Source organism: Kitasatospora sp. NPDC088160 (genome assembly GCF_044741445.1).
Classification (GTDB): Bacteria; Actinomycetota; Actinomycetes; order Streptomycetales; family Streptomycetaceae; genus Kitasatospora.
In genome coordinates, this window is sequence record NZ_JBIUSS010000018.1 from 146,465 (window position 1) to 202,484 (window position 56,020).

Consider the following 56,020-nt stretch of genomic DNA (forward strand, 5'->3'; position numbering starts at 1 on the left):
CCCCGGCCCCCCGCCCCCCCCCCCCCCCCCCCCCCCCCCCCGCCCCCCCGCCCCCGGCGGCGCCCCCCCCCCCCCCCCCCCCCCCCCCCCCCCGGCCCCCCCCCCCCCGCCCGCCGTCGGCCCGGCTACGCGGTGCCGACGGTGAGCCGGGTGATGGTCCCGACCACCTCGGTGTCGGTCGCGTCGAGCAGCGAGGCCCGGACGGCCGCCGTGTCACCCGCGACGTAGCGGCTCTGGTTCAAAGTCGTGACCGGGACGGTCACTTGGACATTCGCGCCCGTGCAGTTCGGGGTGAAGCGGGCGTAGCCAAGGGCGCCGGACGCACGGTCCTCGGCGGTCACGGTCGCGGACGCGACGAGACCGCCGGCGTCGCAGGAGTACGCGATGGTGACGTTCACCGTCGCCGAGGCGCCACCGGAAACGGTCGCGCCGTCGACCCGCACCCCGGTGCCGGCGTGCGCCGGGGCCGCACCGAGCACCACCCCCGCGAGCAGTGCGGGTACGCCGAGCGCAGTCACGATCCTGCCGTTCATGATGCCCCTTCCAACGCCGATCGCTGCTCCCACACCGTCGACGACGGTACGGACCGGCCGGACGGCAAGTCGATCCCGGAGTCCTTCCCCGGGGTGATACGCCGGGGCCGGCGCCGCTGGCAGTGTCACCGCCGGGACCTGCAAAACTGACCTGACCATACATCATCAGTGCTAACTGGTAAGGAAGTTGACTCAGATCGCGCGCACGCGGCGGCCTGTAGATAGCCCGGCGGCCTCGCGACCCGGCCTGGCTCCCGTCCCACCCCGTCTCGTCGCGCTGCGACAGCCAGGACCGTAGGCCACCGTCGCCCCGATGCGCCTGGCCTGTGTACAGGTGACAGGGGGCTCAGGTGCCGTGGTGGGCGGTGTGTCCGGGCAGGGGGCCGTAGGCGGTGCAGTAGCCGCAGTCGCAGGTGGTGAGGGAGTTGGCCTGGCAGTGGGCGGTGGGCCAGGCCCAGGAGGTGCAGGGCCCGCGGTCGACGGGGGTGCCGTCGTCGGGCAGGGTGCGCCGGCACCAGTCACACCGGACGGAGGCAGGTACGCCGGCCCGGCGCAGCTGGCGGGCCGCGGTGGCGGCGATCTCGAACGGAACGTCTTCCCGCACGGTGGCCGGTGCGCTGTCCAGGAGCCGCTTGCTGTGCCACAGACTCAGGCCGGTGACCGCACGTACCGCCTTCAGGGCCGTCGCCCCGCCAGGCGAGCCACCGTTCACCACGATCGTGAACTGCGGATCCTCCACGAACCCCCCTTGGTCGGTCAGTGTCGTGTCCGGTGCCAGTCAACCGCCCGGGCCCGAGCCCGGCCACCGGTTTTCCACACCGGGCGCGCCGTCAGACCCCGACACCCGGCCGCACCCCGGTGAGCCGTGCCGTACGCCTTCCCGCCGACTACCGTGACTTCGTCACGTACTACGGCGGCGAGCTGGACGAGTACCTCGGCGTCAGCACGCCGCCGGTGGCCGGCTCCCCCCCGGTACGGCGACCTCGTCGACGGACTGGACTTCGACCCGGCGGAGGGGGCGCCGCCCCTCCCGCGCGGCTGAACGCAAGCGCTCGGAGCTGTAGCGGAGCTCGCGCACCAGGACGGCCCTCCACGGGCTTCCGGGGCGTGAGGCTGCCTGCCCGCAGCGCGCGTCGGACGACCGCTCTCCCATGGCTGACGGGCGAGAAGGTAGCGATTCATCGTCGCCGCGTGACTACGAGAGGAGCCTGGCCTCGACCCACGTCAGCAGGGAAGCAGAGCCAGAAACCTCGCGGCCTTCTCCATCAAGGAAGGCGGCAGATCGGCCAACCCTGAGACGATCACGCCGAGCTTCCGTCCAAGCTCGGGCCACTCGCGCCAGACCGCTGAACTCCTGGTGAGTACGGCGGACAGCAGGTCGCCCTCATACATGTCGCCCTCTGCCATCGGGTTGTCTCGCAGTACCTCCACGGCCATCGGCAGGAGATGAGCAAGGCCCACGTCCTGTCCAATCAGCAGACGCATATCCTCGACGGTCAGCTCGCAGATTGGCCGACGCCGAAGCGCATGCACCGTCGCGACGAGATGGCTCGTGTAAGCCGGCGTGGCGGGCCAACGGTCGCGTTCAAGCTCCTCCAGGGAACGGCCAGGGTCTACGAGTCGAGTCACCGGCCGATCGTCCCACGCCTCACATCCCAAACGCAGTCAGACTGAGGACCCGCTGGGGCCTGACCGTTGCCGCCCGGTAGCGGGAGGCGACGGAGCAGCTGGCCGCCGGCTGCCCCAACGAGGCGCTGGCTGTGGCCGTCGCCGCTGACCGGTGCCCCATGGGGGCTGCCCGTGTCGCCGCTACTGCCTCGGCGCGCTCGGCGAGTTCGGGTGTGTTCGAGGTCGCGGCCGCGGACCAGCGGCGGATCGCTCCCCAGGTTCGACCCACTGCGACCGCCAGGCCGGCGGGTCGAACGGGTCGGCGAAGTACTGCGTCTCCCGCACCACGCGGCCTGCCGAGAACTCCATGATGCTCACCGTCTGCGTGGGTTTGCCGTCATAGGTGAGCACGAACTCGGTCACCCAGAGGTCGCCGGATCCGAGGATCCTGCGCACGGTGAAGGTCCGGACCGCGGGATGTTGGGTGCGCAGTGCCTGGATGTTGCTCCTGCCGCGGATGACCTCGCCGGACTGCGGGTACTCGACGATGACGTCGTCGGCGTAGATGTCGTGTTCCGCGTCCGCGTCGCCGCTGTTCGATGCGGCCCAGTGCCGGTCCAGCAGGGCCCGGGCAACCGTCGCTTCCACCGTCATGGCCCTTTCGCTCGGAACACCACGTGCCCCATGTCCTGCGACGCGGGCGCGTGCCTGGGCCGGATCGCTCCAGGACTGGTCACTTGAGGATCTCCAGCATCCGGTTCCCGAGGACCGCGGCCGAGGCCGGGTTCTGTCCGGTCACCAGGTTGCGGTCCTCGACCATGTAGGGCTCCCAGACCGGACCGCGGCTGAAGTCGACCCCGACCTTCGCCTTCACGTCGGTCTCCAGCAGCCACGGCGCCCTGGAGGCCAGTCCGACGCCGTCCTCCTCCTCGTCGGTGAAGCAGGTGATGTGGTAGCCCTTGAACGGCGACTCGCCGTGGATCCTGGTGGCCAGCATCGCGGCGGGACCGTGACAGACGATGAACAGCGGCTTGCCCGAGGCCAGTTGCCGGGTCAGCAGCCGCCCCACGTCGGCGTCCCACGCCAGGTCCGCCATCGGACCGTGACCGCCCGGCAGGTAGACCGCGGCGTAGTCCTCCAGACGCACGTCCGACAGCTGTAGCGGTCGACGCAGCACCTCGGCGGAACGGATGACGGCCTCCAGCTCCAGGGCGCTGTCGTTTCCGCCGACCATCTCGGGGCGCAGGCTCATCATGTCGACGGTCGGCGTCACACCGTTGGGCGTCGCGACGACGACCTCGTGACCGGCGTCCGCGAGGATCTTGTACGGGTTCGCGAACTCCTCGGCCCAGTAGCCGGTCGCGTGCCGCGTGCCGTCCTTCAACACCCAGTAGGTGGCTCCGCTGACGATGAAAAGCACCTTTGCCATGGCAGAGATCCCCTCTCGGACACATGCCAGGAGTGGGTTCGGCGGGATGCCCCACGGCGGGATGTCCCACGCAACCGACCCGCCCCGCCGGTCTCCTCCCCTCGCCCCACGCAACCACGCTAGGCAGCTGCGCCGACCGCGCGCAACCCGGTGCTCCGTCGGCGGTAGCGCCCCCGGTCACGGACACCTCCGGTCACATGTCCAGGACCACGTCGGCCGGGGGCGTCGAGCAGCAGATGAGCGCGCTTCCCGTGGCGGGGGGCTCCAGGGGCTGCGGGGCGTACTCGACGTGGCCGGAGAGGAGCGCGGTCTCGCAGGTGTGGCAGATTCCGGTGCGGCAGGACCAGCGTACGGGCACGTCGCACGCCTCGGCGAGTCCGAGCAGCGTGCCGTAGTCAGGGTGCCAGGGGACGATCAGCCCGGTGCGCGCGAAGGCTACGGACGGTCCCGGGCGGCCGGCGGGAGGAGCGGCCGGTTGGTGCGGTGCCCGGGCGGGTCCGGTCAGCACGCCGGGGGTGACGGCGGACGTGGCCCCGAAGACCTCGGTGTGGATCCGGGAGGACGGCAGGCCGCAGGCCTGAAGGGCTCCGGTCATGTCCCGCATGAACGCGTTCGGTCCGCAGATGTAGGCGTCGGCGTCCGGAGGCGGCTCCAGGCCGCGGATCCGCTCGGGACTGAACCGCCCGCTGACCGTGTAGTCGAAACCCGGGCGGTCTACGCCGGACGGACGGCTGTAGGAGACGAACGACCGGCCTGCGGGCAGCTGGGCGAGCAGTGCGCGCACTTCGTCGGCGAACGGGTGGTTCTCGCCGTCCCGGGCCGCGTGCAGCCACCACACCGCGCGCTGCGAGTGCTCCGCGGCCAGGGCGTGCAGCATGGCCAGGACCGGGGTGGCGCCGACACCGGCGGACAGCAGCAGGACCGGAGTGTCCGCGTCCGTGAGCAGGAACGTGCCGCGCGGGGCGGCGACATCGAGGACGTCACCCACCTTCACGTGCTGGCGCAGGTAGGTGCTGGCGACACCGTTCGGCTCCTGCTTGACACTGATGCGGTACGTTTCGGCGCCCGGCCGGCCGGAGAGCGAGTAGTTGCGGATGACCGGGGAGGCCTGGGGGTCCGGCCGCAGGCGGACCGTGAGGAACTGCCCCGGCAGAGCGGCGGGGAGGGGCTCGCCGTCGACCGCCGCCAGAGTGAGCGAGAAGATGCCCGCGCTCTCCGGCTCGATGCGGGAGACTTCGAGCCGACGGAACCCGGGCCAGGCCGGCGGCGGGCTGCTGGTGGTCAGCCCGCGGTTTCCACCCGCGGCGCCGGAGCCGCGGTCCGCGTCGTCGAGCAGGGCTCGCAGCGACGTCTTCCAGCCGGGGCTCAACGCGGTGATGCGCAGGGCCCGTTCGAGCTGTGGCCGGGCGTGGCCGGGCAGGTAGAGCAGCGCGTCGATCTCCGCGACGGTCATCTCCTCGGGGCCCGAGGCGATCTTCACGATCTCGTCCCCGGCCCGCACCCGCCCTTCGGTCAGCACCCGCATGTAGAAGCCTGGGCGGCGATGGGACACCAGCAGGGCGGCCATCTGCGGCTCGCCGAGCCGCAACCCCACGCGGTAGCACGTCACGCGGGGTTGGGTGACCTCGAAGACCGCACCGCCGATCCCGTAGCGGTCACCGATGCACACCTCGTCGTCGGCGAGTCCGTCCACGGTGAGGTTCTCGCCGAACTGGCCGTACGTGAAGTCGTCCCGCTTCAGGTGCTCCTGCCAATGGCGGTAGGAGCTCAACTGGTAGACCAGTACGGCACGTTGCTCGCCGCCGTGCCCGGTGAGGTCACCCTGCCCGTCGCCGTCCAGGTTGAGCCGGCGCGCCATCACGGGCCCGGCGACGGGGTGCTTCCAGATGCCGGTGCGGGTGGTCCTGCCCTGCCAGGGGACGTCCTTGGGCATGCCGACGTTCACGGCGATCAGAACGGCCATGACCTGTGCTCCTCCCGCGCTCGACAGGCCGGTTCCTCCAGCGTCGTACGGTCGGCCGCCGGCCGCACCCGAAGAACTCTGCGCGGCGCCGGGGCGCGGCGACGAGTAGAGTGAAAACCGGTGGGCGCCGCCGCCGGACGTGTGCCGCAGGCGCGGGTACGCCGCCGTCGTCGAGGCGATCATGAACCTCGACGATCATGCACCTCGAACAGGCCCCGTTCGTCACCGGCGAGATCCTGTGCGTCGACGGCGGCCAGAGCGCCGGCTTCTGAAAGAACCGGGATCGGGAGCGATCGACCTATGCGCACTCGCAAGCAGCTGACCCCGCTTGGCGCTGTCGGTGCGGGCCTGGCGGCGGGAGTGGTCGGCACCGTCTGCATGGACGCCGCGCGGTTCCTGCGCCAGCGCCGGGTCGGTGGCGAACGCAACGCCCTGCACTGGGAGTTCGCCCCGGTCCGCACCTGGCAGGAGGCGCCGGACCCAGGGCAGGTCGGAAAGCGCCTGGTCGAGGCCTTCACCCGGCGCGAGCTGCCGGACAGCGCGGCGTTCCCCGTCAGCACGTTCATGCACTGGGCTTACGGAGTGGGCAACGCGGCCTTCTACGGCGCCGTCAGTGCCTCGCTGCGCAAGCCCCACGTCCTCTACGGGCTCCCGTACGGTGCGCTCGTGTGGCTCAGCGGATACGTGGTGCTTCCGATCGCGGGACTCTACAAACCCATCTGGACATACGATGCCAAGACGCTGGGTGATGATCTGACCGCCCACCTCGCCTACGGCCTTGGCACCAGCAGCGCTTTCTGGTTGCTGAGCAGGGTTTCCGTGTTCTCACGACAGCTGTAGTTCGCGATCCGGCCGATGCTGGTGCTGGTCGGCGAGGTGGTGGCCGGGTCCGGGCATGATGACGGTACACATCGCGACCATGGCGAGGTGTGACCCAGGATCAGAAAGCGGTGGCCCGCGATCGGCGTACGAGGACCAGTGCGCGCCCGTGGAGTGCCGCCTGCTACGGGTGTTCGGCGCCATCTACATGGCAGGTGTGGTCCAACACGGGCATGTTCCCCGGTGCCACGCAGATCGCGAAGAAATCGCGTGTCGACCCGGTGACGCGCCAATTCACCGGCCGCGTGCTGGCCGCGCCTGTCCGAAAGCCATGCCCCGAGCGGGGACTTCCCTTCCTCGCCGACGATGAGGCTGCCGATGCGGTCGGCGGTTGCGCTGGTGGAGGTGCGGGGCGGGGCCGGGAAGGATTCCAGGACCAGGCGGTGACCTGCTTGGATGCCGGTTCCTCGTCGGCTCGCGCGGGGTGTTGCGAGACATGGGGTTTCTCATCGTCTCGCTACCTCGAAGCGATTGGGTATGGGCGTCCAATTGTGGGTGTCATGATTTTTCGTCAGGCGTCCCGTGTCGCTTGTGCCTTGTCGCGCGAGGGTGCGGGGCGCTTTGTTGTGAGGAGAGGTGAACCTGCGGATGAGCGCCCGTACTCGTGGACAGGGCGATCTGCCGTGGTACGGGGTCAGCCGTCAGTGGCCCGTGGCCGTGTTCAACAGGGCCACGGTCGGTGCCGTCGTCACCGGTGACCGGGGCACGTCACCTGCACCCGTAGTGACGCCCTTCCCGCCGGGGTACGACATGCGCTGCGACCACCGCGAGCACTGGTGGAGCAACCCGGGGTCCGACGGGGCGAAGCATCGGCCACCAGCGCGGTGGCCGGTGCTTCTTGCCGTCCGGTGAGGGGCCCGAAGGTGTGACCTGGCCTGCTTGCAGTGCTCGTTCCTGGATGGCCCTGGGCGGGGCCGCCGGTCCGGTGCGGATGCGCGTTGGGCCATTGGTGTGCAGGGTGGATGGGTACGGTCCGGGCTGCCCGGCGGCGGCAGTCCGTCCAGCCGTGGATGCGCTCGGTGGGCGGGTGATCGCCCGGTCGCCGGTGAACTTCCCGGGAGCGCCGTCGATGACCGAAGGAGACGCCATGCCCACCTGGAAGGTCCTCCGCCGGGCTCTGGCCCCGACCGCCCTCGCCGCCGTGTTGGCCGCGCCGTTCACGATGCCGTCGCCGGCGCTCGCCACGGGGGTCCTCGCCCCGCAGGTGGTGGCCGCTGTCGCGCCGGTCTCGTTCGTCGGCCTGCCCGACCGGCCGCTGCCGTCCGACCACGCGGCGCACCCGATGACTGTCACCTACCGCAACGACTCGTCGGCGGACCGGACCGTCGCCCCGCAGATCCTCGTCGAGTCACCGGACGACGGGCCCTTCCTCGCCCCGACGGACATCAAGCTCGAGGTCCTGACCGGCGGCCACTGGAGGACCGTGCGGCTGGCCAGCCAGACCGGAACGCTGTACACGGACCTCACCCGGGCGAAACTGGTCCTCCACAGCCATCACACCCTCACCCAGCGGTACCGGCTCACCGTCGTCAAGGCCGGCCCGGGCACGGTCCAGCCCAGGATCGCGCTGTACGCCTGAAACCCTCGGGGCTTCGCCGGCCGCATGGGTCGCATGGGTCGCATGGGCCGCATGGGCCGCGTCGAGATGCCTGGCGACTCGCACCCGGCCACGAACGACGCCGGGACGTCTTCGGAGCGGGGTATGCCGGCGGGACGGACGGGCGTCTCGGTGGCCCGGCCGGGATCCCGTGACGGCTTCGCGCCCTGCCCGACCGCCGCCCTGCCGGCCAGGGGGCCGCCAGCTGTGGCGACGCCCTGTGGTGCCGTTCCCGCGTCGGCCGGGTGTGGTGGCGGTCTCAATGGCGGCCGATCGGCGGTGACTCGGCGTGGTGGCGGCGGGCCGGTCGGTGATGGCGCCGGGGTTGGGGCCGTGAGTGCGCTCACATGTGAATGCGGCGTACGACGACGGATAGTGGTGTCCGTTTTGCACTATTTTGCAACTGTTTGGTGGGTTATTGGGGGGTGTTTGTGCAGGCGGAGCGGGGTCGGCGCGCTCCGGGCGGCCCGCCTCTCGAACCAGTGCCGGTCGCTTCGCTACGACGGCGGATCGTAGCGGAGGGGTCTTGGCGAGCGCCGATCCGGTCTGGCAACTTGGCATTCATCGCCAGCCACACCGGCTCCTGTCCCACCGGTGAACGGCTTACCGCCGAGTCACACCCCGCGACCGTTCGGCCCCTGTCCGGCCACGGTCGAGGCGGGGAGTGACGCCGGCCCAACTGATTGAGGTCTTGCTCTATATGCCCGCTTTCAAGTTCCGTATGCGTACCACTGCCGTGATTCTTGCCGGTGCCGCCGGTGTGACCGCCCTGGGTGCCGCCGTGGTCCCCGCCGTCGCCTCGGCCGCGGACGCCTCCCCGCAGGCCATCGCCGCGCAGATCGTGCCGGCGGACCAGCTGGCCTCGTTCAGCCAGATCATCTCCCACGAGTCGGGCTGGAACGTCACGGCGACCAACCCGAGCTCGGGCTCGTACGGTCTGGGCCAGGCGCTGCCGGCCTCCAAGATGGCCTCGGCCGGCGCGGACTGGAAGACCAACCCGTCCACCCAGATCAAGTGGTCGCTGGACTACATGAACACCCGCTACGGCAGCCCGAACGCGGCCTGGAACTTCTGGCAGGCCAACCACTGGTACTAAGCCGACCACTCGGCTTCCCCTCACCCCGGGGGCCGGACAGGGGCAACCGGAGTGACCCACGAGGGCCTGTTCCCGCGCATCTGCGCGGGAACAGGCCCTCGTGCCGTCTCCGGGCCGTTCGAAACACACGATCGGCAGCAGCGCACCTGTGCCGGCGCCTGCCGTGGCGGCACGGCGACGTACCACTTCCGTGACGGCTGCCGGGAGGTGTTCGTCATCGGCACCGGCCACGCCGTGTGGACGCGTTGGACCCGCCTCTCGGGGACGTCGGTTACGGGATGCTCATGAGGCCGTCGAACCGCGGTGACACAACGGTCAAACGGCGCGAAAAGAGGTCTCCTAGCTTCTTCCGCATGACCTACGAACACCGAACGTCCCATGACCACGACACCCACGCCGTTGGCCGCGGCCTGCGCCGGGGTGGCATCCTCTGCGCTGCCGTCCTCGCCGGCGCCCTCGCCCTGACCTCCTGCGGAAGCTCCCCGGCCGCGGACGGGGGTGGCCCGGGGCCGGCGAAGGCCGGGGCCGGCGCGGAGCGGCCGTCGTCGGTGCCCGGCGCCGGAGGGTTGAAGAAGCCCTCAAGGATCCTGTGGATGGGGGACTCCATCGCGGTCGGGGAGGCGCTGCCGCTGGCCGCCGCGCTCAAGTCCACCGGCATCGAGCTCACCTCCGTCGCCGCCGACGGCGGCGGCGCAGCGGTCGGACCGGTGGCGATGTCCAGCGGCGACGTCGCCTCCCGGCTCACGTCGGTCCGCCCCGAGCTGGTGGCCTACCAGATCACCACCTACGACTGGGGCGGCCCGCAGGCGCAGCAGCAGGCGTACGAGAAGCTGATCGACACGGTCAAGGCCGCGGGTGCCCGTCTGGTGATCGTCACCACTCCGCCGTTCGACACGGGCGATGACTTCTACGCCCCGCACAGGGCCGACATCGAGTCCGCTCCGGGGGCGGCGAAGGCGGCCGTCGCCGCGCACCCCGGCGATGCCTTCTTCCTCGACGCCTCCGCCTTGTGGGGCACCGACTTCAAGGCCCCGCAGGCGCAGCGTTCGAACGACAGGACGCACTCCTGCCAGCAGGGCACGGCGAGGTTCGCGCAGTGGTTCACCACCGAGGTGGGCAAGCTGGCCGGGTTCTCGCCCGCCGATCCCAAGAGCTGGGCCAACGGCGACTGGACCAAGTCGGATGTGTTCGCCCAGCTGAACTGCGCCTGAGCCGGTGTCCGAGATGAAGACCGCCTCGCCGACGGCCCGGCGGGGGAACGCGCGCGTGTCCCGCCGCCGGCCGGGCCCGGGGACCGCCGCGCGCTCCGGCTCCCGCCGCTCCCACGTCCCGGCCCTGGACGGCCTGCGCGGGCTGGCCGTCCTCGGGGTCCTCCTGTTCCACCTCGGGGACTTCCCCGGCGGGTTCCTGGGGGTCGACCTGTTCTTCGTGCTCTCCGGCTTCCTCATCACGGGGCTGTTGCTGCGGGAGGCCGGGGAGAACGGCGGCCGGATCGACCTGGCGGCCTTCTGGGGCCGCCGGGCCAGGCGGCTGATGCCCGCCCTCGCCCTGGCCCTGGGCTCGGCGATGGTGCTGGCCTCCGTGCTGGGCACGGCGGCCATGGCCCGCTTCGCGCACCAGGACGCCCCCTGGGTGGTGGCCAACCTCGCGAACTGGCATTTCATCGACGCGCAGGTCGGTTACTTCCAGGCGAACCCGACCCGGGTGTTCACCCACCTGTGGAGCATCGCGGTGGAGGAGCAGTTCTACCTGCTGTGGCCACCGCTGGTGCTGCTTCTGTTGCGGCTGCGCCGGACCGCGGGTGCCGTCGCGGTGGCCGGCGTGGCGCTGGTCGGTGCGCTGGTGTCCGCGGCGCTGATGGCGCTGCTCGTCGACCCGATGGACACCACCCGGGTCTACGAGGGCACCGACACCCGGGTGTTCGCCCTGCTGCTCGGCGCGCTCGCGGCCACTCCGGCGGTGCGGCTGCGGGTGGCGCGGTTGCCGGGGCCCGCCGCGGGCCGGCTGGCGCTGATCCCGGCGGGCCTGCTGGCCGCCGGGTGGGCGCTGGCCTCGGGGACGGGGCAGCTCGTCCTGTTCCGCGGCGGGTTGCTGTTGCACTCGGCGGCGGCGGCCGCGCTGATCGCCCTGCTCGCGCACGTCCCGGCGTCCCCGCTGGGCAGGGTGCTGAGCTGGCGCCCGCTGACGGTACTGGGCGGGCTCTCGTACGGCCTGTACCTGTGGCACTGGCCGCTGATCCTGCTCCTGGACCACGCTGGTCCCCGCCTGGAGGGCTGGGCCCGGATGTTGTGGCTGGGCGGGCTGGCGGTGGCGGTCGCGGCCGGGTTGAAGGCACTGCTGGAGGACCCCGTCCGCTACCGGGCCCGCTGGGCCCGCGGCCGCCCCGGGGTCCTGGCGGCCGTGAGCACCCTGGGCGCGCTCGCCGCACTGTGGCTGGTGCTGCCGCTGATCGCGCCGACGGCGCCGGGTGCCGTCGTGGACGTCACCCAACTGTCCCTTCCCTGAGGCGCGGTGGCCGGATCCGCGCTGTGCCTGCGTGCGTTCGGGCCGGGCTTCGGGACCTGTCCCAGACCGTCGCGGGCGGGCAGGCAGGCAGACAGGTAGGCAGCCGGTGCCGGTGATCCGGCTCGCTGAGCCCGGGCGGGCGTCCTCACCGAGGTGTGTGGCGAGGCCTCGTGCGACCTTCCAGGTCGGGTTCCGTCGGCTTCAGCCGGTGTGGTGGAGGTCGCACTGCGCGAAGACCGGTCCGGGGGCGTCGCTGCTGACCACGGCGATCCGGGGGGCGGTCGCGGTGGTCGCGGGGGCGTCCTCGGCGGTGCAGACCAGCTGCTGGATGGCGTAGGGGCTCAGCGCGGAGGTCGGCCAGGACAGGCGCAGGGTGACGGTGCCGTCCTCGCCGGCGGCGGTGACCTTGCCGGAGGCGGGCAGGGCGGTGCCGAGACCGGTGTGCTGCTCCGTCTGGGTGGGGCCTGCCATGAGGGCGTCCAGGGTCTGCTGGAGGCCTTCGCGTTCGGTGCCCGGCCTGATCGTCAGGCGGATTCCCTGGGGGCTGAGGAAGTACAGCCGGGTGCCGGACTCGATCCCGGTGGCGGGCTTGCCCGACTTCACCGCGCCCGCCGTGTCGGGGATCGCGCAGCCGCAGGCCGTGAGGAGCAGCGCCGCTGCGGCGGTCGAGCGGAGGCGGATGGTCATGGGGCGTCCTTCGTCAGGGGTCCGCGGGGCAGGACGAGGGTGAACACCGCGCCGCTGCCGGGGGCGTTGGCGGCCTCGATGAAGCCGCCGTGCAGGCGGGCGTTCTCCTGGGCGATGGCCAGGCCGAGCCCGCTGCCCTCGGAGCGGGTGCGGGCCCTGTCGGCCTTGTAGAAGCGGTCGAACAGGTGCGGGAGTTCGGCGGGCGGGATGCCCGGGCCGCGGTCGGTGACGGTCAGCACCAGGTCGGATCCCGGCCGCGGGTCACGGGTGGTGAGGGTGAGGCGTACGGGCGGGCGGCCGTGGCGCAGGGCGTTGCCGGCCAGATTGGCGACGATGACGTCGAAGCGGCGTGCGTCGAGGCGGACGGGCAGGGCGGCGGGCAGGTCCAGCTCGATCCGGTCGCTCCAGCCGCGCAGGTCGAGGGTGGCGCGTACGGCTTCCGCGGCGTCCACGTCCTCGGTGCGCAGCGGGGCGGCGCCGGCGTCCATGCGGGAGATCTCGATGAGGTCGTTGACCAGGCGGGTGAGGCGGCCGGTCTCGTTGCTGATCATGCGCAGGGCGGTCGCGGTGTCGGCGGGCAGGTGTTCGGCGTCCTCGTCGAGGATGTCGGTGACGGCGGCCATGGCGGCCAGCGGGGTGCGCAGTTCGTGGGAGACGTCGGCGGCGAACCGGCGGCCCTGGCTCTCGACCGCCCGAAGCTCCTCGATGGTGCCCTGGAGGGTGCGGGCGGTGTGGTTGAACGTCTTGGACAGCTGGGCGAGTTCGTCGTGACCGGAGACGGCGAGGCGGGTGTCGAGCCGTCCCTGGGCGAGGGCCTGGGCGGCGTCGCCCAGGGCGCGGACGGGGCGCAGGACCTGGCGGGTGGCGAGCAGGGCGAGTCCGGCGGCCAGTACGGCGGCGAACACGCCGGCGCCGGTGGCGGCGGCCAGCAGGGTGCTGGTGGCCTCCTGTTCGCGGTCCAGGGGCAGGAGGGCGTAGACGGTCAGCCCGGACAGGTCGCCGGCTCTTGCGGCCGGGGTGGCGGGGCCGGCGGTGGTGTGGGTGGTGTGGGTGACGGGGACGCCGACCGCGAGCCAGGAGTGCCCGTCGGCGGTGAATCGCTGGAAGGCGCCGTGGCCCGAGCCGACGGTGTCCTGGAGGGCGGCCGGGATGGTGACGGCGGCGGTCCACTCGGAGTGGGCGGCGCCGTAGCGGGCCAGGACGTGCCAGTCGCGGAAGCCGCCGGTGCCCGAGAGCCGGAGGGACAGGCGGTCGAGTTCGGCCTGGGTCGGGGGGAAGGGCAGGGCGGGGGCCAGGACGTCGACGCGGCGGCGCAGCTCGTCCAGGGCGGTGTCCTGGGTCAGGTCGAGGGTGGAGCCGGTGGCGGCCTGGTAGGTGAGTGCGGAGGTGGCCAGGGCGCTGACGGCGGCGGTGGCGACGAACGCGGCGAGCATCCGCGGACGCAGCCCCAGGACGGCCCGGCGCCACCGGAGGAAGCGGGAGGCGTCGGGGCGGTCCGGCCGGTCGTCGGCACGGGCGGTGCCGTTCGCGGCTCCGCGCGTCCGGGTTTCGGCCGAGGGGTGCTCCGGTGTGTGCGGCGGGGTGGTCACAGGGGGCCGAATCGGTAGCCGAAACCGCGCACGGTCTGGAGGTAGCGGGGCACGGAGGGGTCGTCCTCCAGCTTCGCGCGCAGCCGGTTCACCCCGGCGTCGACCAGGCGGATGTCCTCCTGGCGGCCCAGGCCCCAGACGGAGTCCAGCAGCTGCTCCCGGCTGAAGACCCGGCCCGGCGCGGCGGACAGCTCCAGCAGCAGGCGCAGCTCGCCGGGTGCCAGGGGCAGCGGGGTGCCGCGTTTGGCGACGGTCAGCGCGGCCCGGTCCAGCACCAGGTCGCCGTGCACCTCCCGCACCGCCTCGGCCACCCCGGGCGCGGGGGACACGTTGGTGGTGCGGCGCAGGACGGCCTTGATCCGGGCGTCGAGGACCCTGGACTGCGCGGGCTTGACCACGTAGTCGTCGGCCCCGTACTCCAGGCCGAGGACGGTGTCGATGTCGTCCCCTCGCGCGGTCAGCATGATCACCGGGACACTCCCGTGCGTGCGCAGCCGCCGGCACACCTCGAAGCCGTCGATCCCGGGCAGCATCAGATCCAGCACCACGATCTCCGGAGGCTCCCGGAACACCTGCTCCAGGCCGTCCTCGCCGGTGGCGGCCATCCGCACCTCGTGGCCCTGGCGGCGCAGGCCCAGGGCCAGCGCCTCGCGCACCGACGCGTCGTCCTCGATCAGCAGTACCCGTGACATATCCACCAGTATCCGGCCCTCCGACCTGCGCAGGAGGCCGTGGAGCAGGGATCGGTGAGGTTGTTGCGAAACGCTCATACGCAGCTCACAGGCCCGGAAACCGCGCGACGGACGGTGGTTCCGTCGCCGTGGCGACTCCGCCGAACAGTCGCCACCCCCGCCAACGCGTGAGGAACCCCACGTCCAACGGCTACACCTTCAGTTTCCCCGAGCAGTGCCCCCGCCCTGCGGATCTGCTGCTCCGCGCCCGGGCCCCCGGGCCGGCGGATCAGGTCGTGGGGAACTCGACCCGGACCCGCAGTCCGCCCGTGCCGGCGGGGACGGCGGTGACGACGGCGTGATGGGCGCGCGCGATGGAGGCGACGATGGACAGGCCCAGGCCCGCGCCCTCACCCGGGCTGTGCCGACGCTCCCGGAGGCGGCGGAAGGGCTCGAAGAGATAGGGGACGGTCTCCGGCGGCACCTGGGGACCGGTGTTGGCGACCTCCAGGACACCGTCGTGCACGCCGACCTCGACCCGGCCGCCGTCGTGGTTGTAGCGCAGGGCGTTGCCGACCAGGTTGCGCACCAGGTGTGCCAGCAGCACCGGATCACCCTCGACGGACACGGGGGCGGTGTCGGTCCGGACGGTGACGCGGTTCTCCCGGGCTTCCTGCGAGGCGTCGCACTCGGCGGCCACCGCGCGGGCCAGCTCGTCCAGTGCGACCGGTTCGCGCCGGTCCAGCCTCTGGTCGGAGACGGACAGCAACAGCAGGCCCTCGATGAGCCGTTCGCTGCTCTCGGAGACCTCGATCAGTTTGCGGCGGACCCGGGCGACGGCGGCCGGATCCTCGGTGGCCAGCCCGATTTCGGCCGCGGCCCGCTGCACCGCGAGCGGAGTCCGCAGTTCGTGCGCGGCGTTGGCCGCGAACCGCTGCTGCGCACCCACCAGTTGTTCCATGCGGTCGAGCATGGCGTCGAAGGTGTCGGCGAGCTGTTTGAGCTCGCCCGGGGGTGCGTCGAGGGCGATCCGCTCGTGCAGGTTCTCACCCGAGAGCCGCCGCGCCGTGTTGGTGATCACCGCCACCGGGCGCAGCACCCGCCCCGACATCCACCAGGCGAGCGCCACCGAGATGACGGCGAAGGCGGCCAGAGCGATCAGGGAGACGGTCAGCAGCTGGTTCTGGGCTGCCTGCTCGGCGGCCTGGGTGACGACCTTGACGGCCTGGAAGTGGGACTGTCCGCCGTCGGCGGGGGCGGTTCCGGGTGGAGCGTTCGCGGGTGAAGCGGTTCCCATCGTGAGGGATTTCGCCGCGGCGGGGTCCGGGGTCGCCAGTGTGGCCAGTCGCGGTTCGACGGCGACGGCCGTGCTGATCGAGGTGTACAGGCCCTCCCGGACCAGGAAGTTGACCAGGAAGATGAGCATGGCCCCGGCGAGGACGAGCAGCCCGCCGTAGAGCATGGTCAGCCGGCCCCGTTCCCCGCCCGGCAGCCGCGGGCGTGGTCGGCCGGGCAGCGGAGGCCGGTTCAGGCCGACCGAGGCGAAGCGCCTCATGCCGGGACGCCGATGCGGTAGCCGTGGCCGGGCACGGTGTCGATGACCGAGGGCTCGCCGAGCTTGGCGCGGAGTTTGCTGAGGACGACCCGAACCGCGTTGGTGCGGTATCCCATGTTCCGCTCCCACACCTGCTCGATCAGGTCATCACCGCAGACCACGGCGCCCTCGGCCTGCATCAGCACCTCCAGTACGCCGAACTCCTTGCGGGACAGGGCGAGGTAGCGGCCCTCCCGGAAGGCCTGGCGGCGAGCGGTGTCGAGGGTGATGCCCGCACGTTCGATGACCGGCGGAAGGGCGGGGTGGGTGCGGCGGCCGAGCGCCAGGACCCGGGCCAGCAGCTCCTCGTAGGCGAACGGCTTGGTGAGGTAGTCGTCCGCGCCCAGGTCCAGGCCGTCGACGCGGTCGCGGACGGTACCGGAGGCGGTGAGCATCAGCACCCGGGTCAGCAGCCGCTGCTCGACGACGCTCTGGCACACCTCGTCGCCGTGCGCCCCGGGCAGGTCGCGGTCGAGTACGAGCACGGCGTAGTCGGTGAGCCTCAGCCGCTCCAGCGCGTCGGCGCCGTTGTACACGACGTCGACGGCCAGGGCGTCGCGCCGCAATCCCTCGGCGATCATGTCCGCCAGGAATTCCTCGTCCTCCACGATCAGTACACGCATGACACCAGGTGTACCTGAGACCCACCTTTCGTCGCCGTAAAGGTCTCGGCTGACAGCGGCGAAATGCGGGTGCGTGCCAGCCTCTGCGTGGCCGGAGCGGTCGGCCACTCGTCATCGGCCACTCGTCATCGGCCACTGGTCATCGGCCACTCGTCATCGGACACGGAGGAATTCCATGCGGAACCACATGCGGAACCACAGGTACGGCGCGGCGGCCGCGCTGGTGGCGGGGATCGCGCTGTTCGCCACGGCCTGCGGCGGAGGCGCCACGGGCTCCGGCGGGGGCGGCGGCTCGGACTCGTCGGGCACGGGCGCGGCGGCGGACCAGGCCTACGAGCACCGTAAGTGTCTGCGCGAACACGGCGCCCAGGTGAAGGAGCCCGAGCCGGGCCAGGACCCGCGGGCCATGGTCCTGGAGGGCGGCCAGGACAAGATGGCGGAAGCCCTCAAGGCCTGCGGGGGAGTCGGTGGCGCGGGTGGCGCGAAGATGTCCCAGGCCGACAAGGACAAGGCCCTCGAATTCGCCCGGTGCATGCGCGGTAACGGTGTGGACATGCCGGACCCGAAGTTCGACGGCGACTCGGCGATGTCGGGATCGGCGATGAAGATCCCGGAGGGCGCCGAGAAGGACAGGTTCGACCAGGCGAACAAGGCGTGCAGTGGTCAGAATGCGCAGTGAGCGCGGGCGCAGCCGCCGGACGTACCTGATCGCCGTGCTGGCCACCTCGGTCACGCTGGCGGGCGGGGTCACGGCCCTCTCGCGGACCGGAGGCGGCGGCAACGCCGGCGTGGACCGCACGGACGGGCTGCCGCCGAGCACGGGCTCGGTGGAGCGGCAGGACCTGAGCAGTCGGACCAGGGTGGACGGGGTCCTCGGTTACGCCGAGGAGCGCCGGATCAACGCCGGTGTGCCGGGCACCCTCACCTGGCTCCCGGAGGCCGGCGCGGTGGTGAAACGCGACGGGGTTCTCTATGAGGTCGACGGCCGGAAGGTCCGGCTCATGGTCGGCGAGCGCCCGATGTACCGGACGCTGAAGGCCGGCGACGAGGGGCCGGACGTCAGACAGCTGAAGGAGAACCTCCGCGACCTGGGCTACGGCAAGGGGCTGGCCGCGGACGAGAAGTTCACCGCCGGTACGGCGGAAGCGGTCAAGCGCTGGCAGAAGGCCCACGGCCTGGCCCAGACCGGCGAGATCGGCCCCGAGCAGATCGTCTTCTCACCCGCTCCGGTGCGGATCAAGAAGAACGACGCGGCCGTCGGCGACCAGGCAGCTCCCGGCAAGCCGGTCCTCACCGCCACCGGCGCCGAACGGCAGGTGCAGATCAAGATCGAGGTCTCCCGGGCCGACCTCGCCAAGCCCAGCACCCGGGTCGAGGTCGACCTGCCCGGCGGCGCCAGGGCCAAGGGCAAGGTCGCCTCCGTGGACCGCACCATCGGTGAGGACGGCAAGGAGCAGGGCTCCCCGGACAAGCCCGCCAAGATCACCGCCCGGGTGGTATTCGACGACCCGGGGCAGGCGGAGGGCTTCGACCAGGCGCCCGTCACCGTCGAGCTCGAAGGCGAGGTCCACAAGGACGTGCTGACCGTACCGGTCAACGCACTGCTCGCGCTGTCCGGCGGGGGCTTCGGCGTCCAGGTCGTGGAGAACGGGAAGGTGCGCGAAGTCCCGGTCCAGCTCGGCATGTTCGGACAGGGCCGGGTCGAGGTCAGCGGGACCGACCTGACCGAGGGGATGAAGGTCGGGGTGCCCAAGTCATGAGCGCGGTGGTCGAGTTGAACCAGGTCACCAAGGAGTATCCGGGCGCGGTCACGGCGCTGCACGGAGTGGACCTGCGCATCGGACGCGGCGAACTGCTCGCCATCGTCGGCCCTTCGGGGTCGGGCAAGTCCACCCTGCTGCACATCGTCGGCACCCTGGACCGGCCCAGCGCCGGATCCGTCACCCTGGCGGGCCACGACGTCGCCGCCCTCTCCGACCGCAGGCTGTCCGCCCTGCGCGCCCGGCACATCGGCTTCGTCTTCCAGTCCTTCCACCTGGTGGCCGGGGTCAGCGCCCGGGACAACGTCGCCGAGGGCCTGCTCTACTCGGGCCTGCCGCGCGCCCAGCGCCGCAGGCGCGCGGCCCTGGCCCTGGAGCGGGTCGGGCTCGCGGACCGGATGCACCACCGTCCGCACGAGCTGTCGGGCGGCCAGCGGCAGCGGGTGGCCATCGCCCGGGCGGTGGTCGGCGAACCGGACCTGCTGCTGGCCGACGAGCCGACCGGCGCGCTGGACTCCGCCTCGAGCGAAGCGGTGATGGAGCTGCTCTACGACCTCAACGCCGAGGGTGCCACCATCGCGGTGATCACCCACGACGGCGAGATCGCCGACAGCCTGCCACGCCGGGTCCGCATCCGCGACGGCCGCGTCGTGGCGGATCTGCGCACCGGCGCCGCAGACCCGGCCGATCGGGGTGGGGAGCGATGAGTCGCACACGGCTCTCCCCGGCCCGGCTCGGCCCCCGCGACGTCCTCCACGTCGGCTCGGCCGGCCTGCGCACCCGGCCGCTGCGGGTGGTGCTGTCCGCGCTGGGCATCGCCATCGGCATCGCCACCATGATCGCGGTGGTCGGCATCTCCTCCTCCAGTAAGGCCCAACTCCTCAGGCAGCTCGATCAGTTGGGAACCAACCTGCTGGTGGCATCCCCTGGGCAGGGGCTGTTCGGCGAGAAGGTGAAGCTGCCCGAGGAGTCGATCGGCATGCTGAGCCGCGTCCCCGGGGTCGAGCAGGTCGGCGCGACCGGGGACCTGGCGCAGTCCGTCAGACGCAGTGAGAAGATCCCCAACGACGAAACCGGCGGCATCACCGTGAAGGCCGCCACCGAAGGACTGCTGGACGTCGTGCGCGGCGCGGTCGGCTCGGGCACCTGGCTCAACGAGGCCAACGGGCGCTACCCGTCGACGGTTCTCGGACACGTCGCGGCCCGGCGCCTGGGCATCGCCGCCCCGGGCCAGCAGGTCCACATCGGCGGCCAGTACTTCACCGTCATCGGCATCCTCGACCCGCTGCCGCTGGCTCCCGAGATCGAACGGGCCGCCCTGGTCGGCTGGGACGGCGCCGGCGCGCTGCTGGGCTTCGACGGCCACCCGACCCAGATCTACGAACGGTCGACGGACCAGACGGTCGGCGCCGTCCGCGCGCTGATCCCACGCACCGTCGACCCGCAGAACCCGCACAACGTGCAGGTCACCGACCCCTCCTCGGCACTCCAGGCCAAGGCCGCCACCGAGGGGGCGTTCACCGACCTCCTGCTCGGACTGGGCGGGGTGGCACTCCTGGTCGGCGGCGTCGGGGTCGCCAACACGATGATCATCTCAGTGCTGGAGAGGCGCCACGAGATCGGACTGCGCCGCTCCCTGGGCGCCACCAGGGGCCAGATCCGTCTCCAGTTCGTGACGGAGTCCCTCCTGCTCTCCGGACTGGGTGGGCTGGCCGGCGTGGCCCTGGGCGCGGCCGCCACCTACGCCTTCGCCGCCTCGGGCGGCCTGCCCTGGGTGATCCCCTTGTGGGCCGTCACCGGGGGCTTCGCCGCCACCTTGCTCATCGGTACGGTCGCAGGCCTCTACCCGGCCGTCCGGGCCTCCCGACTCTCCCCGACCCTCGCCCTCCACGCCGGCTAGCGGGCGGCACGGCGTGGGGTGCTCCTGGGAGCCGATCCACCCGACCTGCCCAGAACGTGTCCGGCCCCGACGTCTCCGTCGGGGCCGGACACGTTCTGCACAGCAATGAGGCCGGCCGGACCGGCACAGCTTCGATCCGACCGGCCCCATCGGGTCAGTTGACCTCTGTTACTTGACCTCTGTCACTGCGCCACCGAGGACTCGATGCCGACGCCGTCCTGCACGCCGACGAGTCGATCCGTGGGCAACTGGTCAAGGGCGCGATCCTTGAGAAGGACCAGAGCACGGGCGGGCAGAACTCGTCGCTGGGCTGCCCCACCACCCGAGAAGCCCCCTGACCAGCCTCGATGGCCGCGCGGGCAGCCGGTCGAAAGCCGCGAGGAATCCTGCCGCCCGGCTGCTGCCGCGCAGGGTGGATACGGAGAGTGCTGGATCACGGTGGTCGGCCCGCACGTCACGCGACAGGTCCAGGTCCAGGTCCAGGTGCTGGAGCGGCGCGGCCTCGTCCGTCGCGTCGGCGCGCCCAAGAATCCGACCTGGTACCACAACCTGGTCGCGCATCCGCGGGTCGAGCTCCAGGGCGGCGGCGTGCGCCAGGACATGACGGCCCGCGAGGTCGAGGGCGCGGAGCGGGAGCTGTGGTGGTCCCGCGCGGTCGAGGTCTGGCCGGACTACGCCGAATACCAGACGAAGACGGACCGGGTGGTCCCTGTCTTCGTGTTGGAGCCGGAGACCGCCGGCCGTTGACCCCGAACGGCTCGGGCGGGACCCGGACGGTCAGAAATCGCCCACCCGCCCGAGCCCTTCGACCTGCCGTGCCGAATCGTCGTACCTGCGAGGGTCTTCGAAAATACCGGCTGGGGTGTTTTTCCCTGCGGCGATAACGCGGACGGGAGTCCGGTCGGCGCTACCTGCGACCCGCCGGCCACTTCGGGGCGGTGCCCGCCTCCCGCCCCCTCCCTCCCTGCTGCGCGGACCCACCGGCGCAGCCGAGCCCTCGCCGCCGGAACAGGCCACCCCACCGGCCGTCGACGTCATGGCGTAGCCCCGCGCGCTGTCGGCGGCCGCTACCGGCACCGTGGAGGGAGGCTTCCCGGGCTCGAACCCCCGAGCGGGTCCGGGAAGCCGTACCAACGGCAACGGCCTCAGCACAATGCCCTCTCGCTGGGGGGGGCAGCCGGAACTTCTGGCTCGATTCCGCCGCCGATGCCTTGCTCTGCGGGCGGGGTTCCGCCCGTCCACGCCGGACGGCCCGGCCCTCATGAGGAGGGCCGGGCCGTTGCGATCTCGGTTCGGGTGGTGGGTCAGCTGGCGGGGGTGCCGACGATGTTGGTGAGGTCGACGGTGGCCCATTGGCCGTTGGGTTGGAGGGCGGTGAGGTTGATGTGGCCGCCGTCGGTCGAGCCGTGGGAGTAGATGGCGAGGGTGCCGTCGGGGTCGGTGGTGGCGCTGAGGGCGCCGTCGGTTACCGGGGTGCCGACTTTGTTGGTGAGGTCGGTGGTGGCCCAGTGGTTGGCGGTGTCCTTGTAGGTGATCTGCAGGTGGCCGTTGGCGGCGTTGGCACTGACCACGCCGGTGACACCGTTCTTCATGGTGAAAGCACTGGGCGCGCCACCCGCCGAGACCGGGGTACCGACGACGTTCGTGAGGTCGACCGTTGCCCACTGGCCGTTCGCATACCTGGCGGTCCCCTGGAGATGACCGTCGACACTGCGGGAGTAGATCATGAGGGTGCCGTCGGAGTCGGTCGTGGCACTGAGCGCGCCGTCGGTGGCCGGTGTGCCGGCCTGGTTGGCGAGGTCGGTGGTCGCCCACTGGCCGGCGGCGTCCTTGTAGGTGATCTGCAGGTGGCCGTTGGCGGCATTCGCGCTGGCCACACCGACGGTCCCGTTCTTCTGGGTGAAGGTCGCGGGCGCCCCACCCGCCGATATCGGGGTGCCGACGACGTTGGTGAGGTCGACGGTGGCCCAACTCCCGTTCGGCTGGAGAGCGGTGAGACTCAGATGCCCGCCATCGTTCGAACCACGGGAATAGATCGCGAGAGTGCCATCGGGATCCGTCGTGGCACGGACCGCACCCCCGGTGACCGGCGTACCGACCTGGTTGGTGAGGTCGCTGGTGGCCCACTTGTCGGCGGCGTCGCGATACGTGATCTGCAGGTGGCCGTTGGCGGCGTTGGCGCTGGCCACGCCGGTGACACCGTTCTTCATCGCGAACGCACTCGGCGCGCCACCCGCCGAAATCGGAGTGCCCACGACATTGGTGAGGTCGACGGTCGCCCACTTGTCGGTCGGATACCTGGCAGTCCCCTGAAGATGACCGTCGACGCTGCGGGTGAAGGTGTAGGCCGTGCCGTCGACACCACTCACCGAACTACCGTCACCAACCGCCGGCACCCACGCCGAACCCGGCGCCGGGTCGTTGACGACGTTCTTGTAGCGCAGTGCCTTGTAGTCGCCGTTCGGGTGCGAGTCGAGGGCCGCGGCGTTGATCGAGACCCCGGTCCGGTGCTTCACCGGTGTGCTGCCGAAGGAGTAGTACGAGAAGGTGGTGCGGGCGGCGTCGTCCCACTTCTCGAAGAGGATGACGTGGTCGTAGTACGAGTTCAGGATGTCGCCCGGCATCAGATCGCTGCGGCTGATCTGGTAGGTGAAGCTGTCCGCGAGGCCCTGCGTGTTGGCGCTGGTGCCGAGGTGCCAGGCCATCGAGACATAGCCCGAGCAATCCGTGCGGTAGGAGCGGCCGGAGGAGTCCGGGTACGAGCCGCCCTGGTCGTAGCCGATGGACTTGCCGTACCAGTACTGGGCACGGGCGAGGATCTCCGATCGGGTGATCTGGCCGCCGACCGAGGAGGTCGTCGCCGCGTACGAACTCCCGGCGGTGACGGCCGTGACGACCACGGCACCGGAGGCGGCGATGGCGGCGGCGAGCGTGACGCGCAGCAGCTTGGAGGCGTTCGAAGGCATGACAGCTCCAGCAGGGAGGAAGGGGTGGGATCGGGCCGTGCGTGGCGCTGAGCGCACACCGGGAGGTGACGGCTGCCCTGCAGGAGCAGCGGTCGGTGACACCTGGTCCGGTGTGCTGCCCCGGGCAGGTGCTCCCTGGCGGCGGTCACCAGTCTCACCACCGGTCAGGAGCCTCGAAAGGACCTTGGGCAGGCCGGAACCGGCCAGGCCCGTTCCGGCCTGCCCGCTCGTTCTCCTTCACCGGGTTCCGGCCAAGTGCTGCTCTACAGTGCGTCGTTGAGTGGCGTTGATCAGGAGGCGAGTCCAGTGAGGCAGAGGTCGCCCGCGCAGTCGAGGGCTGCACGGACCTCTCCCGACTCCACGGTGAGCTCGGTGAGCTCGGCGAACGCGGCGCACGCCGCCGCACCCTGCGCGACTACGTCCTTCCACCGCATCCCGGCCGCCGGTCCGGGGCGACCACACCCCCGACGGCACGGCCTCCCTCGCCCCGCGAAGCCACCCGCTGGATCATGGGCCACCCCGGCCACCTGCGCGAGGATGACCAGCAGCAGCTGAAAGCACTGCTCGCCCGTTCACCCGGGCTCACGGCCGCCGCCGGTCGCGTCCGCACCTTCGTGATCATCACGACCAACCGCGAAGGCGACAAGCTGCGGCACTGGATCGCCAACGTCTGCGCGGACGAGCAGGCCGGCCCGGCCGAGATGGAAGGTCGGGCCCAACTGCCCCGCGCTGGAGCCGTGGTGGAAAGCAGTGAGGCCCAAAACGCCTGTATCGGATGCCCCTACTTCTGGTGGACCCAGCCCAGATGCCACGCCTTCAGGAGATCCACGCCAACCTCGTCGACCGCCTCCAGGGGGCAAAGGAGCAGGGATGGTTCGGCGAGGTCGCCGCCATCGAGACACCCTGGCCGCCGCCGCGCAGAAGCTGGAGGCCATGTGCGAGCGTGCAGCGCAACCGTCTACCGTCCACCTCGGGATGCCCGACCTCCGTCGGGACGCCGACCGGAGCAGCGCCGATTCGGAGGACTGAGCGTCGACCGCTGGAACCCAAGACCCGTGGGCGCGGCGGACGCTCTCGTGCGCGCCCCGTGGGTGCTCCTGCACGCCGTCTACCGCGTGGCGTGGAGGTGCGCGAGGATGGGCGGCCGACCGTGTCCGGCACACGACCGAAGGGGCAGCAAAATGGGTGAGCACGAGAAGCCGCCGGCTTCTTTAGCCAGTAACTGTTGTTGCTCGATGTCGTTGGACCTCATGTGGGAGATCTTGAGGGTGAGGAGCGGTGCTGGCAGGTGCACCGGTTCGACAGCGGCCAGTCGCTTGGTGAGCTGTCGGACCTCGTAGCTCGATTTGCACCGGACGTCGGCTCGTGGGCCCGCGGTCTTGGGGTGCGGGATGGCCAGCGCTTCCTGATCGGTCCGGAGGGCAGGCCCGACCTGCGCGTCAACGCTTGTCTGGGGTCGCCGAAGTGGCGCAACATGCGCGAGAGCACAATCCGCGACTACATCTACTCGCTGGGTGTGTGGCTCAACTTCCTGCTCTCCCAGCAGGCCAACTGGTGGGACGCGACCGAGGACGACGCGGAAGAGTTCCTGTTCTGGCGAGTCAGCGATCCCCAGAACCAGGAGCGAGTACAGGAGAACTCCTTCTCGCGCGACCTCGCGGCTCTGAAGAAGTTCTACAAGTGGACCGGCCAGCGGTACGGCGTCCTCAACCCCTTCGCGGACATCGCCGCTCCTCGGGTCTCCCGCAAGGAGAACGTCAAGTGGCTCGATCCAGGCGGGTACACCCGCTGGCGCGACCTCGGTATCCGGGGTATGGACCTCTCCGGCCGCCCCGACAACAGGTGGCGGGGCCGGAACGAACAGCGCGATGCCACGTTCTGCGACGGCCTCTACGGCAACGGTCTGCGGGTGTCGGAGTGGGCCAGTGTGGTGCTGCCGGAGCTACCTCCGTTCGACCGGCGTCGGGGCTACTTCACATGCCAGCTGGCAGACGCCTGCGCCAAGGGCGGCTACGGCCACGCCTACTGGACACCCCGCTCCGCCATGAAGTCGGTGCTCTCCTACGTCGACGGGCCACGAGCGGCCGCGGTTCGCCGGGCTCAGTCGGCCGGCCGCTACGAGCTGGTGCAGGGTCGGCGTCTGGTCCTTGCGACGCACGGCACGGAGGCCGTGACATTGGAGGGAATCCGCGGCGGGAGCCAGCGGATGCCCTGGAACGACATCGGCCCGCGGACCCGGATGCGGCTGTTTCGCCAGACCCCGCAGGGCCTGGAACCGGTCGGCCTCTGGCTGAATGAGGACGGGTTGCCGCGCGACCCCCGGGGATGGGAGCACACCTTCGACGTCGCGAACGAGCGGATCGCGATGCTTGGCCTGGTGGGCTTCACCTGCACCGCCCATATGCTCCGGCACTCTGTCGCCCTGAAGTGGTACGCAATCGGCAAACTGGTGCGCGCCGCTCGCCTTCAGCACCTCACGGACGAGGAACGACGGGACTTCCGTGAGCAGTTCGGAGACACCTGGCATCTGGTCCAGACCATGCTCGGGCATGCAAGCGTCGAGACGACAAAGGGCGTCTACCTGGAGCCCTTCCGAAGCCTTGAAGTTGAGATCCTGCTGGCCCATGCCGAGGGGTTCCCGATCGGGGTGTTCATGGCGGATGTGTTCGCCAGCCATCCCAGGGTCCGCACCGACCCGCTGGCGGTGCGCTAGATGGCAGGGCGAGGCCGGCGGGCATCGCTGCCCAGCGGCGGTCCGAAGACGCGTCGGGGCAGGCTGAACGACGAAGGCGGCTTGGTGGTGCGGTGCTTCAGTCAGGGCGGCGACGAGTTCCAGGACTACCGCTTCGACAGTCTCACCATGGCCCCGGCCCTGCGAGATGGCTTGGTAGCGGCGTTCGTCCGGCGGACCGCGCCCGGAGCGGGGCTGACCTCGTTGCATTCAGTGATGAAGGCCTACCGCGCATTAGTCAGGTTCGATCGCTACCTGGCGAAGCTGGATCGACCGCCGCGCTCGATGTCCGAACTGAAACAGGAGCACTTCCTAGGCTTCCACGACGAGCGCAAGAAGTCCGTCACGATCGCGGCTGACGAACTCGCCGAGCTGAGACTGCTCATGGTCAAGGCCGACGGCGTCCCGGACGCGTTGGCCGGGCAGTTGGCCACGCGTCTGCCCGGTCAGCCCCACCGCGAACTGGGCGAGGGGTCCAACAGCTACAGCAAGGCCGAGTTCGGACGAATCGCGGACGCCGCCCGCACCGATCTGAGAGCGGCAGCAAGACGGATCCGGAAGAACCGCGACCTCCTCGCTCGCTCCCGGGCCGGGGCGATCGAGGTCGGGAACAACCTGAAGCTCGCACAGCGGCTTGAACTGCTCGACTGGGTGGACCGGGTCGCGGATGTCCCCCGCAGGCCCAAGAAAGGCGGCCCGACGCCCAGGGCATGGGTCCAGAAGGTGGGCGGCGCCGCGGAGATCGTGTCGTGGCTCCATCTGACGCAGGCTGAGGTCGCGGCCGGCGCGGTGCTGCTGGCCGTCATGACCGGAGAGAACCCGGACGTGATCCTCAAGGCGCCAGCAGTGCACCACCGCGCCGACGGCTTCACCGGGCAGACAGGCACCGCGATCGTTAACCTGCGCAAGCTCCGCCGCGGACGACGGGCCCACATGACGCTGGCGCTGTCCGAGGTCCCGGACTGGATCAGCATTCCGGAGAAGCCCGAGGACCTGTCGACCCGCGACGAGTTGCACACACCGTTCGGCCTCTACAACCTGCTGCACGAACTGACCGAGCGCTCGCGAGCCCTCGTCGGCGGCAATCGGCTGCTGGTCGGCTACTGCCCTGTCGGCGGCAAGGGACGCGGTCGCGGCCTACGACCGCTGAACAGCAGCACACCGGTCGCCAAGCTCGGCAAAGCATGGGGCCTCAGGGCAGACGTCCCGGACGAGAACGGCGAGCCCACGTTGCTCCCGCTCCAGCTCCTCCGGCTCAGGTTGTCCTACATCGAGCTCCACCAACGGCCGGTCGCACACACCGAGCAGACCGCAGCCACCACCTACCTGACCCGCAACCGCGGCAACATCACCGAATACCGCAAGGTCGTCGCCCAGACCCTCGCTGCGGAAGTCGACAAAGCACGAACGCGCGGCACGGTCGCCACCATGCGAACCAAGGACATCGAGCGGGCCCGCACCGACCCGGAGACCGTCGCCGCCGAACAAGGAGTCAGGCCCGAGACCCTCAAGCGCATGATCGCCGGAGAACTGGACACCGTCATGACGTCCTGCGTCGACAACTTGAACAGCCCTTACACGTCGGCGGGCGAGGCATGCACAGCCTCCTTCATGCAGTGCCTGGGATGCGAATGCGCCCGGGCCCTACCGCGACACCTGCCCACCCAGGTCCTGGTCCACGACAAGCTCGCCGAGCGCCGACAGCAGATCGACGCCCTGCGATGGGCTCAGCGATTCGCTCTCCCGCACAGCCAACTCGCAGACCTGCTCGCCCAGCACGATGAGACCGCCGTCGAGGACGCCCGCCGGAGCGCGGCGCCCACCAATCACGCACTCGTCGACCGATTCCTGAACCGGGAGCTCGACCGGCGATGACAACCCCCGCCCTGAAGATCTGGCAGGACCTCCCCGAAGGCGTCACCTGGCCGGGCCCGGACACTTTGGTCCTGCTGAACCGCGACCTGCGGCCGGACACCGACCCCACCGACCTGTCTCGCTTCCGAGCCGACCAATGGAACCTCAACCCGGCGATCTTCGAGGACCACTACAGCTCCATCACCGTGAACTTCGGGCTGATTCCGGCCCAACTCCGGCAGACTGCGAAGTTCTACACCTGGCAACTGCTCAACCACCAGGGAGCCAGGGGAGTTTCACGCATGAACGGCGGGGTTCGGCGAAGCGCGGTCCTGACGATCGCAGGCATCGTCGCCAAGGGCCTCCAGCCGGTCTTCAGCTGGTTCGCCGACCAGGGAGTGACCGAGCTGTCCCAGGTCACCGGGCTCATGCTCGACGACTACCTGGAGAGTCTGAAGGACGAGACCGTTCCCCTTGACGCGGCCTATCGGCGGATTACGGAGATCCGCCGACTTTGGGTAAACCGGGACATTCTTCCCTCTTCGATGCGGCTACCGGACGCCCCTCTTTGGGGCGGTGAGGACACCCGCGACCTTCTGGGTCGCACCGTCAGCGCCAGGGAGAACCGCACTCCCCGAATCGGCGAGGTGACCATGCAGATGCTCCTGCACTGGGCGATCCGCTTCACCGAAGACTTCGCCGACGACATCATCGCCGCCCAGGCCGAGCACGACCACCTCCACAGCAGGACCCTGGAGGGACGCCAAGGAACCAGCACCCAAGCAGCACATCGGCACCGCCCAGGAGAGCTTGCCGAGAAGGTCACCGCCTACCTCGCGGACCTGCGTGAACGCGGAGAGTGCCTTCCCGGGATCCGGCGCCCGGACGGGCAACTGGAGATCCGCTGGCGCCGCCTGGCCGCCATCCTGGGCTGCAACACGTCGATCGCCGGAACGGCCACCGGCCGCCTGGTGAGGCAGTCCGGTCTGCCGCTCAGTGAGGAGGCATACCTCAGCACTTCGGTCACCGGGCTCCTGGACGGAGAGCTCTGGCGATCTGGCCCGATCCGTTACGAAGAGGCCCCGGTCCTCGCCCGCCTGCTCAGCACGGCTTGCTTCGTGATCATTTCCTACCTCTCCGGCGCCCGTCCTGGGGAGGTGCTCAACCTCCAGCGGAACTGCATTACCCACGATGCGGCCACCGACATGTGGTTGATGGAAGGGCTCTACTTCAAGGGCGCCGAGGACGAGGACGGAAACAAGATCCCCGCCGGCCAGATCCGGCCCGACCCCTGGGTTGTTATCGAACTGGTCGCCCGAGCTGTCGCGGTGCTCGAACGACTTCACGACCATCCACTGCTGTTCCCTGGCAGGATCGAGGCTCACCGGAAGCGGAAGAAAGGCGTGAAGCGCCTGGGCAACGCACGAAGCGACTCGGCGATGAACGACGACCTTGAAGCATTTGTGACCTGGGTCAACGACGAGTACGGGCATCGCGGCCGCACCGACCTCATCCCCGATGACGGCCGCGGGCCGCTGACCGCCCGCCGCTTCCGCCGGACGCTCGCCTGGTTCATCCGGCGCAGACCCCGCGGGCTCATCGCAGCCTCAATCCAATACGGTCATGCCCACACCCGCATGATCCAGGGCTACGCAGGCACCTACGAATCCGGCTTCCCTGACGAATACGCCTTCGAGGACTGGCTCTACCGTATTGAAGCCGTCGCCGAGGACGAGCAAGCCCTCAGCCGAGGAGAACACGTCAGTGGACCGGCCGCCGGCGCCTACCGCTTTCGGGTGAACGCCGCGAGCCGAGAGTTCTCCGGCCGCGTGCTCACCAGGGAACGCCAGGCCCGCGACCTGCTAGGCAACCCGCTCCTGCAGATCCACCATGGCCAGGGCATGACCTGCGTCTTCGACCCGTCCACCGCCGCTTGCCAGATCCGCGGCACCGCCGACGACCCGCTCGTCACGCCCGACACCGACGACTGCCGCCCGAGGTGCCCCAACCTCGCCCGCACCGATCGCGACATCGAACACATCAGACACCATGCCGCCGAACTCGCCGAAATCGTCGCCGACCCCCTCGCTCCGCCCATCCGCCATGCCCGCGAGCAGCGCGAACTCGCCCGGCTTGAACAGATCATGGCGACCCACGAGGAAGTGGCCACCCGATGACCCGGTTCCCCATCGACGGCGAGTCAGACCCCGTCCGCCGAGCGGTTCTCGCAGCCATGAACCGACTGCTTGCCGGCTCTCCTCAGCGCTCCAACGGCCGCCTCAACGTCTCCCAGCTCGCCATCGAAGCCGACGTCAAGCGCTGGCACCTCACCCACCAGCACCCCGACCTCAAAGACCTCTTCCAGGCGGAGGTCTCCAAGGACGAAGCGAAACGCGGCACGCAGCTCCGGTCTGTCGACGCCTTCGAGGACCTCAAGACGAAGCACGCCGACCTCCAAGCCCACTGCCGGTTCCTCGAAGCCAGGCTCAGGACCTACGCCAGCGCCATCAACCTGCTGGCGCTGGAGAACGCCGCACTGTCCGGCCGCGACGCGGACGCCGCGAAGCTGCGGGCGCTGCCCCGGCAGCCCAGGCACCTGCCCTGAAACCCTCCAAAGGAAGCAACAGGCCTGTTGCACCCATCCACCTCGGCTCAACCCCACTCACCAGCAGAAATGGCAACCATGAGCACAACACCTGCCAGTCAGAACTGGCGGAATAAGCCGCCGGATCCTCAGAAGGGCACGCCGCCTCCCAACAACGCCGACGGCGAGGTCCCTCCGGCTCCGCCGTCCGACGGCAAGCACCGCAAGTAGAACCGTGGCTGACGAGGACTTGGCCGGGCGCCGGGCGCGCCTGGACGCGGAGATGGAGCGGTGCGGGGCGTGGCCGGCCGCTTCGCCGTGGCTGCGTGGCGCCTTCACCGCGCTGCCGCGCGACGCGTTCGCGCCGGACCGGCTGTGGCGGTGGGACAACCGGGCCTACGTGCCGCTCGACCGCTCGGCGGATCCGGACGGCTGGGCGGCCGAGTTGTACTCCGGCGTCTACTCCGCGGCCGTCACCCAGCTCGACGGCGGCCGGCCGTCCTCGTCGCTGTCCGCGCCCTCGGTGGTGGCGGACATGCTGGACAGCCTCAGGGTGGAGCCGGGGCACCGGGTGTGGGACGTCGGTACCGGCCAGGGCTGGACGGCGGCGCTGGCCGCCTGGCGGGCCGGGCCCGGCCTGGTCGTGACCACCGAGGTGGACGGGTACCTGGCCGAATCCGCGCGCGCCCGCCTCGCGGCCGCCGGACTCGACGCCGAGGTCACCCTGGGCAACGGCACCCGCAGCGGCCCGCCCGGCGGCGTCCCGGTCGACCGGCTCCACGCCACTTACGCCGTGGAGACCGTCCCCTGGTCCTGGGTGGCGGCGGTACGGCCGGGCGGACGGATCGTCTATCCCTGGGGGCGGCTGGGCCACGTCGCCCTGACCGTGGCCGACGACGGACGGTCCGCCACAGGATGGGTCCAGGGCCTGGCCCAGTTCATGGGCGACCGGCACGGCCCGGCACAGCCGAGCACCGGCAGCGCCGCCTTCGCGCAGGTGCGCGGCGGTACCGAGCCCGAGACCCGCCAGGCGCTGGACCGTGACTCGCAACTGCTGGACGACTGGGACCTGCGGTTCGCCCTGCGGGTGGCCGTGCCGGACGCTGTGGTGCTCACCGCCCGGGACGACGACGGCCTCAACGCCTGGATCCACGACGGCACCCGGTCGTGGGCGACGGTGACCGCGCGCGGTGACGGCGAGGCGCCGCTGCTTCTTCAGGGCGGACCGCGCCGCCTCGGGGACGAGGTGGTCGCCGCCTGGACCCGGTGGGAGGAACTCGGCCGGCCGGGCCGCTACGACTACGGGATCACCGTCACCCCTGAGGAGCAGTGGGCATGGCAGGGCGGCCCGGGCGGCCCCCGCTGGCCCATCGCGCAGGCAGCCCCGGCCGGACGCTGACCGGGGCGGCGCGGTGGGGACACCGTTGCAGCGCCCCGAGGGCCTACTCGGTGACGGCGCGTCCGGCGTCCCCCGGGCGACGGCCTCCGTTCCCCGGGCGAGGACGGCGGTGGTGAACGAGTCCAGCGGGGCGGGACCGGTCCTGGGGGGCTACCCGTCACGGACCGATTCGTCAGCGCTCGCCCCGTCGGCGTCAGCCGTTGGCTGACGGGCACATCCATCGGTCAAGGTCCGGTGGCACAGGACCTTCTGGAGGAACCGGAACTCCTGACAGGGCCGCGGCGGCCGTCCTCGACCACGGTTGCGGAAAACCCTCAGGCTCCGTGCTCCCGGACTGCCGCGATACCCGCCCGTACCTGTTCCAGTAGGGCTTCCAGGCCCTGTGCCTGCTGCCATTCCTCGGCCGAGTGGTGCCATGTGTGCTGCGTCGCCGGGGCTTCGGGCGGGCCGGCGACGATCTCGACGGTCCGCCTCCCCTTCCGGTCGGGGCCCGCGACCCGCAGGTTCGTGTTCCGGATGTGGAACCGCTTCGGAGAGCTGCCGAAGACCTCCAGGATCCGGCCGTCGAACGTGTAGAACTCTCTGCCTGCCCTGGCCGTGGTCTCGTCGGTCATGGGGTGGCGCTACAGGCGGGGACCCGCGGCTGCCAGGCCTCCGTTCGCCGGCAGGTCCGGGTTCGAGACCCGTGGACAGTCCAAAGGAATCCACGCGATCTCAACTCCTGCAAGCCGAAGGAAACTTGCAGAAGATGATCGTGTCCATCCCGTCGGACGACGACGAGCAGGCAGCCGTCGAGGGCGGCCAGGCAGCCCTTTGACCGGCTGCTCGACCGCCTCGCCGACACACCCACTCCAGTCGGCCCGATACCACGCGAACTGGACGTGCCGGTGACGGCCCGCGTCCCGCCACTCGTCGACGTCCGACAGGGCGAAAACGAGTGCGTGGCCACCCCGAGTTACCCGGCAGAGTCAAGCTGCGATGCCGGTCGTGGTCGGGGGATCGACGGTCTCGGGCGGACCGTAGTCGCTGAAAGCCATCGTGAAGGCGACCGGTGTTCCGTCTGTGGCCCATCGCTTCTCGGCGTAGCGGGTGCGGCCCTGCGTGTCGATCCACATGTCGAGGTCGATGCCGGCCCGGCGGCTCGGGCCGACAACGCGGCCGCGGGGTGCCGGGGGTCGCGGGGAAGGGCTTCGCCGGGGTGACGGCCACGACCTGCTCTATCGTTCCCGTACGGATCGGGTGGGACAGGTGGGACGGGTGAGCGGCCGTGGGCCGGGGAGGGGGTGTGCGGTGTCGGGGCGTTCGGGCCGGACGGTCACGGTGTTGGGCGGTGGGGTGGCCGGGCTGACGGCGGCCATGGAGCTGGCGGAGCGCGGCTTCGAGGTGACCGTGGTGGAGCCCTCCGGGTGGGGCGGGAAGGCCCGTAGTGCCTCGGTTCCGGGGACGGGTACCGGCGGGCGGCTCGACCTGCCCAGCGAGCACGGGTTCCGGTTCTTCCCCGGCTTCTACCGGAGCCTGCCGGACACGATGCGGCGGATCCCCCTCCCGGGATCGCCCTCGGGGGTGGAAGGCAACCTGCGGGAGGCACCGCAGATGCTGTCCGCCCGGTCGGGGAGGATCGGGGAGACGGTCTCCGACGTGTCCCTGGCCGCCGGTCCGAGGACGCCCCTGCAGATCCTGCGGGCCCGGGGCATGAAGCTGGGCGCCGGGGGAGAGCTGAACGAGGAACTGCTGTACTTCGCCAACCGGCTGCTCGTCTACATGACCAGCAGCGCGCAGCGGCGGCTGGGGCAGTGGGAGCAGATGTCGTGGTGGGACTTCACCGCCGCCGACGGCGCCTCCGAGGAGTACCGGAAGGTGTGCGTCGTCGGGGCGACCCGTACGGTCGTGGCGGCCAGGGCGGAGGTGTGCAGCGCGCACACCGTCGGGGGGTTCCTGGAGGCCTTCGGCTACGGCTTCCTCGGCCGGGGCGAGGCCCAGGCCGCCGACCGGGTCCTGAACGCCCCGACCAGCACCGCCTGGATCGACCCCTGGGTGCGGCACCTGGAGCGGCTGGGGGTGCGGCTCGAACTCGGTTGGCAGGTGGAGCGCCTGACGGTGCGGGGCCGCGCTGTCGCCGGCGCCGTCCTGCGCGGCCCGGGCGGCCGGCGGCGGGAAGCGGCCGCCGACTGGTACGTGTGCGCGCTCCCGGTCGACCGGATCGGGGCGCTGCTGGAGCGCGGCCTGGCCGAGGCGGACCCGGAGCTGAAGAAGACGGCGGACCTGCGCACCGACTGGATGGTCGGCCTGCAGTTCTACCTCACCGAGCCCACCCCGATCACCCGCGGCCACGTCATCTACCAGGACTCCCCGTGGGCCCTGACCTCCATCAGCCAGGCGCAGTTCTGGGACACCGACTTCCGCGCCACCTACGGCGACGGGACGGTGGCCGACTGCCTGTCGGTCGACATCTCCTCCTGGGACACCCCCGGAATCCTCTACGGCAAGCCGGCCCGCGACTGCACCCGGGCCGAGGTCGTCGCCGAGGTCTGGGCCCAGCTCGCCGACGCCCTCAACGACGGCCGCCGCCGGACCCTCCACGACGGCCTGCTCCACTCCTGGCACCTGGACCCGGCCGTCAAGAACCTCGACGGCCCCGGTCCCGCCACCAACGACGAGGCCCTGCTGATCAACACCACCGGCTCGTGGACGCTGCGCCCGCGGGCGCGGACGGCCGCGGTGAACCTGTTCATGGCCGGGGACTTCGTCCGCTGCCCGGTGAACCTGGCCACCATGGAGGGCGCGAACCAGAGCGGCCGGGCGGCGGCGAACGCGCTGCTGGAGGCCGCCGGGCACGGGGCCGAGCCGGCCGTGGTCCATGCCCTGTACGAGCCGCAGGAACTGCGCCGCCTGAAGGAGGTGGACGCCGCGCTCTACCGGCAGGGTCGTGCGCACATCCTCGACACCCCGGCGCCCTGGTCCTCCCGCGCCGGGGGCGACCGGTTCAGTGCGACCGGTTGACGATCAGTTCGCAGAGCGCGTCGAGGTCGGCGACGGCACCGGCCACCGCGCCGGGGCCGTCGGCGAGGCTCCGCAGACGGCGTCGGGCCCCGTCCGCGTGCTCGGCGGCGCGCTCCACCGTCCAGCGCCGGCCGCCGGCCTCCTCCACCAGCCGGGCCAGCTCCGCCTCCCCGGCCCGGCCAGGGCCGGCCGACAGCGCGTAGCGGCGGGTCAGTTCGTCGCCCGCCGCAGTGTTCGAGGCCATCGCGGCCACCACCGGCACCGAGAGCTTGCGGGCCCGCAGGTCCGCGAAGACCGGTTTGCCCGTGACCGCTTCGTCGCCCCAGATCCCCAGCAGGTCGTCCACCAGCTGGAACGCCATGCCCAGGTCGTGTCCGAACGCGGCCAGGGTCTCGACCTGCGCCGGCCCGCCGCCGCCGTAGAGGGCGCCCAGCCGACAGGCGCAGGAGATCAGCGACGCCGTCTTGCCCGACACCATCTCCAGGCACTCGGACAGCTCGACGCGGGGCGCGGCCTCGAACAGCACGTCCAGGCTCTCACCGACCGCGAGCTGGATGAGCGTGTCCAGCAGGGCCGTCGACGCTTCACCGGCGACGGCTTCACCGGCGAATGCTTCGCCGTCGGGGCCTGCGAGCACCTCGAACGCCAGCATCAGCAGTGCGTCGGCAGACCGGGTCGCCGCGCCCGGCCCGAACACCTCCCAGGCGGAGGCCCGGTGGCGACGGAGCGCGTCGCCGTCCAGGACGTCGTCGTACAGCAGCGACAGGTTGTGCACCATCTCCACCACCACGGCGGCGGGCACCGCCCGCTCCGGGTCCCCTCCCACCGCCCGGGCGCAGCCCAGTGCCAGGGCCGCTCGAACGTTCTTGCCGCCGTGCCGCCGGTGAGGGGATCCGTCGCGGGTCCATCCGAACTGGTAGGCCGCCACCTGCCCGACCGCGCCCTCCAACTGTCCGACCCAGCGCCGCAGGTGCGCCTCACAGGTGGCAGCCGCGTCCTTGAGGACCGATTCGGCCCGCGCACGATCCGACAACACCCACCCCTGCCTCCCACCCCTGCCTCCCGGCCCGGCCCGGCCCGGCCGCGCCCGGCGACCCGGCCGCCGCCCCACACCTTGGCGGCACCCGGGCGAGCCTACGCGACCGCGTGGCCCGGCGGTCCTGCGATCGGCCGAGGACCGGCAGAAGCGGACGGCGTGCGGGCGCGGCTGATGCCCCGAGGGGGCCGTGCCGCAGGTGTTCTTCACCGAGCCGGGGCCCCGCCCGGTCACCGGACAGGCCGATTTCGCCGGGTGGCTGACTGTGCGTGCCGACGGTGTTACGCTCCCGAGAGAAGAGAGAGCTGACTCTCACTTGTTGGGCCGGGATGCCGCTCATCCGCCCTGGTCCGGACGTGCAGGAGAGGGCGGTTCTGCCAAGCGTTCGCTGCTGTTGTGGCCTTTGGCCGGTGAGGAGACCACCATGACCGCCCCCGCACCGCAGTTACCCTTCGAGCGCCCCGACGCCCTGGACCTGGCGCCGCTGTTCGCGCGTCTGCGCGAGGAAGGTCCGATCACGAGGGTGACGACACCCGCTGGCGACCCGGCCTGGCTGGTGACCCGCTACGAGGAGGCCCGGGAGGTTCTGAGCGACGCCCGGTTCTCCCGGCTGCGCCCCGATTCCGAGGGCGCGCCGAGGATCTCGGAGTCGGCGCTGCACACGCGCCCCGCCCCCACGCCCGAGGAGGAGGACCGCGAGCACACGCGGATGCGGCGGATGCTGGCGCCCGCGTTCAGCGCGCCGCGGATGCGCCGGCTGGGCGAGCGGATCGGGGAACTCGCCGCATCCTGCCTGGACGCGATGGAGGAGGAGCGCTCACGGGAGCCGGAACGCGCCGTCAACCTGCACGACCACCTGTCGTTCCCGTTGCCGGTGATGGTGATCTGCGAGCTGCTGGGTGTGCCGGTCGCGGACCGGGGCCTGCTGCGCGGCTGGTCGGAGCGGATCGCCGCGCTGTACGGCGGGGCCGACGGCGCCGCGGCCATGGCCGAGTTCGAGGCGTACGTGGCCGGCATCGCCGAGGAGAAGCGGAAGAAGCCGGGACAGGACGTGATCAGCGACATCCTGGCCGTGCAGGCGGAGGACCCCTCGTTCACCGAGGGGGAGATGACCCGGCTGGCGGTGGGGCTGCTGTTCGCGGGCCACGAGACGACGTCGGCCCGGATCGACCTCGGAGTCCTGTTCCTGCTGAGCGACACCGGCCGGCGGGACCGCTTCGCCGCCGAGCCCGAGACGCTGGCCCGCGCCACCGTGGAGGAGGTCCTGCGGATGGCCTCGCCCGGTGGCCTGGGCCTGACCCGCTACGCCCGCGAGGACGTCACCGTCGCGGGGACCGCGATCGCGCGGGGCGAGGCGGTGCTGGTGGCGATCAACGCCGCGAACCGGGACGGGCGGGTGTTCGAGGAGCCGGACACCTTCGACCCGTCGCGTTCCCCCAACGCGCACCTGGCCTTCGGGCACGGCGGTCACTACTGCATCGGCAACGTGCTGGCACGCACCGAGATGCAGGTCGCGCTGACCGCGCTGTTCCGGCGCTTCCCCGGCCTGCGGCTGGCGGTGGACGCGCGGAGCCTGCGCGACCACGCCGAACGGCTGGCGGGCGGCCTCAGCGAGGTTCCGGTCCTGTGGTGAACGGGGAGCAGCCTCGCGAGCGGCCGGTCGCGCGGGTGGAGGCGGACACCTCGCGGTGCGTGTCGTCGGGGCAGTGCGCGGTGACCGCGCCGCTGGTGTTCGACCAGGACGAGGACGGGCAGGTCTTCGTGCTCGTTGCCGAGCCCGGCGCACGGGCGGCGGAACTGGCCCGCGAGGCGGCCGCCATGTGCCCGGCCTCGGCGATCCGGGTGCACCCGGCGCGCTAGGCCCTCTCCGGCAGGATCGACCGGACAGGTCTAGCGGTCAGTGGTGTCGGCCGCCCCCACCGCGCGAGGGTGGCCGGCATCCGTCTCGGTGTCAGGGTGTGCGGGTGTGCAGTGTGGGGGCGGGGCAGGGTAGTGGGCGGGCCCCGGTGGGGGTGAGGCCGTCGAGGACGAGGGCCAGGTAGCGGCGCCAGCCGTTCTCGTGGGGTTCCATCGTCCACAGTACGGAGACCAGCATGACGACGATGCGGTGGAGGTCGTCGGGTACGAGGTCGGCGCGGATCGCGCCTGTGTGCTGACCGCGTGCCAGGAGGGCGTCGAGGGCGGCGAAGAACTCCTGTCCGGTCGCCGGGGTCAGGACGCCGGCGGAGCGGGCGGCGGCGAGGACGTTGTAGTCGCCGGCCACCGATTCCAGTGCTGCTTCCAGGACGTGGGCCATTCCGGAGGCGGGGTCGGGGTGGTGGGCGGCGGTCTGGATGGCGGGGCGGACGTTCTCGGCGAAGCGCTGGTCGAGTACGGCCCGCAGGAGTGCGGCTTTGTCGGGGAAGCGGCGGAAGAGTGTGGCGGTTGCGAGGCCGGCCCGGCGGGCCACGTCGTCGAGGTGGGCGTCGGGGCCTTGTTCGGTGAAGACCTCCCGGGCGGCCCGGATGATCTTTTCCGCGTTGCGGGCGGCGTCGGCGCGCAGCAGTCGGGGGGAGTCGAGGGCCATTGCGGCAGCCTATCCAAGGGGCGGCGCAACGGTGCCGGACGGTCCGGGTGCGTGGTGGTGTGCGATCAGGTCGACGGGGGGGCGCGCCGGGCGCGGGCAAGGCCGGGCCGTCGCGCTCCCCCCGTGGTTCAGGCGTCCAGGTGGGTGGGTGCGAACATCCGCAGCAGGGTGGGCAGGACCAGCACGTTGGGGCCCGGGGCGGCGAGTGCGGCGGCCAGGTCCCGTGCGAGGTCGTCGGGCGTGGTGAAGGCGGCCGGGACGCCGAAGGACTCGGCCAGGCGGACGAAGTCCGGGCGGGCCAGTTCGGTGGCGGTGGCCTCGCCGAAGGCGCCCGTCATGTACTCGCGCAGGATGCCGTAGCCGCCGTCGTCGACGATCAGCCAGGTGACGTTGAGGCCGAGTTGGCGGGCGGTGGCGAGTTCGGCGAGCGAGTACATCGCGCCGCCGTCGCCGGAGACGGCGAGGACCGGGCGGCCGCCCGTGGCCACGGCGGCGCCCAGTGCGGCGGGGTAGCCGTAGCCGAGGCCGCCGGCGCCCTGGGCGGAGTGCATCGCTCCGGGGCGGCGGGCGTCGAAGGCGGACCAGGCCCAGTAGCCGAGGATCGTCATGTCGAAGAAGACCGGGGAGTCGTCCGGTAGCGCGTGGCGAACGGATGCCAGCAAGTCCTGTTCGAGTTCCAGCCCCTGGCCGTCGATCCGCTCCTGGACGCGCTTGAGCAGTTCGGCGGTCACCGCCTCGGCCCGTCCGTCCGCTGTGGCGGCCGGTACCGAGTCGGAGAGGGCGGCCAGGGCGAGGCGGGCGTCGGCGTGGATGCCGAAGGCCGGGTGGTTGGCCTCCAGCTTGCCCGCGTCGGCCTCGATCTGGATGATCCGGCCGCGCGGCGCCAGGGTGTGGTAGTTGCTGGACAGTTCGCCCAGGCCGGAGCCGACGACGAGCAGGACGTCGGCGTCCTCCAGCAGGTCGGTGGTGTGGCGGTCCTCCAGCCAGGACCGCAGCGACAGCGGGTGCTCCCAGGGGAAGGCCCCCTTGGCGCCGAAGGTGCAGGCCACCGGGGCCCGCAACAGCTCGGCCAGCCGCAGCAGTTCGTCACTGGCTCCGGCCCGGACCACACCGCCTCCGGCCAGGATCACCGGGCGTTCGGCCTCGGCCAGCAGCACCGCGGCCTCGGCGATCAGCTCCGGGCGGGGGACCGGCGGCCGGGGTTCGGCGCGCAGCCCGGTGACCGGGGGTACGGTCACCGGCGCGAGCAGGACGTCCTGCGGGATCTCCACCCACACCGGCCCGTACGGCGCGCTCAGCGCCGACTCCCAGGCGGCGGCCAGCGCGGAGGGGATCTGCGCGGGGGTGCGGGCGGTGTGCACGGACTTCACCACGTCGCGGAAGCTGGCCTGCTGGTCGACGAGTTCGTGCAGGTAGCCGCGCCGCCGTCCACCCAGTCCGGCCGAGGGGATCTGGCTGGAGACGGCGAGCACCGGCACCGAGGCGGCGGCGGCCTCCTGGAGCGCGGCCAGCGAGGTGAGCGCGCCGGGCCCGGTGGACAGGAACAGCGGGGCGACCGTCCCGGCGGTGCGGGCGTAGCCGTCGGCGGCGAAGCCGGCGTTGTTCTCCACCCGCAGTCCCACGTAACGCAGGTCGGAGCGGCGTAGCGCGTCGAACAGGCCGAGGGCGTGCTGGCCGGGCAGGCCGAAGACGCAGCGGGCGCCGAGGGTGGCGAGTGACTCGACCACCAGGTCGCCGCCGTTGCGGAGGTGCGTCATGCGCGCACCTCGCCGGTGGCGTCGTGGGACTCCGTACGGGCGTCGGCGCGGCTGGCCGGGCGTCCGTCGGTGCGGCCGCCCGCACCGGCTCGCGGATCCTGCTCCGTCCGTTCGCTCGCGATCTGGCGGGCCATCAACGTCGTCAGCTCGTAGGCGGTGTGCGAGGCGGCCACGGCGGTGATCTCGGCGTGGTCGTAGGCGGGTGCGACCTCGACCACGTCGGCGGAGACCAGGTGGCAGCCGCTCAGGCCGCGCAGGATCTCCAGCAGCTCGCGCGAGGTGAGTCCGCCGGCCTCGGGGGTGCCGGTGCCGGGGGCGTGCGCCGGGTCGAGCACGTCGATGTCGATGGAGATGTACAGGGGGCGGTCGCCGACCCGCTCGCGCAGTTGCTGGGCGACCTCGTCCACGCCGCGCCGCAGGACGTCGGCGGAGGTGACGATGCCGAAGCCGAGCTTCTCGTCGTCGGTGAGGTCCTGCTTGCCGTAGAGCGGCCCGCGGGTGCCGACGTGGGAGAGGGCGGAGGTGTCCAGGATTCCCTCCTCGACGGCCCGGCGGAACGGTGTGCCGTGGGTGTACTCGGCGCCGAAGTAGGTGTCCCAGGTGTCCAGGTGGGCGTCGAAGTGCAGCAGCGCGACCGGCCCGTGTCGACGGGCCACGGCGCGCAGCAGCGGGAGCGCGATGGTGTGGTCGCCGCCGAGGGTCATCAGCCGGGCGCCGGTGTCCAGCAGTTCGCCGGCGGCTGCCTCGATGGTGTCGACCGCCTCGTGGATGTCGAACGGATTGGCGGCGATGTCCCCGGCGTCGGCGACCTGGGCGAGTGCGAACGGCGAGGCGCCCTGGGCCGGGTTGTAGGGGCGCAGCAGCCGGCTGGCCTCGCGGATCGCGTTGCCGCCGAAGCGGGCGCCGGGCCGGTAGGAGACGCCGGTGTCGAAGGGCACGCCGACGACCGCGACGTCCGCGCGCGGGACCTGGTCGATCCGGGGCAGGCGGGCGAAGGTGGCGGGCCCGGCGTAGCGCGGTACGTGGGAGGAGTCGGTGGGGCCGAGGGGGCTGTGGGGGGCGTGGGGGTCGGGGGCGGTGCTCATGGCAGCTCCTGGAGTCGGTCGGGCGGGGCGCTGTCGGGGCGTTGTCGGGGAGTCGGCGTCGGGGAGCCGCGGGCGGGGCGTCGGCGTCGGGGAGCCGCGGGCGGGGCGTCGGCGTCGGGGCGTCGGCGGGCGGGGGTTGCGCCGGGTCGACGGGGTCAGTTCGCGTGGTCGGGGGCGATCCGGTCGGCGAGGCGCAGGAGGGCGGCCCAGGCCAGTTCGGCGGCCCGGTCGTCCTGGAGGTCGGATCCGTGCTCCTGGCCGGTCAGCTGGCGGGCGGTGAGCTCGGCGGTCTCGCGGGACGGCAGGACGAGCGGGCCGCCGCTGGCCTGGGCGGCGATCTGGATCTCGCACGCCTTGTCCAGGTAGTACATCCGCAGGAAGGCCTCGCCCGGGGTGCGGCCGACGGTCAGCAGGCCGTGGTTGCGCAGGATCAGTGCCGGGTGCCCGCCGAGGTCGGCGACCAGTCGCTCCTGCTCGGCCAGGTTGAGCGCGACGCCCTCGTAGTCGTGGTAGCCGACCCGGTCGTGGAACTCCATCGAGATCTGGTTGAGGGGCAGCAGCCCGTCCCGCTGGGCGGCGACCGCGCAGCCCGCCCGGGTGTGCGTGTGCAGCACGCAGTGGGCGTCCTGGCGGGCCGCGTGGACGGCGCTGTGGATCACGAAGCCGGCCGGGTTGACCGGATGGGGGGTCGGCTCCACCGGGTTCCCGGCCAGGTCGATCTTGACCAGGTCGGAGGCGGTGATCTCCTCGAACAGCAGGCCGTACGGGTTGATCAGGAAGTGCTGCTCGGGGCCGGGGACGCGGACCGAGATGTGGGTGAAGATCAGGTCGGTCATCCGGAAGTGGGCGACCAGCCGGTACACGGCGGCGAGTTCGCGGCGCAACCGGGCCTCGGTCGGTGCGGGCGGCACCGTCGGTCCGGACGGTCCGGACGGTCCGAGCGGGGCGGGTGGTCCGGACGTGACGGTCGGTGCGGTCGGGACGGTCGGTGCGGTGGGCAGGCCCATGAGGCTTCCTCTCAGAGCGCGGCGGCCGGGGCGGTGGCGGCGGGAGCGGCCGGGGTCGCGGCCTGCCCGGCGAGCCGGCCGCGCCAGTGCTCCAGCACGGTGGCATCGGTCGGGCGGGTGGCCAGGCTGACGGCCAGGTAGGCGACCAGGCTCACGGCGAGGCCGAAGTAGATCGGCTCGTTGGCGAGGACACCCTTGGCGGCCATCAACGCGATCACGGTGCCGCCGCCCGCGATCATCGCGGCGAGCGCGCCCGGCAGGTTGCCGCGCCGCCAGACCAGCCCGCCCAGGATCGGCACCAGCAGACCGCTGACCAACAGGTTGTACGCGACGGTGAGCGCCGAGATCACGTCGTCCAGTACGCAGGCGACGCCGATCGACAGCACGCCGAGGGCCACGATCGCCAGCCGGTTGGACCGCACCTCGTCATGGTCCGTGGCCGCGGCGCCTGGCCCTCCCCGGCCGACGAGCGTGCGTACCCGGGCCCAGATGTCGTTGTTGGCCACGGTGGCGGAGGCGATCAGCGCGCCGCTCGCGGTCGACATCATCGCCGACAGCGCCGCCGCCAGGACCAGGCCGCGCACCCCGGCCGGCAGCGTGCTCTTCACGATGGTCGCGAACGCGCTGTCGGGGCTGGCCAGTTGGGGGTAGAGCGCCTTGGTGGCCATCCCGATCACCGCGCCGGCGACGGCGTACGCCAGGCAGTAGGCTCCGGCCACCGTGCCGCCGTACGTGGCCACCCGGTCGGTGCGGGCGGTGAACACCCGCTGCCAGATGTCCTGGCCGATCAGCATGCCGAAGGTGTAGATCAGCACGTAGGTGAAGATGGTGTCGCCGCCGATCGAGCCGAACGAGAAGTAGCCGGACGGCAGTTCGGCCTTCAGCCGGGCGAGGCCGCCGGCCTTCACGACGGCGACCGGCAGCAGCAGGAACAGGACCCCGATGCTCTTCACCACGAACTGCACCATGTCGGTGAGGGTGATCGACCACATGCCTCCGAGCGCCGAGTAGCCGACCACGATGGTGCCGCCGATCACCACGGCCGCCCAGCGGGGCACGTCGAACAGCACGTCGAAGACGCTGGCGTAGGCGATCGTCGAGGTCACCGCCAGCATCAGGGTGTAGACCCACATGACCACGCCGGAGATCACGCTCGCCGCCCCGCCGTAGCGCAGCGACAGCATCTCGGCCACGGTGTACACCCGCAGCCGGGCGATCCGGGCGGAGAAGAGGATGCTCAGCGCCAGCAGGCCGAGCCCGATCGCGAACACCATCCAGGCGCCCGACAGGCCGTAGGAGTAGCCGAGCCGCACGCCGCCGATGGTGGACGCGCCGCCGAGGACGACGGCGGCCATCGTCCCCGTGTACAGCACCGGGCCCAGACGGCGGCCCGCGACGAGGAAGTCCGCCTTCGAGGAGGCGCGCCGCTTGCCCCACCAGCCGACGCCGACGATGCCCAACAGATAGCCGATCATCACGACGTAGTCGAGGGTCATGGGGGGTCCTCCGATCCGGCCGGACGCGCTGGGGGGGGAGCGGGCCGGGCCAGGGCTGTGGGTGGGGGAACAGGCAGGCGACGGGCGGGACTGGCAGGGCTCACAGGAAAGGCGGGGAGCGGGGGGACGAGCCGGGGGCGCCCGAAGGAAAACGCCGTGCGCTGAACCTAAACCGCCCCACCTGGCCTGCAGAAGTATCGGTTTCATCCAATATCGTGGGGTCAGATGTGCAAAACCTCCGACGAAAGGCCGCCGGCGTGCCCAACCCAGCCCCCGCTCCCGCCTCCGGCAGCCCCGCCGTCCCGTTGACCGTCCTGCTCGCCGACCCCGCGCTCGGACTGCGCCAGATCGCCGGACCGCTCGACGACCGGCTGATCGGCACCGTCGGCACCACCGAGGTCGAGAACCCCGGCCCCTACCTGCTCGGCGGGGAGCTGCTGCTCACCGCCGGAGTCCGCCTCCCGAAGGACGCCGAGGGCATCGACGCCTACGTACGCTGCATCGTCGAAGCGGGCGCCGCCGCACTCGGCTTCGGCGTCGCACCGGTCTACGACGAGGTGCCGGCCGACCTGGTCGCCGCCTGCGACCGGCACGGCCTGCCCCTGCTACGGGTGCCCGACGGCACCCCGTTCGTCGCCGTCGGCCGGGCCGCCTACTCGGCGATGGCCGAAGCCGCCCACCGCGGCCTGCGGCAGATCTCCGAAGCCCAGTCCGCACTCGCCTCCGCGGCCGCCCGCCCCGACGCGCTGCGCGCGGTCGTCCAGCAACTCGCCGTGCACCTGGGCGGTTGGACGGCGCTGCTGGACGGACGCGGCGTCGAACTGTTCAGCGCCGGAGCGCGCCCGCCCGTACCGGTCCCGGCCGAACTGCGCGCCCTCGCGGAACGGACCACCGCGCGCGCAGCGGGCCGCGCCCAGCCGCCGACCGCCGCCGCCCAGCACTACGCCGGGCGGCACCTGACCGTGCGGACCCTGCCCGGCTCGGACGGTTCCGGCGGCCCGCTCACGCTCGTCACCGCCGCCGAGGAGCCGCCGACCGCCGTCCACCGGTCCGTGGCCGGGGTGGCCGTGGTACTGCTCTCGCTGCTCACCAGCCCGCGGCACGCGCTCGGCACGGACGCCCGCAGCGCCGGAGCCCTGGTGCGGCTGCTGCTCGGCGCCGCACCGGAGGAGGCGGCGGCCGCCCTGCTGCCGCCCGACGGGGCCTGGGTGGTCGTGCACGGCCGGCTGACCGGCCGGGCGGGCGGCGGCGGGGAGGCCGTCCAACTCGCCGCTCTCGGCACCGCCCTCGGCACACCGCACCTGAACCTGGACGGGACCCGGCTGCGGGCGCTGCTGCCCGGCTCGGCGGCTCCGGACCGGGTCGTGGACACCGACTCCGCCGCCCGGCTCGGCTGGACGCTCGGCGTCAGCGCGCCCGCCCCCACGGCGGAACTGAGGACCGCCGACGCCCAGGCCGACCGGGCCCTGCGTCACGCGCTGGCCACCGGTGCCGCCGCCGTCCACCACCGCGAGGCCGTCGGGCCGAGCGTCCACACCCTGGTCGCCCCCGAGGACGCCGCCGCCCTCGCCCGCAGCACCTTCGCCCCGCTGGCCGCCGCGGGCACCCCCGGGCCGGCCGTGCTCCGGGAGACCCTGCGCACCTGGCTCGCCCTGCACGGCAGCTGGGACCGCACCGCGGCGGCGCTCCAGCTTCACCGCAACACCGTGCGCCAACGCATCGCCCGGGTAGGCGAGTTGCTCGCCGTCGACCTCGGCGACGCGGAGGTCCGGATGGAGCTCTGGTTCGCCCTGCACTGGCTCCCGCCCGGCGCGGACTGACCGCGGGCCGCCACCGCCGTCCGGCGGCGAGACGTTCGTGCGGGGCCCGGTCAACGGCGGGACAACACCGCGACCTCCCAGCCGAAGCCCACCACCAACCGGCCATCCGGCACCACGGCCACCGCGCAGACCGGCAGCGGGAACACCAGCTCCGGCCCGACCTGGTCGCCGGTGGTCAGGTCCCAGGTCCGCACCGTGCCGTCGTCGCCGCCGGTGACCGCCAGGGGGCGGCCGTCGACCACCGCCGTCGCCACCGCGTTCACGTCGCTGGTGTGGCCGGTGAGGGGTTGGCCGATCGGCTGGGCGGTGGTCAGGTCCCAGGTCCGCACGGAGCCGTCGTCGCCGCCGGTGACCGCCACGGGGCGGTCGCCGACCACCGCCGTCGCCACCGCCAGCACGCGGTCGGTGTGGCCGGTGAGGGGTTGGCCGATCGGCTGGACGGTGGTCAGGTCCCAGACCCGCACCGTGCCGTCGTCGCCGCCGGTGACCGCGACGGGGCGGCCGTCGACCACTGCCGTCGCCACCGCGTTCACTTCGCCGGTGTGGCCCGTCAGGGGCTCGCCGACCTGCTGACCCGCAGTCAGATCCCAGACCCGTACGTCATCCCAGCTGCCGGTGACCGCGACGGGGCGGCCGTCGACCACTGCCGTCGCCACCGCGTTCACCCCCTCCTCGTGGCCGGTGAGCGGCTCGCTGATCTGCTTACACGTGGTCAGGTCCCATACCTGCACGTGGCTGCCGGCGACCGCGACGGGACGGCCGTCGACCACCGCCGTCGCCACCGCCCCCACCCAGTCGTCCTGGCCGGTGAGATGCAGGCCGATCTGCCGGCCGGTGGTCAGATCCCAGACCCGCACCGTGCCGTCGCCGCCGGTGATCGCCACGGGGCGGCCGTCGACCACCGCCGTCGCCACCGCGTTCACATCGCCGGTGTGGCCGGTGGGCGGCTCACCAACCTGGCCGCCCGAGGCCAGGTCCCACACCCGCACCATCCCGTCCTGACTGCCGGCGATCACGTGGGGACGGCCGTCCAGCACCGCGGTCGCCATCGCCCGGACCTTGTCGGTGTTGCCGTTCACCGGTTCGCCGATCTGCTTGCCGGTGGTCGGATCCCACACCTGGAGCGTCCAGTCCTCGCCTCCGCTGACGATGCAGGGGCGGCCGTCGATCGTTGTCGTGAGCACCGACAGCACCCAGCCGTCGTGACCGGTGAGAGGTCGGCCGATCGGCCGGCCGGTGGTCAGGTCCCATACCCGCACGGTCTCGTCGTGGCTGCCGGTGACCGCGACGGGGCGGCCGTCGACCACCCCCGTCGCCACCGCTCGCACCGCCTCCTCGTGGCCGGTGAGCGGCTCGCCGATCTGCTCGCGCGTGGTCAGGTCCCACACTCGCACGGTCTCGTCGTGGCTGCCGGTGACCGCGACGGGACGGCCGTCGAGCACCGCCGTCGCCACCGCGCACACAGCATGGGTGTGGCCGGTGAGCGGCTCGCCGATCTGCTCGTGCGTGGTCAGGTCCCACACCCGCACGTCGCCGCTGCCGGTGACCGCGACGGGACGGCCGTCGAGCACCGCCGTCGCCACCGCCGACACCGCAGCTGTGTGGCCGGTGAGGGGTCGGCCGATCTGCTCGTGCGTGGTCAGGTCCCATACCCGCACGGTCCGGTCACCACTGCCGATGAGCGCCACGGGGCGGCCGTCGACCACCGCCGTCGCCACCGAGCACACCTGGCCGGTGTGGCCGGCGAGAGGTTGGCCGATCTGTCGGCCGGTGGTCAGGTCCCATACCCGCACGCTCCGGTCAGTACCGCCGGTGACCGCGACGGGGCGGCCGTCGACCACCGCCGTCGCCACCGCCAGCAACGCGTCGGTGTGGGCGGTCGGAATACGACGCACGGACCGGTCGAGCTGGGAGCCGGTGGCCCACTCGACGCCCCACGGTGCGGCGGGTTCGTCCTCCACCGGTACCGCGGTGATCCGCGCCGACAGCTCCCGGTCCCCGTAACGGGCCGCGTCCAGCGCCAGCAGTTGTCGGCGCACCCCCGCGGTGACGTCACGATGCAGGTGTGTCGAGGCCCGGTACACCGACGCGGCCAATCGCGCCACCGGACCCGACGCCGCATCCAGCAACGCCAGTACCGATCCCGGGTCCGCGTTCACCAGGAACCCCGGATCGGCCAACCGCCCAACGGCCGCGGCGGATTCAGCACGCGGGTGGAAGTCCCGCAGATCGTCAGACATGAACGGCACAGTAGCCGTGCCCGGCAACCACGGCACCGCAGAAAGCGCGACCGCCAGACCCCCGCCCGCACATGGGCAGGGCACCGCCAGGACGCGGGCGCCGGCACACGAACACGAGGCGTCGCCCTTGTCCATGACGCAGGCCCCTGCCTGGACTCCGCCGGTGTCCTCTTCGGCCTGTCCGCGTGAGTGGCGACCAGGCGCCAGGTCCTCAGGCGCCGCTGGCAGGTGGCGAGCGCGCGGCCTTCGGGTGCGGCGCGGGCCGGCTGCCGGGCGTCAGCCGAGGGCGGCGTCGAGGAAGGCGTGCCAGGCGGCGTGGACGCGGGCGGCGTGGTTCCCGCCACCGTCGTTGCCGTCCTCGCTCCCGCCCCCGCTCCCGTCGCCGTCGCCGTCGCCGTTGGCGAGGAGGTCCAGCAGCAGGCCGCGGAGGACGGCCAGCACCACGGTGGGATTCGCGCCGGTGCCGTCCAGGGCGCGTTCCAGGGGCGGCAGCCACTCGTCCAGCGAGACGGTGCCGAAGTCCAGCCAGGGCCCGGAGCCGCCGAAGGCGCGGACGTACCCCTCGAAGAACAGGCGTAGCGCGCCCCGATGCTCGGGCTTCGTCAGCCACTCCCAGAGCAGTTCGAGGGTCTCGCGGGCGTCGCCGCCCTCGGTCTCGGAGCGCTCCAGCAGCGCGAGTTGCTCGGCCCGGCCGACCGCCAGGACCTCCCGGACCAACTGCTCCTTCGACCCGAACAGGTACAGCAGCACCCGCGGGCTGGAGCCGATCTCGGCCGCCAGCGGGCGCAGCGAGAGGTCGGACACGTTGTGCTCGGCGACGTAGCGGACGGTCGCGGCGAGGATCTCCTCGCGGCGCCGCGACGGGCGGGAGCGCGCATCTGCGGGGGTGGGGGTGGACACGTGGTCTATCGTTCCACTGAAACGACTGTTTCAGTGGAAGTGCCCTCCTGGAAGGGATGCCACCATGGCCGCCACCGCACCCGGATTCGCGACCGTCCGCGAGGCCGTCCGCCCCGGAGACCTCGGCACCGTCGCCGCCCTGCACGGTGTCCTCTACGCCCGCGAGTACGGCACGGACGAGACCATGGAGGCCTATGTCGCCGCCGGGATGGCCGAGTTGGTCCTCGCCCGGGCCCGCGAGGGCGGTGCGGCGCCCGGTCGTCTGTGGGTCGCCGAGCTCGACGGCCGCGTGGTCGGCGCCACCGGCCTCGTCCGGGCGGACGAACGCCCGGGCTGGGGCCAGCTGCGGTGGGTGCTCCTCGACCCGGTCGCCCGGGGCCGGGGCCTGGGCGGCCGGCTGCTGGAGACCGCCCTGGACGAGGCCCGCGCCCGTGCGTACGAGGGCGTGCTGCTCTGGACCATCGCGGGCCTCGACGCCGCCCACCACCTGTACGCGAAGGCCGGTTTCGAGCTCACCGTCTCCCGTTCCGCCCGCAAGTTCGGCCTGGACACGGTCGAGCAGCGGATGGACCTGCGGCTCTGAGCGGGCGTCTGGCGTAGGCGACTTCCGTCCTTCAGGGCTTCGGGCCGAGGGAGCCGCTCGCCCGGCAGAGCTCCGCGTACCGTCCGGCGCGGGCGAGAAGGTCCGCGTGCGTGCCCGACTCGACGACCCGGCCGCCGTCCAGAACGATGATCCGGTCGGCATGCCGGACCGTGGACAACCGGTGGGCGATCGTGATCGTGGTGCGGCCCGCGGAGAGCGCCTCCAGCGCTCGCTGGACCGCCTTCTCGGTGATCGTGTCCAGTGCGCTGGTGGCCTCGTCCAGGACGAGGACCGGCGGATTCCTCAGCATGGTCCGGGCGATCGCCAGGCGCTGTTTCTCGCCGCCGGAGAACCGGTACCCGCGCTCGCCCACGATCGTCTCGTACCCCTTCGGCAGGCTTTCGATCAGTTCATGGATCTGAGCGGCTTCGGCGGCGGCCGCCAGCTCACTCGCGGTCGCTCCGGGCTTGGCGAACCGCAGGTTGTCGGCCACGGTCGTGTGGAAGAGGTGGGTGTCCTGCAGGACGATGCCGACCGTCTCGGCAAGGGTGGCGAAGCTGAGGTCACGGATGTCGACGCCGTCGATGGTGATCCGTCCGCCCGTGACGTCGTAGAGACGCGGAACCAGATGGCCGAGGGTGGTCTTGCCCGCGCCGGTGGCGCCGATGACCGCCAGCTTCTCACCGGCCGGCAGATCGAAGTCGACCCCCCGGAGGACGGGCCCCGAAGCGGGGTAGGAGAAGCTCACCTGCTCGAAGCGGACGTGTCCGTGGCGCCCGGTGAGCGGAACGGGATCCCTGGGCTCCGCGACGTCGACCTCGAGGTCCAGGTACTCGAAGACCCGGTCGAACAGGACCATGGAGCTCTGGATGCCGATGCCGGTCTGCAACAGGGTCATGACCGGCCCGAAGAGGCCCTGTTGGAGAGCGGTGAACGCGACGACGGTACCCACGGATATGGTCGGGCCACCGTACCCACCGACGATTCCGGCCGTCCAGTAGAACGCTATCGGCATCGCGGCCACGATGATCGAGATGATGGACTGGCGCCATCGTCCGGCCATCGAGGACCGGACGGTCAGATCGGCGAGGTCCCGCGACCGCCCAGCGAACTCCTTGACGAGCGTGTCGGTGCGCCCCATCGTGCGGCCCAACAGGAAGCCGCTGACCGACAGCGACTCCTCGATCAGGCTGAACATCACGGCGAGCAGGCTCTGTTGCTGCTCGACGATCCCGCGCCGCTCCGCGCCGACCCTGCGGCTGATCCCGACGAAGAACGGGAGCACCCCCAGGGACACCGCCGTCAACTGCCAGTTCAGGGAGAGCATCGCCAGCAACGTGGCCACCACCGTGGTGGCACTGGCGACGATCGTGGCGGCCGCGCCGGTCACCGTCGACTGCATGGCTCCGATGTCATTGGCGATCCGGGACTGCACCTCGCCCGTGCGGGTCGCCGTGAAGAAGGACAGGGACATCCGCTGCAGATGCGTGTAGACCGCGGTGCGCAGGTCGTCCATCACCCGCTGCCCCAGCGTGACCAACAGGTAGGCCTGGAGCACTCCGGCGGACGTGCTGGCCACCACCAGGGCGAGCATCCCGGCGGCCAGCCCGGTCAGCAGTCCGAGCCGGCCCTGGGGCAGCGCGACGTCGAAGATCTGCCGCAGCATGAACGGCGGTGCGATCGCGGCCAGCGATCCGGCCGCGACCAGCAGCAGCACGGCGCCGAGCCGGAGCCGGTGCGGCACGAACAGGCCCATGGCTCTGACCAGTGGAGCGTGCCGCCTGTTCTTCCGTTCTCCGGCCACGGGGCTCCTCCCTTCTCTCCGTCGGACGCGTCCGTCAGGTGCCCCGGCCCGCGGGCCGGGGCACCTGACGGATCCGCGTGAGTGGTCATGCCGGACCGGCCGACGCCGCCCGGCCCGGCCCGGCACCCGTCCGTCCGTCAGGACAGGGTGAGGAATCCTTCGCGGACCAGCGTGCGCACGAGCAGCAGGCAGCCCGGCTGGTCCAGGCCACCGGGGATCGAGCCGGCGGTGAACCCCTGACCGTCGCTCTCCGTCACGAACCTGACTTCATCGGCCACGTGGACCGGCAGCTGGATGGTCTTGCTGTGGAACTCGAGCTCGACGACCTCCTCGCCGAGTGCCACGCTCCACCGCAGACCCGGACGACGCCGCACCCGGGTGTCGAGGTTCAGCCGCGGCAGGCTCTCCAGGTCGCCCAGGTGACCGCGGAGCGTCACCGGAGCGAGCGAGGTCGTCTGCTTCACGGCCCTGGCCGTCATCTCCTGGGGCGAGAGCCGGGCGGCGAGCGCATCGATCAGCTCGGCGAAGACGTCCTCGGCCTGCTCCTGGAGGTGCTTGTCGTTGGCGAATCCGATGGGCATGCTCCTGCGGAACCGCTCGTCCCCCTCGAAGACCTCCCGGACCGCGTCGCTGATCAGCGCGGGTATAAGGACCGGGTGGACACCGAAGGTGAGGTGCATCGACGCGGCGTCGTTGGACGTCGCGGCGTGGATGGTGCCACGGGGCAGGTAGAGGAGGCTGCCCGGCTGGAGGTCGAACTCCTCCTCGACCTCCGGCACCTCGCCGGAGTGGTCGTACCTCTGACCCTCCAACGGCAGCGCGTACGGTGCCCCGTACAGCCGCCAGCGCTTGCTGCCGTACGCCTGCATCACGATCACGTCGTGGCTGTCGTAGTGCGGGTCGAATCCGCGGGCCTGCCCGCCGGGGGTGAGGTACACGTTCACCTGGAACCTGGCGTTGACCTCGGCGCTCAGCATCGAGGTGAAGCGCGCCAACGGCTCCCAGCGGCGTTCGAGGGCGTTCAGGATGACGGTCGAGCCGGACCGGTACCGCTCGTACAGCGCCTCCAGCCGGCTGGCGGTCATGTTGCGGCCGGGGGCGCCCAGCTCGGACACCGGGGTCTCCTTGCCCTCGCGGATGACCCGGACGTTCCCGAAGTCCGGACCGGACTGGCCCAGCACCCGGTCCACGTCGTCGAGCGTCAGGAGATCCGCGAAGTGCTCGGGGTCGTTCCTCGGGATGTGCAGTGGCCGCCGCTCCCAGTACTCGTCGCGGAACGTCGGAAGGGAGACCGGGTGGAGAAGGCGGGAGAGGCCGAAGGAAGGCCCGTCTTCGGGCTCGGCCCCCACCCGGTCCGTCAGAGAAGTCATCGAGATCTCGTGTCTCCTAACAGAGGTCGGCCGGCTCTGCTGACGCGGTAACCGGCAGCCATGTCTTCCTTGGCGTTCTTGCTGTCCTTCGGGGAGGGGGCGCGCCGGGAGCGCGGCCCCTCCCCGGCCCGTGAGACTTCTCGGGCGGGCTCTGCTCAGGCGAGGTCAGTCGGTGTCGTCGATGAAAAAGTCCTTATGACCGGAGTCGTTGTTGTTGTTGTCGTCCGCGGGCCCGAAGCTGATGTCATCGGGCGTGATGGCCGTTTCCACGTCCGGAGCGCGCACGACGACGATGTCGGCCGGGTCGAGGCTGTGTGTCAAAGGAACTCCCTTCTGAGAGCCGGTGGAATCTCCAGCGTGGGATCCGCAGTGATTGTCCGTCTACAGGAGGGCGTGAAGGCCCAGGTGAGTGGCGGACAACCCGAGGTGGCCGCGGACAACAGAGGGGGAAGAGCGGGATCCGAGGTTGTCCGCGCCGAGCCCGGCCGGACTCCGGACGATCCTGCGAGCAGGCCGGTTGTCGTCCGCCCGGCTGTGCGCGGCGGAGCATCGGCGCGGTACGGGCGGGTCCGGATACGGAGCCTCTACCTACCGCGAACCCCGTCGGCACGGCGTTCGTCCAGGGGAGTCGTCCTCGCCCCGCGCCGGTGATCACCATCCTGCTGGTACGGGGCACCCCGCAGAATGGCTTCGCCCTGTCACCAACGGGACGGGCAGCTTGGTGTCCCGACTGGCCCTTGGGGGCCGCCAATGGGCAAGGTCGCGATCTACAACTGGCGTACTACGCCCGGCTTCCCGCGCGCCGTCCGGCCGAAGCGGTGATCGTGTTCCGGCCGGACGGCGTCCACCGCAGTGTGGCGGCAGCGGAGGCAGCGCGCTCCTGGGTGACGTCGTCTCGTCCGTGGCAGCCGGCCCCAGGGAGGAGATCGTCGCGCTGGTCCTGCCCCGCCGCCCGCGGTGGACGCCTCCTGGCCGGAGACGTCCACCGCGGCGGCGTCGGGTGCCGAACCCGTTTGACAGAGTGTGTTTGTGGCGATCCGTCAGTCGGTCGGCCGGAGTGCCGACACCGATTGTCCTTGCCCCCTACCCGGTGGGCGACGCTGTTCGGCCGCCAAGGGCATCATCGTCGGATCCGCCGGAGAGCCCGTCGCCTGCAAGTGGGGCACCGACACCGCCGCCGGCTGGAAGCCGACCTGCTACTCGGGGGTCTCCTACGCGCCGATCGGCGCCATCACCAACAAGTTCGGGATCTCACTCGCATGAGGCGTACTACCAGAACCCTGTTCACCGCCACCGCCACCGCGGTCGCCGTCGGCATCGGCGCCACCATCACCATGCTCGCCGCCGCCACCACCCACCCCGGCGACGACGAAATCCTCACCCTGGCCTCCCGCATGGGCGGCAACACTTACCACGTCTGCAACATCGGCCTCACCGCCGAAGGCCTGGACGCGGACATCATCGGCGACCACCAGAAGGCCAGCCGCGAACTCCAGAAAGCCACCGGACGCCACGTCACCCTCCACACCTGTCACCTCGATCCCGGCATCGAACAAGGCAACCGTGCGCACCCCGGAGCCGACCGCTACGCCCGCACCGTCCGGGGCGACGGTTTCACCGTCTACATGGTCGACCAGATGCCCGACCACCGGGTGCGCGCGGGCGTCATCGGCGACCAGGCCAGGGCCCAGCATGCCTTCGAGGAGGCCTTCCCTGGCCAGATCGTCGTCCACAACACCCACCAGCCGCTCACCCTGCCCGACCCGCCCCCCGTTGTGCCTTTCGGCGACTTCGTCCGGCAACTCGCCCACGAGCACCACCAGACCGGCCCGGCTCCGTCTGTCACCGTCGACGAGGAGCGCCAAGTCGTCTCCGTCACCTGGTCCGGGCCGATGCCCCCCGACGTCCTGCAGATCCTGCGCCGGGCGCGGCAGGACGTCACGGTGTTCGTCAACGGCGTCGCGGTGACGAAGGTCCCGTAAGGCTGAGCTGGACTGCAGCCGCGGCCCGGAGAAGACCCGGGTCTACGGCGGCCTGCGTGTCGTCGACGGACAACAGGTCACCATGACCGTCTCTTCCCGGAACAGTGTCTTCTACCAGTAGTTCCTCCAGCGCCACCGCGAACTCGACCACCGCCTCGTCCTCCGCGGCTGGCATTTCATCGAGCACGCCTACCATGACGCCCTGCGCGGCATCACCAGGCCCGCTCTGCGCACCCGCGCCGTGCGCTACGACCTTGACCGGACCGCAGCAGTCCCTGCTGCGGCTCCCACCTCGACCTCGCGCGCTGCGGCGGCTCGGCGGTGAGCAGCTCGGCGGTGGCCGGGTTCTCCTCGGCGGTCAGCCACAGGTCCGCCACCGCGCCGCGAACCCCGGCCGCCGCCACGCCGGCCAGGACCACCAGCAGCTGCGGGAACGATCGCCAGCGCCGCTCCCACGCCAGGCCCAGGCCGTCCGGGCCCGCCTGCTCCCTCCGCGTTGCCAAGGTCGAGCGCTCCTACGGCTTCACCCGCCCCGCCGGGGCGTAGGGCTACACGACGGGCGGGTGGCCGGGATCCCAACTCCCGTCATCCGTCCGCCAGCGGAGTGGTAAATCCCTCTCAACTAGCGGCCCAACTAAGGGCTTTGGCCTGAACGTGCCTACGTCGCCTCCTCGGCGCCTGCCTACGCTCCCCTCGAACCCCGGCCGCTCCGGCCGTGGGACCGACTCCAGGGGGAACACCCAATGCGTATTCGCCACGCCGTCGCCACGGTCACCCTCGCGACGACCGTCGCGCTCACGATGAGCACCGACGCCTCGGCCGCCCCGGCTCCGCGTCTCGCCTGCGGGGTGAGCGACCAAGGCCTCCCGGGCAACATCTACAACAATGGCGTCTACGTCGGCCAGGTCGAGCAGCAGTACGACAGCTGTAGCCGGACGGCGATCGCCCACTTTCAGTGGTCCGGCGGCTTCCAGGGAAACGGCTCCCAGGTCAAGGTGTACCTGATGGCGAGCAACGGCTACACCGGTCAGGCGACCATCGGGGACCAGAGCAGCAAGGACGTCTACGGCTACGTCAACATCCACGTCACTTCCCCGGACATCTGGACGGCCATCGCGTCGCTCGACCAGATCTGCCCCGCCTACAGCACCCAGCACGACTACTCCAACGGCGCCTCCCTGGCGGGCCCACAGGACAGCAACTGCAGCATCCCCAACCCGTAGCCCGTAGCCAGTAGTCCGCAGTCCACGCTCCCGGGTTTCCCGGCCGGGAAACCCGGGAGCGCGTCGGCACGCGGCGTGGCAGGGTGAGCCCATGACCTCCCTCAGAAAGGGCGATGCCGCGTAGGCCGCCCGGCGTCCTGCGCGCCCAGACGCGGTACGCCCGGGGCTCGCAGCCCCGACCGT

49 protein-coding genes and 1 pseudogene are annotated in these 56,020 nt (G+C 71.7%); 23 read left to right on the forward strand and 27 right to left on the reverse strand.

All coding sequences use genetic code 11. The annotated features are described in order from the left end of the window. Positions 1 to 125: 125 nt before the first annotated feature. From ACIOGZ_RS26885 to ACIOGZ_RS26910, 6 genes are all read right to left on the reverse strand, one after another. Positions 126 to 533: a hypothetical protein gene (locus ACIOGZ_RS26885; protein WP_400987677.1), complete on the reverse strand. Its 408-nt coding sequence runs from the start codon at positions 531 to 533 to the stop codon at positions 126 to 128. 346 nt (positions 534 to 879) lie between these two features. Then, entirely contained in the window at positions 880 to 1,272 is a 393-nt protein-coding gene (locus ACIOGZ_RS26890) for a ribosomal protein L7/L12 (RefSeq protein ID WP_400987679.1), read from the reverse strand. 485 nt (positions 1,273 to 1,757) lie between these two features. After that, the gene (locus ACIOGZ_RS26895) at positions 1,758 to 2,162 is read right to left on the reverse strand and encodes a contact-dependent growth inhibition system immunity protein (RefSeq protein WP_363587226.1); all 405 of its coding nucleotides are present in this window, start codon (positions 2,160 to 2,162) and stop codon (positions 1,758 to 1,760) included. Positions 2,163 to 2,342: 180 nt separating this feature from the next. After that, entirely contained in the window at positions 2,343 to 2,795 is a 453-nt protein-coding gene (locus tag ACIOGZ_RS26900; RefSeq protein ID WP_400987681.1) for a nuclear transport factor 2 family protein, read from the reverse strand. Positions 2,796 to 2,874: 79 nt separating this feature from the next. Further along, the gene (locus tag ACIOGZ_RS26905) at positions 2,875 to 3,570 is read right to left on the reverse strand and encodes a type 1 glutamine amidotransferase domain-containing protein (RefSeq protein ID WP_363633202.1); all 696 of its coding nucleotides are present in this window, start codon (positions 3,568 to 3,570) and stop codon (positions 2,875 to 2,877) included. Between the two features lie 193 nt (positions 3,571 to 3,763). Beyond that, complete coding sequence (locus ACIOGZ_RS26910) at positions 3,764 to 5,533, reverse strand: MOSC domain-containing protein (protein ID WP_400987683.1); 1,770 nt, start codon at positions 5,531 to 5,533, stop codon at positions 3,764 to 3,766. Positions 5,534 to 5,833: 300 nt separating this feature from the next. Here ACIOGZ_RS26910 and ACIOGZ_RS26915 point away from each other — a divergent pair, with 300 nt between their 5' ends. From ACIOGZ_RS26915 to ACIOGZ_RS26935, 5 genes are all read left to right on the forward strand, one after another. Continuing rightward, entirely contained in the window at positions 5,834 to 6,373 is a 540-nt protein-coding gene (locus ACIOGZ_RS26915; protein ID WP_363587230.1) for a hypothetical protein, read from the forward strand. A gap of 1,126 nt (positions 6,374 to 7,499) precedes the next feature. After that, entirely contained in the window at positions 7,500 to 7,991 is a 492-nt protein-coding gene (locus ACIOGZ_RS26920; protein WP_363587235.1) for a signal peptide protein, read from the forward strand. 739 nt (positions 7,992 to 8,730) lie between these two features. Further along, positions 8,731 to 9,105 carry a transglycosylase SLT domain-containing protein gene (locus ACIOGZ_RS26925; protein WP_363587236.1) on the forward strand — a complete coding sequence of 125 codons (375 nt, stop codon included), beginning with the start codon at positions 8,731 to 8,733 and terminating at the stop codon, positions 9,103 to 9,105. Positions 9,106 to 9,458: 353 nt separating this feature from the next. Beyond that, positions 9,459 to 10,316: an SGNH/GDSL hydrolase family protein gene (locus tag ACIOGZ_RS26930; protein ID WP_400987686.1), complete on the forward strand. Its 858-nt coding sequence runs from the start codon at positions 9,459 to 9,461 to the stop codon at positions 10,314 to 10,316. Positions 10,317 to 10,371: 55 nt separating this feature from the next. Next, the gene (locus tag ACIOGZ_RS26935; protein ID WP_363587238.1) at positions 10,372 to 11,610 is read left to right on the forward strand and encodes an acyltransferase; all 1,239 of its coding nucleotides are present in this window, start codon (positions 10,372 to 10,374) and stop codon (positions 11,608 to 11,610) included. A 201-nt stretch (positions 11,611 to 11,811) separates the two neighbouring features. On the opposite strand, the gene ACIOGZ_RS26940 is transcribed toward ACIOGZ_RS26935, so the two are convergent. From ACIOGZ_RS26940 to ACIOGZ_RS26960, 5 genes are all read right to left on the reverse strand, one after another. Continuing rightward, positions 11,812 to 12,297, reverse strand: coding sequence for a GerMN domain-containing protein (locus tag ACIOGZ_RS26940; RefSeq protein WP_363587239.1), 486 nt, complete (start codon positions 12,295 to 12,297; stop codon positions 11,812 to 11,814). Next, positions 12,294 to 13,886: a HAMP domain-containing sensor histidine kinase gene (locus tag ACIOGZ_RS26945; RefSeq protein ID WP_363587240.1), complete on the reverse strand. Its 1,593-nt coding sequence runs from the start codon at positions 13,884 to 13,886 to the stop codon at positions 12,294 to 12,296. The genes ACIOGZ_RS26940 and ACIOGZ_RS26945 overlap by 4 nt, the downstream gene beginning before the upstream one ends. Continuing rightward, entirely contained in the window at positions 13,883 to 14,578 is a 696-nt protein-coding gene (locus ACIOGZ_RS26950) for a response regulator transcription factor (protein WP_363587241.1), read from the reverse strand. Before ACIOGZ_RS26950 ends, ACIOGZ_RS26945 begins: the two co-directional genes overlap by 4 nt. Positions 14,579 to 14,846: 268 nt before the next feature. Continuing rightward, the gene (locus ACIOGZ_RS26955) at positions 14,847 to 16,019 is read right to left on the reverse strand and encodes an ATP-binding protein (RefSeq protein WP_363587256.1); all 1,173 of its coding nucleotides are present in this window, start codon (positions 16,017 to 16,019) and stop codon (positions 14,847 to 14,849) included. Positions 16,020 to 16,108: 89 nt separating this feature from the next. Continuing rightward, a complete protein-coding gene (locus tag ACIOGZ_RS26960; protein ID WP_363587242.1) occupies positions 16,109 to 16,774 on the reverse strand; it encodes a response regulator transcription factor in 666 nt (221 codons plus the stop codon). A gap of 187 nt (positions 16,775 to 16,961) precedes the next feature. On the opposite strand from ACIOGZ_RS26960, the gene ACIOGZ_RS26965 reads away from it, so the two are divergent. From ACIOGZ_RS26965 to ACIOGZ_RS26985, 5 genes are all read left to right on the forward strand, one after another. Further along, complete coding sequence (locus ACIOGZ_RS26965; RefSeq protein WP_400844834.1) at positions 16,962 to 17,453, forward strand: hypothetical protein; 492 nt, start codon at positions 16,962 to 16,964, stop codon at positions 17,451 to 17,453. After that, positions 17,443 to 18,534: an efflux RND transporter periplasmic adaptor subunit gene (locus ACIOGZ_RS26970; RefSeq protein WP_400987689.1), complete on the forward strand. Its 1,092-nt coding sequence runs from the start codon at positions 17,443 to 17,445 to the stop codon at positions 18,532 to 18,534. Before ACIOGZ_RS26965 ends, ACIOGZ_RS26970 begins: the two co-directional genes overlap by 11 nt. After that, positions 18,531 to 19,241 (forward strand): ABC transporter ATP-binding protein, encoded by a 711-nt coding sequence (locus ACIOGZ_RS26975; RefSeq protein ID WP_363632604.1) that lies wholly within the window; start codon positions 18,531 to 18,533, stop codon positions 19,239 to 19,241. Before ACIOGZ_RS26970 ends, ACIOGZ_RS26975 begins: the two co-directional genes overlap by 4 nt. Continuing rightward, positions 19,238 to 20,434, forward strand: a complete 1,197-nt coding sequence (locus tag ACIOGZ_RS26980; RefSeq protein WP_363632602.1) for an ABC transporter permease — start codon at positions 19,238 to 19,240, stop codon at positions 20,432 to 20,434. The genes ACIOGZ_RS26975 and ACIOGZ_RS26980 overlap by 4 nt, the downstream gene beginning before the upstream one ends. 204 nt (positions 20,435 to 20,638) lie before the next feature. Then, a complete protein-coding gene (locus tag ACIOGZ_RS26985) occupies positions 20,639 to 21,181 on the forward strand; it encodes a nitroreductase/quinone reductase family protein (RefSeq protein WP_400987692.1) in 543 nt (180 codons plus the stop codon). Between the two features lie 557 nt (positions 21,182 to 21,738). On the opposite strand, the gene ACIOGZ_RS26990 is transcribed toward ACIOGZ_RS26985, so the two are convergent. Both ACIOGZ_RS26990 and ACIOGZ_RS26995 read right to left on the reverse strand, forming a co-directional pair. Continuing rightward, positions 21,739 to 23,400 carry a hypothetical protein gene (locus tag ACIOGZ_RS26990; RefSeq protein ID WP_400987694.1) on the reverse strand — a complete coding sequence of 554 codons (1,662 nt, stop codon included), beginning with the start codon at positions 23,398 to 23,400 and terminating at the stop codon, positions 21,739 to 21,741. 290 nt (positions 23,401 to 23,690) lie between these two features. Then, a complete protein-coding gene (locus tag ACIOGZ_RS26995) occupies positions 23,691 to 23,834 on the reverse strand; it encodes a hypothetical protein (protein ID WP_400987696.1) in 144 nt (47 codons plus the stop codon). An 854-nt stretch (positions 23,835 to 24,688) separates the two neighbouring features. On the opposite strand from ACIOGZ_RS26995, the gene ACIOGZ_RS27000 reads away from it, so the two are divergent. The 5 genes from ACIOGZ_RS27000 to ACIOGZ_RS27020 all read left to right on the forward strand — a co-directional run bounded on the left by ACIOGZ_RS27000 (position 24,689) and on the right by ACIOGZ_RS27020 (position 31,968). Beyond that, positions 24,689 to 26,113, forward strand: a complete 1,425-nt coding sequence (locus ACIOGZ_RS27000; RefSeq protein WP_400987698.1) for a site-specific integrase — start codon at positions 24,689 to 24,691, stop codon at positions 26,111 to 26,113. Then, on the forward strand, positions 26,114 to 28,006 hold the full coding sequence (locus ACIOGZ_RS27005) for a hypothetical protein (RefSeq protein ID WP_400987700.1): 1,893 nt from the start codon (positions 26,114 to 26,116) through the stop codon (positions 28,004 to 28,006). It abuts the gene before it with no gap. Continuing rightward, positions 28,003 to 30,162, forward strand: coding sequence for a hypothetical protein (locus tag ACIOGZ_RS27010; RefSeq protein ID WP_400987702.1), 2,160 nt, complete (start codon positions 28,003 to 28,005; stop codon positions 30,160 to 30,162). Before ACIOGZ_RS27005 ends, ACIOGZ_RS27010 begins: the two co-directional genes overlap by 4 nt. A 56-nt stretch (positions 30,163 to 30,218) precedes the next feature. After that, positions 30,219 to 30,590 carry a hypothetical protein gene (locus ACIOGZ_RS27015; protein WP_400987704.1) on the forward strand — a complete coding sequence of 124 codons (372 nt, stop codon included), beginning with the start codon at positions 30,219 to 30,221 and terminating at the stop codon, positions 30,588 to 30,590. A gap of 214 nt (positions 30,591 to 30,804) precedes the next feature. Continuing rightward, positions 30,805 to 31,968, forward strand: a complete 1,164-nt coding sequence (locus tag ACIOGZ_RS27020) for a protein-L-isoaspartate O-methyltransferase (protein ID WP_363587249.1) — start codon at positions 30,805 to 30,807, stop codon at positions 31,966 to 31,968. A 314-nt stretch (positions 31,969 to 32,282) separates the two neighbouring features. On the opposite strand, the gene ACIOGZ_RS27025 is transcribed toward ACIOGZ_RS27020, so the two are convergent. Beyond that, on the reverse strand, positions 32,283 to 32,582 hold the full coding sequence (locus tag ACIOGZ_RS27025; RefSeq protein ID WP_363587250.1) for a hypothetical protein: 300 nt from the start codon (positions 32,580 to 32,582) through the stop codon (positions 32,283 to 32,285). Positions 32,583 to 32,936: 354 nt separating this feature from the next. Further along, positions 32,937 to 33,083, reverse strand: a complete 147-nt coding sequence (locus ACIOGZ_RS27030) for a hypothetical protein (protein ID WP_363587251.1) — start codon at positions 33,081 to 33,083, stop codon at positions 32,937 to 32,939. A gap of 175 nt (positions 33,084 to 33,258) precedes the next feature. Here ACIOGZ_RS27030 and ACIOGZ_RS27035 point away from each other — a divergent pair, with 175 nt between their 5' ends. Continuing rightward, positions 33,259 to 34,968, forward strand: a complete 1,710-nt coding sequence (locus tag ACIOGZ_RS27035; protein WP_363587252.1) for an FAD-dependent oxidoreductase — start codon at positions 33,259 to 33,261, stop codon at positions 34,966 to 34,968. On the opposite strand, the gene ACIOGZ_RS27040 is transcribed toward ACIOGZ_RS27035, so the two are convergent. Beyond that, positions 34,952 to 36,001 (reverse strand): polyprenyl synthetase family protein, encoded by a 1,050-nt coding sequence (locus ACIOGZ_RS27040; RefSeq protein ID WP_363587253.1) that lies wholly within the window; start codon positions 35,999 to 36,001, stop codon positions 34,952 to 34,954. The genes ACIOGZ_RS27035 and ACIOGZ_RS27040 overlap by 17 nt on opposite strands. A gap of 427 nt (positions 36,002 to 36,428) precedes the next feature. Between ACIOGZ_RS27040 and ACIOGZ_RS27045 the strand changes: the two genes are divergently transcribed. Beyond that, the gene (locus ACIOGZ_RS27045; protein WP_363587254.1) at positions 36,429 to 37,637 is read left to right on the forward strand and encodes a cytochrome P450; all 1,209 of its coding nucleotides are present in this window, start codon (positions 36,429 to 36,431) and stop codon (positions 37,635 to 37,637) included. Then, positions 37,634 to 37,864 (forward strand): ferredoxin, encoded by a 231-nt coding sequence (locus ACIOGZ_RS27050; protein WP_363587255.1) that lies wholly within the window; start codon positions 37,634 to 37,636, stop codon positions 37,862 to 37,864. Before ACIOGZ_RS27045 ends, ACIOGZ_RS27050 begins: the two co-directional genes overlap by 4 nt. A 91-nt stretch (positions 37,865 to 37,955) precedes the next feature. Here ACIOGZ_RS27050 and ACIOGZ_RS27055 read toward each other — a convergent pair whose 3' ends face one another. The 5 genes and pseudogenes from ACIOGZ_RS27055 to ACIOGZ_RS27075 all read right to left on the reverse strand — a co-directional run bounded on the left by ACIOGZ_RS27055 (position 37,956) and on the right by ACIOGZ_RS27075 (position 43,915). Then, positions 37,956 to 38,570 (reverse strand): TetR/AcrR family transcriptional regulator, encoded by a 615-nt coding sequence (locus ACIOGZ_RS27055; RefSeq protein WP_400987708.1) that lies wholly within the window; start codon positions 38,568 to 38,570, stop codon positions 37,956 to 37,958. Between the two features lie 128 nt (positions 38,571 to 38,698). Then, a complete protein-coding gene (locus tag ACIOGZ_RS27060; protein ID WP_400987710.1) occupies positions 38,699 to 40,327 on the reverse strand; it encodes a thiamine pyrophosphate-binding protein in 1,629 nt (542 codons plus the stop codon). Positions 40,328 to 40,422: 95 nt separating this feature from the next. Then, positions 40,423 to 41,412 (reverse strand): annotated as a pseudogene (gene speB, locus ACIOGZ_RS27065) (agmatinase); the annotation flags it as partial. 155 nt (positions 41,413 to 41,567) lie between these two features. After that, entirely contained in the window at positions 41,568 to 42,419 is an 852-nt protein-coding gene (locus ACIOGZ_RS27070) for a class II aldolase/adducin family protein (protein WP_400987713.1), read from the reverse strand. Between the two features lie 11 nt (positions 42,420 to 42,430). Further along, positions 42,431 to 43,915: a sodium:solute symporter gene (locus ACIOGZ_RS27075; protein ID WP_400987715.1), complete on the reverse strand. Its 1,485-nt coding sequence runs from the start codon at positions 43,913 to 43,915 to the stop codon at positions 42,431 to 42,433. Positions 43,916 to 44,172: 257 nt separating this feature from the next. Here ACIOGZ_RS27075 and ACIOGZ_RS27080 point away from each other — a divergent pair, with 257 nt between their 5' ends. Next, positions 44,173 to 45,735, forward strand: coding sequence for a PucR family transcriptional regulator (locus ACIOGZ_RS27080; protein WP_400987716.1), 1,563 nt, complete (start codon positions 44,173 to 44,175; stop codon positions 45,733 to 45,735). A 50-nt stretch (positions 45,736 to 45,785) separates the two neighbouring features. Here ACIOGZ_RS27080 and ACIOGZ_RS27085 read toward each other — a convergent pair whose 3' ends face one another. Together ACIOGZ_RS27085 and ACIOGZ_RS27090 are read right to left on the reverse strand one after the other, a co-directional pair. Further along, positions 45,786 to 47,831 (reverse strand): WD40 repeat domain-containing protein, encoded by a 2,046-nt coding sequence (locus ACIOGZ_RS27085; RefSeq protein ID WP_400987718.1) that lies wholly within the window; start codon positions 47,829 to 47,831, stop codon positions 45,786 to 45,788. 420 nt (positions 47,832 to 48,251) lie between these two features. After that, a complete protein-coding gene (locus tag ACIOGZ_RS27090) occupies positions 48,252 to 48,875 on the reverse strand; it encodes a TetR/AcrR family transcriptional regulator (RefSeq protein WP_400987720.1) in 624 nt (207 codons plus the stop codon). Between the two features lie 64 nt (positions 48,876 to 48,939). On the opposite strand from ACIOGZ_RS27090, the gene ACIOGZ_RS27095 reads away from it, so the two are divergent. Further along, positions 48,940 to 49,458, forward strand: a complete 519-nt coding sequence (locus ACIOGZ_RS27095) for a GNAT family N-acetyltransferase (RefSeq protein ID WP_363588941.1) — start codon at positions 48,940 to 48,942, stop codon at positions 49,456 to 49,458. A gap of 31 nt (positions 49,459 to 49,489) precedes the next feature. Here ACIOGZ_RS27095 and ACIOGZ_RS27100 read toward each other — a convergent pair whose 3' ends face one another. The 3 genes from ACIOGZ_RS27100 to ACIOGZ_RS27110 all read right to left on the reverse strand — a co-directional run bounded on the left by ACIOGZ_RS27100 (position 49,490) and on the right by ACIOGZ_RS27110 (position 52,953). Beyond that, positions 49,490 to 51,214, reverse strand: coding sequence for an ABC transporter ATP-binding protein (locus tag ACIOGZ_RS27100; protein ID WP_363588968.1), 1,725 nt, complete (start codon positions 51,212 to 51,214; stop codon positions 49,490 to 49,492). A gap of 185 nt (positions 51,215 to 51,399) precedes the next feature. Beyond that, positions 51,400 to 52,632 (reverse strand): JmjC domain-containing protein, encoded by a 1,233-nt coding sequence (locus tag ACIOGZ_RS27105; RefSeq protein ID WP_363588943.1) that lies wholly within the window; start codon positions 52,630 to 52,632, stop codon positions 51,400 to 51,402. 165 nt (positions 52,633 to 52,797) lie between these two features. Further along, the gene (locus tag ACIOGZ_RS27110) at positions 52,798 to 52,953 is read right to left on the reverse strand and encodes a hypothetical protein (RefSeq protein ID WP_331742852.1); all 156 of its coding nucleotides are present in this window, start codon (positions 52,951 to 52,953) and stop codon (positions 52,798 to 52,800) included. Between the two features lie 708 nt (positions 52,954 to 53,661). Here ACIOGZ_RS27110 and ACIOGZ_RS27115 point away from each other — a divergent pair. Continuing rightward, on the forward strand, positions 53,662 to 53,895 hold the full coding sequence (locus tag ACIOGZ_RS27115) for a hypothetical protein (protein WP_363588945.1): 234 nt from the start codon (positions 53,662 to 53,664) through the stop codon (positions 53,893 to 53,895). Beyond that, entirely contained in the window at positions 53,892 to 54,614 is a 723-nt protein-coding gene (locus ACIOGZ_RS27120) for a hypothetical protein (RefSeq protein WP_400987722.1), read from the forward strand. Before ACIOGZ_RS27115 ends, ACIOGZ_RS27120 begins: the two co-directional genes overlap by 4 nt. 212 nt (positions 54,615 to 54,826) lie before the next feature. On the opposite strand, the gene ACIOGZ_RS27125 is transcribed toward ACIOGZ_RS27120, so the two are convergent. Further along, complete coding sequence (locus ACIOGZ_RS27125; protein ID WP_400812494.1) at positions 54,827 to 55,117, reverse strand: hypothetical protein; 291 nt, start codon at positions 55,115 to 55,117, stop codon at positions 54,827 to 54,829. A 240-nt stretch (positions 55,118 to 55,357) separates the two neighbouring features. Here ACIOGZ_RS27125 and ACIOGZ_RS27130 point away from each other — a divergent pair, with 240 nt between their 5' ends. Next, positions 55,358 to 55,837: a hypothetical protein gene (locus ACIOGZ_RS27130; protein ID WP_400987724.1), complete on the forward strand. Its 480-nt coding sequence runs from the start codon at positions 55,358 to 55,360 to the stop codon at positions 55,835 to 55,837. Positions 55,838 to 56,020: the final 183 nt, after the last annotated feature.

Coding starts and splice junctions, on each gene's coding strand:
- ACIOGZ_RS27055 (WP_400987708.1), bottom strand. CDS start 38,570: ATGGCCCTCGACTCCCCCCGACTGCTGCGCGCCGACGCCGCCCGCAAC.
- ACIOGZ_RS26970 (WP_400987689.1), top strand. CDS start 17,443: ATGCGCAGTGAGCGCGGGCGCAGCCGCCGGACGTACCTGATCGCCGTG.
- ACIOGZ_RS27095 (WP_363588941.1), top strand. CDS start 48,940: ATGGCCGCCACCGCACCCGGATTCGCGACCGTCCGCGAGGCCGTCCGC.
- ACIOGZ_RS27060 (WP_400987710.1), bottom strand. CDS start 40,327: ATGACGCACCTCCGCAACGGCGGCGACCTGGTGGTCGAGTCACTCGCC.
- ACIOGZ_RS26980 (WP_363632602.1), top strand. CDS start 19,238: ATGAGTCGCACACGGCTCTCCCCGGCCCGGCTCGGCCCCCGCGACGTC.
- ACIOGZ_RS26905 (WP_363633202.1), bottom strand. CDS start 3,570: ATGGCAAAGGTGCTTTTCATCGTCAGCGGAGCCACCTACTGGGTGTTG.
- ACIOGZ_RS27120 (WP_400987722.1), top strand. CDS start 53,892: ATGAGGCGTACTACCAGAACCCTGTTCACCGCCACCGCCACCGCGGTC.
- ACIOGZ_RS26925 (WP_363587236.1), top strand. CDS start 8,731: ATGCGTACCACTGCCGTGATTCTTGCCGGTGCCGCCGGTGTGACCGCC.
- ACIOGZ_RS27105 (WP_363588943.1), bottom strand. CDS start 52,632: ATGACTTCTCTGACGGACCGGGTGGGGGCCGAGCCCGAAGACGGGCCT.
- ACIOGZ_RS26940 (WP_363587239.1), bottom strand. CDS start 12,297: ATGACCATCCGCCTCCGCTCGACCGCCGCAGCGGCGCTGCTCCTCACG.
- ACIOGZ_RS26955 (WP_363587256.1), bottom strand. CDS start 16,019: ATGCTCTACGGCGGGCTGCTCGTCCTCGCCGGGGCCATGCTCATCTTC.
- ACIOGZ_RS27030 (WP_363587251.1), bottom strand. CDS start 33,083: ATGTGGATCGACACGCAGGGCCGCACCCGCTACGCCGAGAAGCGATGG.
- ACIOGZ_RS26915 (WP_363587230.1), top strand. CDS start 5,834: ATGCGCACTCGCAAGCAGCTGACCCCGCTTGGCGCTGTCGGTGCGGGC.
- ACIOGZ_RS26910 (WP_400987683.1), bottom strand. CDS start 5,533: ATGGCCGTTCTGATCGCCGTGAACGTCGGCATGCCCAAGGACGTCCCC.
- ACIOGZ_RS27045 (WP_363587254.1), top strand. CDS start 36,429: ATGACCGCCCCCGCACCGCAGTTACCCTTCGAGCGCCCCGACGCCCTG.
- ACIOGZ_RS27075 (WP_400987715.1), bottom strand. CDS start 43,915: ATGACCCTCGACTACGTCGTGATGATCGGCTATCTGTTGGGCATCGTC.
- ACIOGZ_RS27100 (WP_363588968.1), bottom strand. CDS start 51,214: ATGGGCCTGTTCGTGCCGCACCGGCTCCGGCTCGGCGCCGTGCTGCTG.
- ACIOGZ_RS26920 (WP_363587235.1), top strand. CDS start 7,500: ATGCCCACCTGGAAGGTCCTCCGCCGGGCTCTGGCCCCGACCGCCCTC.
- ACIOGZ_RS27005 (WP_400987700.1), top strand. CDS start 26,114: ATGGCAGGGCGAGGCCGGCGGGCATCGCTGCCCAGCGGCGGTCCGAAG.
- ACIOGZ_RS27010 (WP_400987702.1), top strand. CDS start 28,003: ATGACAACCCCCGCCCTGAAGATCTGGCAGGACCTCCCCGAAGGCGTC.
- ACIOGZ_RS26985 (WP_400987692.1), top strand. CDS start 20,639: ATGCCGACGCCGTCCTGCACGCCGACGAGTCGATCCGTGGGCAACTGG.
- ACIOGZ_RS26960 (WP_363587242.1), bottom strand. CDS start 16,774: ATGCGTGTACTGATCGTGGAGGACGAGGAATTCCTGGCGGACATGATC.
- ACIOGZ_RS27015 (WP_400987704.1), top strand. CDS start 30,219: ATGAACCGACTGCTTGCCGGCTCTCCTCAGCGCTCCAACGGCCGCCTC.
- ACIOGZ_RS26930 (WP_400987686.1), top strand. CDS start 9,459: ATGACCTACGAACACCGAACGTCCCATGACCACGACACCCACGCCGTT.
- ACIOGZ_RS26950 (WP_363587241.1), bottom strand. CDS start 14,578: ATGTCACGGGTACTGCTGATCGAGGACGACGCGTCGGTGCGCGAGGCG.
- ACIOGZ_RS26965 (WP_400844834.1), top strand. CDS start 16,962: ATGCGGAACCACAGGTACGGCGCGGCGGCCGCGCTGGTGGCGGGGATC.
- ACIOGZ_RS26990 (WP_400987694.1), bottom strand. CDS start 23,400: ATGCCTTCGAACGCCTCCAAGCTGCTGCGCGTCACGCTCGCCGCCGCC.
- ACIOGZ_RS27070 (WP_400987713.1), bottom strand. CDS start 42,419: ATGGGCCTGCCCACCGCACCGACCGTCCCGACCGCACCGACCGTCACG.
- ACIOGZ_RS26900 (WP_400987681.1), bottom strand. CDS start 2,795: ATGACGGTGGAAGCGACGGTTGCCCGGGCCCTGCTGGACCGGCACTGG.
- ACIOGZ_RS26975 (WP_363632604.1), top strand. CDS start 18,531: ATGAGCGCGGTGGTCGAGTTGAACCAGGTCACCAAGGAGTATCCGGGC.
- ACIOGZ_RS26885 (WP_400987677.1), bottom strand. CDS start 533: ATGAACGGCAGGATCGTGACTGCGCTCGGCGTACCCGCACTGCTCGCG.
- ACIOGZ_RS27025 (WP_363587250.1), bottom strand. CDS start 32,582: ATGACCGACGAGACCACGGCCAGGGCAGGCAGAGAGTTCTACACGTTC.
- ACIOGZ_RS27130 (WP_400987724.1), top strand. CDS start 55,358: ATGCGTATTCGCCACGCCGTCGCCACGGTCACCCTCGCGACGACCGTC.
- ACIOGZ_RS26995 (WP_400987696.1), bottom strand. CDS start 23,834: ATGCGGTGGAAGGACGTAGTCGCGCAGGGTGCGGCGGCGTGCGCCGCG.